The sequence below is a fragment of the Streptomyces sp. L-9-10 genome (assembly GCF_004151105.1).
GTDB lineage: Bacteria > Actinomycetota > Actinomycetes > Streptomycetales > Streptomycetaceae > Streptomyces.
In genome coordinates this window covers 112,541-154,411 of record NZ_PHRF01000020.1, presented here as the reverse complement: position 1 = coordinate 154,411, position 41,871 = coordinate 112,541, and the positions used below count along the sequence as shown (strand labels likewise).

General features: G+C 70.9%; 38 protein-coding genes and 1 tRNA gene. 26 read left to right on the top strand and 13 right to left on the bottom strand.

The features are described from left to right. Nucleotides 1-125 precede the first annotated feature (125 nt). Nucleotides 126-1,019: an NADP-dependent oxidoreductase gene (locus tag CU044_RS04700; RefSeq protein WP_129767155.1), complete on the bottom strand. Its 894-nt coding sequence runs from the start codon at nt 1,017-1,019 to the stop codon at nt 126-128. Between the two features lie 70 nt (nt 1,020-1,089). Between CU044_RS04700 and CU044_RS04695 the strand changes: the two genes are divergently transcribed. The 4 genes from CU044_RS04695 to CU044_RS04680 all read left to right on the top strand — a co-directional run bounded on the left by CU044_RS04695 (nt 1,090) and on the right by CU044_RS04680 (nt 3,454). After that, on the top strand, nt 1,090-1,680 hold the full coding sequence (locus CU044_RS04695) for a TetR/AcrR family transcriptional regulator (RefSeq protein ID WP_129767154.1): 591 nt from the start codon (nt 1,090-1,092) through the stop codon (nt 1,678-1,680). 82 nt (nt 1,681-1,762) lie between these two features. Continuing rightward, nucleotides 1,763-2,296, top strand: a complete 534-nt coding sequence (locus CU044_RS04690) for a helix-turn-helix transcriptional regulator (RefSeq protein WP_129767153.1) — start codon at nt 1,763-1,765, stop codon at nt 2,294-2,296. 28 nt (nt 2,297-2,324) lie between these two features. After that, the gene (locus tag CU044_RS04685; RefSeq protein ID WP_129767152.1) at nt 2,325-2,993 is read left to right on the top strand and encodes a hypothetical protein; all 669 of its coding nucleotides are present in this window, start codon (nt 2,325-2,327) and stop codon (nt 2,991-2,993) included. 125 nt (nt 2,994-3,118) lie between these two features. Beyond that, complete coding sequence (locus CU044_RS04680) at nt 3,119-3,454, top strand: DUF2516 family protein (RefSeq protein ID WP_129767151.1); 336 nt, start codon at nt 3,119-3,121, stop codon at nt 3,452-3,454. A gap of 64 nt (nt 3,455-3,518) precedes the next feature. Here the strand turns inward: CU044_RS04680 and CU044_RS04675 are convergent, their stop codons facing one another. The 3 genes from CU044_RS04675 to CU044_RS04665 form a co-directional block, all read right to left on the bottom strand. After that, nucleotides 3,519-4,793 (bottom strand): PP2C family protein-serine/threonine phosphatase, encoded by a 1,275-nt coding sequence (locus CU044_RS04675; RefSeq protein WP_129767150.1) that lies wholly within the window; start codon nt 4,791-4,793, stop codon nt 3,519-3,521. 297 nt (nt 4,794-5,090) lie between these two features. Next, nucleotides 5,091-6,236: a C40 family peptidase gene (locus tag CU044_RS04670; protein ID WP_193563875.1), complete on the bottom strand. Its 1,146-nt coding sequence runs from the start codon at nt 6,234-6,236 to the stop codon at nt 5,091-5,093. A 180-nt stretch (nt 6,237-6,416) separates the two neighbouring features. Then, nucleotides 6,417-7,235 carry a class I SAM-dependent methyltransferase gene (locus tag CU044_RS04665; RefSeq protein ID WP_129767148.1) on the bottom strand — a complete coding sequence of 273 codons (819 nt, stop codon included), beginning with the start codon at nt 7,233-7,235 and terminating at the stop codon, nt 6,417-6,419. A 233-nt stretch (nt 7,236-7,468) separates the two neighbouring features. On the opposite strand from CU044_RS04665, the gene mshA reads away from it, so the two are divergent. The 3 genes from mshA (at nt 7,469) to CU044_RS04650 (ending at nt 11,406) form a co-directional block, all read left to right on the top strand. Further along, nucleotides 7,469-8,812 (top strand): D-inositol-3-phosphate glycosyltransferase, encoded by a 1,344-nt coding sequence (gene mshA, locus CU044_RS04660; protein ID WP_165371774.1) that lies wholly within the window; start codon nt 7,469-7,471, stop codon nt 8,810-8,812. Between the two features lie 152 nt (nt 8,813-8,964). Further along, entirely contained in the window at nt 8,965-9,504 is a 540-nt protein-coding gene (locus tag CU044_RS04655; RefSeq protein ID WP_129767146.1) for a YbjN domain-containing protein, read from the top strand. Nucleotides 9,505-9,711: 207 nt separating this feature from the next. Then, nucleotides 9,712-11,406: a glycosyl hydrolase family 28-related protein gene (locus CU044_RS04650; protein ID WP_129767145.1), complete on the top strand. Its 1,695-nt coding sequence runs from the start codon at nt 9,712-9,714 to the stop codon at nt 11,404-11,406. A 12-nt stretch (nt 11,407-11,418) separates the two neighbouring features. Here the strand turns inward: CU044_RS04650 and CU044_RS04645 are convergent, their stop codons facing one another. Further along, nucleotides 11,419-12,858, bottom strand: coding sequence for an MFS transporter (locus CU044_RS04645; protein WP_129767144.1), 1,440 nt, complete (start codon nt 12,856-12,858; stop codon nt 11,419-11,421). 155 nt (nt 12,859-13,013) lie between these two features. On the opposite strand from CU044_RS04645, the gene CU044_RS04640 reads away from it, so the two are divergent. Next, on the top strand, nt 13,014-13,775 hold the full coding sequence (locus tag CU044_RS04640; RefSeq protein WP_030353391.1) for a phosphoglyceromutase: 762 nt from the start codon (nt 13,014-13,016) through the stop codon (nt 13,773-13,775). A gap of 436 nt (nt 13,776-14,211) precedes the next feature. On the opposite strand, the gene phoU is transcribed toward CU044_RS04640, so the two are convergent. Continuing rightward, complete coding sequence (phoU, locus tag CU044_RS04635) at nt 14,212-14,892, bottom strand: phosphate signaling complex protein PhoU (protein WP_030353390.1); 681 nt, start codon at nt 14,890-14,892, stop codon at nt 14,212-14,214. Between the two features lie 206 nt (nt 14,893-15,098). Here phoU and CU044_RS04630 point away from each other — a divergent pair, with 206 nt between their 5' ends. Both CU044_RS04630 and CU044_RS04625 read left to right on the top strand, forming a co-directional pair. After that, entirely contained in the window at nt 15,099-16,361 is a 1,263-nt protein-coding gene (locus CU044_RS04630) for an ATP-binding protein (RefSeq protein ID WP_129767143.1), read from the top strand. Further along, nucleotides 16,358-17,038, top strand: coding sequence for a response regulator transcription factor (locus CU044_RS04625; protein WP_030353388.1), 681 nt, complete (start codon nt 16,358-16,360; stop codon nt 17,036-17,038). Before CU044_RS04630 ends, CU044_RS04625 begins: the two co-directional genes overlap by 4 nt. Nucleotides 17,039-17,202: 164 nt before the next feature. Here CU044_RS04625 and CU044_RS04620 read toward each other — a convergent pair whose 3' ends face one another. After that, nucleotides 17,203-17,901: a DUF461 domain-containing protein gene (locus CU044_RS04620; protein WP_129767142.1), complete on the bottom strand. Its 699-nt coding sequence runs from the start codon at nt 17,899-17,901 to the stop codon at nt 17,203-17,205. Nucleotides 17,902-18,613: 712 nt separating this feature from the next. Between CU044_RS04620 and CU044_RS04610 the strand changes: the two genes are divergently transcribed. The 7 genes from CU044_RS04610 (at nt 18,614) to CU044_RS04580 (ending at nt 25,898) form a co-directional block, all read left to right on the top strand. Continuing rightward, nucleotides 18,614-19,096, top strand: coding sequence for a CarD family transcriptional regulator (locus tag CU044_RS04610; protein WP_003953493.1), 483 nt, complete (start codon nt 18,614-18,616; stop codon nt 19,094-19,096). A gap of 309 nt (nt 19,097-19,405) precedes the next feature. Then, on the top strand, nt 19,406-20,152 hold the full coding sequence (gene ispD, locus CU044_RS04605) for a 2-C-methyl-D-erythritol 4-phosphate cytidylyltransferase (RefSeq protein WP_129767141.1): 747 nt from the start codon (nt 19,406-19,408) through the stop codon (nt 20,150-20,152). After that, complete coding sequence (gene ispF / locus CU044_RS04600; RefSeq protein WP_129767140.1) at nt 20,142-20,651, top strand: 2-C-methyl-D-erythritol 2,4-cyclodiphosphate synthase; 510 nt, start codon at nt 20,142-20,144, stop codon at nt 20,649-20,651. The genes ispD and ispF overlap by 11 nt, the downstream gene beginning before the upstream one ends. A 270-nt stretch (nt 20,652-20,921) precedes the next feature. Then, nucleotides 20,922-21,326: a PPOX class F420-dependent oxidoreductase gene (locus tag CU044_RS04595; RefSeq protein WP_129767139.1), complete on the top strand. Its 405-nt coding sequence runs from the start codon at nt 20,922-20,924 to the stop codon at nt 21,324-21,326. A 140-nt stretch (nt 21,327-21,466) separates the two neighbouring features. Then, entirely contained in the window at nt 21,467-22,867 is a 1,401-nt protein-coding gene (cysS, locus tag CU044_RS04590) for a cysteine--tRNA ligase (RefSeq protein ID WP_129767138.1), read from the top strand. 133 nt (nt 22,868-23,000) lie between these two features. Further along, entirely contained in the window at nt 23,001-23,951 is a 951-nt protein-coding gene (rlmB, locus tag CU044_RS04585; RefSeq protein ID WP_129767137.1) for a 23S rRNA (guanosine(2251)-2'-O)-methyltransferase RlmB, read from the top strand. 138 nt (nt 23,952-24,089) lie between these two features. Beyond that, entirely contained in the window at nt 24,090-25,898 is a 1,809-nt protein-coding gene (locus CU044_RS04580) for a DoxX family protein (RefSeq protein WP_193563874.1), read from the top strand. Between the two features lie 119 nt (nt 25,899-26,017). Here CU044_RS04580 and CU044_RS04575 read toward each other — a convergent pair whose 3' ends face one another. The 3 genes from CU044_RS04575 to ugpC form a co-directional block, all read right to left on the bottom strand. After that, entirely contained in the window at nt 26,018-26,770 is a 753-nt protein-coding gene (locus CU044_RS04575) for a nucleotidyltransferase family protein (protein ID WP_129767136.1), read from the bottom strand. 38 nt (nt 26,771-26,808) lie between these two features. Beyond that, nucleotides 26,809-27,231, bottom strand: a complete 423-nt coding sequence (locus tag CU044_RS04570; RefSeq protein ID WP_129767135.1) for a hypothetical protein — start codon at nt 27,229-27,231, stop codon at nt 26,809-26,811. Nucleotides 27,232-27,480: 249 nt separating this feature from the next. Continuing rightward, on the bottom strand, nt 27,481-28,605 hold the full coding sequence (ugpC, locus tag CU044_RS04565; protein ID WP_129767134.1) for a sn-glycerol-3-phosphate ABC transporter ATP-binding protein UgpC: 1,125 nt from the start codon (nt 28,603-28,605) through the stop codon (nt 27,481-27,483). A gap of 204 nt (nt 28,606-28,809) precedes the next feature. On the opposite strand from ugpC, the gene CU044_RS04560 reads away from it, so the two are divergent. The 7 genes from CU044_RS04560 (at nt 28,810) to CU044_RS04535 (ending at nt 36,281) form a co-directional block, all read left to right on the top strand. Further along, nucleotides 28,810-28,883, top strand: a tRNA-Thr gene (locus tag CU044_RS04560). A 132-nt stretch (nt 28,884-29,015) separates the two neighbouring features. Next, entirely contained in the window at nt 29,016-31,925 is a 2,910-nt protein-coding gene (locus tag CU044_RS04555; RefSeq protein ID WP_240045334.1) for a BTAD domain-containing putative transcriptional regulator, read from the top strand. Nucleotides 31,926-32,187: 262 nt separating this feature from the next. Continuing rightward, a complete protein-coding gene (locus CU044_RS38345; RefSeq protein ID WP_165371773.1) occupies nt 32,188-32,385 on the top strand; it encodes a hypothetical protein in 198 nt (65 codons plus the stop codon). A gap of 83 nt (nt 32,386-32,468) precedes the next feature. After that, the gene (locus CU044_RS38340; RefSeq protein WP_165371772.1) at nt 32,469-33,005 is read left to right on the top strand and encodes a MauE/DoxX family redox-associated membrane protein; all 537 of its coding nucleotides are present in this window, start codon (nt 32,469-32,471) and stop codon (nt 33,003-33,005) included. 23 nt (nt 33,006-33,028) lie between these two features. Then, the gene (locus tag CU044_RS04545) at nt 33,029-33,583 is read left to right on the top strand and encodes a hypothetical protein (protein ID WP_129767132.1); all 555 of its coding nucleotides are present in this window, start codon (nt 33,029-33,031) and stop codon (nt 33,581-33,583) included. 77 nt (nt 33,584-33,660) lie between these two features. Beyond that, nucleotides 33,661-35,481, top strand: a complete 1,821-nt coding sequence (locus CU044_RS04540; protein WP_240045343.1) for an ABC transporter ATP-binding protein — start codon at nt 33,661-33,663, stop codon at nt 35,479-35,481. Beyond that, entirely contained in the window at nt 35,478-36,281 is an 804-nt protein-coding gene (locus CU044_RS04535; protein WP_129767130.1) for a S26 family signal peptidase, read from the top strand. The genes CU044_RS04540 and CU044_RS04535 overlap by 4 nt, the downstream gene beginning before the upstream one ends. Nucleotides 36,282-36,305: 24 nt before the next feature. Here CU044_RS04535 and CU044_RS04530 read toward each other — a convergent pair whose 3' ends face one another. Both CU044_RS04530 and CU044_RS04525 read right to left on the bottom strand, forming a co-directional pair. Next, nucleotides 36,306-37,736, bottom strand: coding sequence for an FAD-dependent oxidoreductase (locus tag CU044_RS04530; RefSeq protein WP_129767129.1), 1,431 nt, complete (start codon nt 37,734-37,736; stop codon nt 36,306-36,308). Further along, nucleotides 37,733-38,473, bottom strand: a complete 741-nt coding sequence (locus CU044_RS04525; RefSeq protein WP_240045333.1) for a rhomboid-like protein — start codon at nt 38,471-38,473, stop codon at nt 37,733-37,735. Before CU044_RS04525 ends, CU044_RS04530 begins: the two co-directional genes overlap by 4 nt. Between CU044_RS04525 and CU044_RS04520 the strand changes: the two genes are divergently transcribed. Both CU044_RS04520 and CU044_RS04515 read left to right on the top strand, forming a co-directional pair. Then, nucleotides 38,472-39,398: an aminoglycoside phosphotransferase family protein gene (locus CU044_RS04520; RefSeq protein WP_129767128.1), complete on the top strand. Its 927-nt coding sequence runs from the start codon at nt 38,472-38,474 to the stop codon at nt 39,396-39,398. The two genes, CU044_RS04525 and CU044_RS04520, sit on opposite strands and share 2 nt — an antisense overlap. A gap of 137 nt (nt 39,399-39,535) precedes the next feature. Further along, on the top strand, nt 39,536-40,015 hold the full coding sequence (locus CU044_RS04515) for a GNAT family N-acetyltransferase (protein WP_129767127.1): 480 nt from the start codon (nt 39,536-39,538) through the stop codon (nt 40,013-40,015). A 23-nt stretch (nt 40,016-40,038) separates the two neighbouring features. On the opposite strand, the gene CU044_RS04510 is transcribed toward CU044_RS04515, so the two are convergent. Next, nucleotides 40,039-41,625: an MFS transporter gene (locus CU044_RS04510; RefSeq protein ID WP_129767126.1), complete on the bottom strand. Its 1,587-nt coding sequence runs from the start codon at nt 41,623-41,625 to the stop codon at nt 40,039-40,041. Nucleotides 41,626-41,871 lie beyond the last annotated feature (246 nt).

Genomic DNA, 41,871 nt, shown 5'->3' with positions numbered 1-41,871 from the left:
CGTGTGCGGTGCAGCTTAGACACCTCCACCACACCGGAGGTCTTCGCCATGATCAAGACCCGGCACTGTCAACAACGCTCGTGATCAATACAGCTAGGGCGTGTCTTCAAAGGGAGCGCCGTCCGTCAGATGATCAGGACCCGGCGCCCTCGCGTGTGGCCGGCCCGGCTGTCGATGTGCGCCGCCGCGGCCTCGGCCAGCGGGTACGACTTCTCGACCGGGATCCGGAGCTTTCCCCGGGAGATGAGGTCGACGGCCTCGGCGAGCGCTTCCGGTACGCTCCCGGCCACGCCGGAGAACCGGACACCGAGTGCCGGCGCACCGAGATCGGCGATGGAGATCACCTTCCGCGGATCCCCGGTCAGCTCGACGAGCTCGCGGATCACACCCGAGCCGGCCAGGTCGAGAGCAGCGTCGACATGGCCGAGCCGCCGCACTCGCTCGACCCAGCCCTCGCCGTATGTCGTGGCGAGGGCGCCCAGGCCGCGCAGATAGCCCTGGTTCGCGGCCCCAGCTGTGCCGATCACCGTGATGCCGCGGTCGTGGGCGATCTGCAGAACCGCCGATCCGACTCCCCCGGACGCCCCGCTGACCAGCAGCGTCTGCCCGGACCGCACGCCGACCTCGCGGATGACGCGCAGCGCCGTCTCCACCACGGAGGGGTACCCGGCCGCCTCTTCGAACGTCAGCCCCTCGGGCATACGGGCCCAGGCCGACAGCACGGCGGACTCGGCGTAGGTGCTTGAGCCTTCGCCGAACACATGGTCGCCGACCTCGACCCCCTCGACGCCCTCGCCGACCTCGTCCACCACCCCGGAGGCGTCCAGCCCGACTCCGGACGGCAACTCGATCGGATGCGCCCCCAGGATCTGGCCTTCGCGGATCCTCCAGTCGACGGGATTCACGCCCACCGCCCGCACGGCGATGCGTATCCGGCCGGGGCCCGCGTGGGGCTCCTCGGCGTCCACGAGGCGCAGTACGTCCGGGCCGCCGAACTCGGCGAAGCTCACTTTCTTCATGCGGCAGACAGTAACACTAACGGTTAGGATTTAATATCCGTTTTGTTTTTGCATCTGGTAGTGTTAGATCATGACCGAGCTGTCCGGGCGCCGTGAGCGCAAGAAGGCCGCGACCCGTCAGAAGATCGCCGACACCGCCCTGCGGCTCTTCCTGGAACGCGGCTTCGATGCCGTGGGCATCCGTGACGTGGCCGCTGAGGCCGACGTGGCCGTCACCACGGTCTTCTCCCACTTCGCCTCGAAAGAGGCCCTGGTGTTCGAGCGGGACGAGGACTTCGAGCTACGCCTCGCGCGCGCGGTCACCGGCCGGGCGGCGGACGAGCCGCTCATCCCCGCGCTGCGCCGCGAGGTCGAGGCCCTGGTGCGACACTGCACGGCGGACAGTGCCGCCCCGATCTGGCGCATGATCGAGGCGTCACCCGCCCTGCGGGAGTACGAGGAGTCGATGAGGCTGCGCCATGCTGAGGCGCTGGCAACGGCCATCGCCGCCGACCCCGTCCTGTCGCAGACCACGACGGCGTGCCGGACCATCGCCAGGTTCGTGATCGACGCCTATTCACTGGCCCGTGAGGCGGCTGATCCGCAGGCCGCGCTCGACGAGATCTTCCGGATGGTCGAGGCGGCTTGGGCCGTCACCCTCGACCGCTCATCCGTCAGCTGAAGCGTGAAGCCGCGGCATGCTCTGTGTCACTTTTGCAAGCATGCGCTTGCAATAGTTAGCAGGGCGACGCAGTATGGGGCGTATGGCATCACTCAACGTCGGCAATCTCGGTGAGTATCTGCGCGAGCAGCGGCGCAACGCGCAGCTGTCGCTGCGGCAGCTCGCCGATGCCGCCGGGGTGTCCAATCCGTATCTGAGCCAGATCGAGCGCGGGCTGCGCAAGCCGAGCGCGGACATTCTTCAGCAGTTGGCCAAGGCGCTGCGGATCTCCGCCGAGACGCTGTACGTGCAGGCCGGGATGCTTGACGAGCGGGAGCGGGAGGAGCTGGAGACGCGTGCCGTCATCCTCGCCGACCCCTCGATAAACGAGCGGCAGAAGCAGGTGCTTCTGCAGATCTACGAGTCGTTCCGCAAGGAGAACGCACTCGACACGGAGAGCCCGGAGGAGACGGAAACCGCGGTGACCGCGGGGACCGGAGAGACCGAGAAGACCGCCGAACGGGACGCGGACACCGGTGGCACCGGTGGCGACGGCGGTTCCGGGAGCGGTCCCCGGGGCTCCTCCGGCGGCTCCGGTACGACGGACGGCAGTGCTGCCACCCCACCCTCACACTGATCCACACTGATCCGGGAGGACCACAGTCATGGCCATCACCGATGACCTGCGCAAGACCCTCACCGACCCGACGCCCCTCTACTTCGCGGCCGGTACCGCCGACATCGCCGTCGAGCAGGCCAAGAAGGTGCCCAGTCTGATCGAGCAGCTGCGGGCCGAGGCCCCCGGGCGGTTCGAGGCCGTGCGGAACTCCGACCCCAAGGCAGTCCAGGAGAAGGTCACGGTCCAGGCCAAGGAGGCCCAGGCGACCGTTCAGGCCAAGGTCACCGAAGTGATCGGCTCGTTCGACACCGATCTGAAGAAGCTGGGCGAGACCGCTCAGGACCTGGCGCTGCGGAGCGTGGGTGTGGCCGCGGAGTACGCGGTCAAGGCGCGTGAGACGTACGAGAAGGTCGCCGAGCGCGGCGAGCAGACCGTACGCGCCTGGCGTGGTGAGGCCGCCGACGAGATCACCGAGATCGCCGTCGCGGTCGAGCCCGAGCCGGCGCCGAAGGCCACCCCCCGGCCGGCTCCGAGGACGGAGACGAGGACGGAGACGAAGGCGCAGACCAAGGGCGCTGTGAAGACCGCGGTCAAGCCCGCGGTCAAGCCCGCCGTGAAGCCCGCGCCGAAGGCGGAGCCCAAGACCGCCGCCGCGAAGAAGGCCACCCCGCGCAAGACGACGGCGAAGAAGACCACGCCGCCGGCCGGGAAGTAGCCGCGACCGCGAACAGCACACCCGCGACGGAGCGGGCCGGGCACCTCGGGGGTGCCCGGCCCGTTCTCCAGGTACCTTGGCGTACGGGCCGCGACGTCTCCTCCACCCCTTAGGCGGTGCTCCGCATGTTGCTCGAAGGATTCGGCACTCTTCTCTGGCTGCTCAATCTGGCCATGCTCGTCCTGGCCGTCATCGCGCTGTTCCTCTCGGCCACGGCTCGTGAGGACGCCTATCGCGCGGCGGACAAGCAGACGAAGAAGTTCTGGCTGATCATTCTCGGTGTCACGGTCGCCGTGAACCTCTTCGTACCGATGCTGTTCCTCCAGATCGCCGGGCTCGTCGCCACGATCGTCTTCATGGTCGACGTACGGCCGGCCGTCCACGCGATCTCCGGTGGCGGAAACCGCGGCGGCGGCTCCAGCAGTGACGGTCCCTACGGGCCCTACAACGGCGGCCGCTAGGCACGCAGGTACGCGCGCGGGTCAGATCCGCGCGGGTCAGGGTACGCGCCGGCCCACTCTCGGGTCAGGTGCGCGCGGCGCGCGCGGGTTGCTGAGCGCCGTCCCGCCCCAGCAGCAGCACCGCCACATCGTCGGTCAGCTCCCCGCCGTTCAGCTCGCGCGCACGGGCGACCGCCGCCTCCAGCAGGTCGTCCCCGCTCAGCCCCTCGGCCAGCTGGCGGTTGATCACCTCGACCATGCCCTCCTGGCCGAGCCGCTGCTTCGCGCCGGGCCCGATCCGGCCCTCGATCAGGCCGTCGGTGTACATCATCAGGCTCCACGATCCGCCCAGCTCGACCTGCCGGCGCGGCCAGCGTGCGCGCGGCAGCAGCCCCAGCGCCGGGCCGCCCTCCTCGTACGGGAGCAACTGCGCCGCCCGCCCCCGGCGGGTGACCAGCGGTGACGGATGGCCCGCCAGGCAGAGGCCCGCCCGCCGTCCGTCGGGCGTGATGTCGACCGTGCAGAGCGTTGCGAAGATCTCCTCGCTCTCCCGTTCGTGCTCCAGGACCTGCTGGAGCGTGGAGAGCAACCGGTCACCGCAGAGCCCCGCCAGCGTCAGCGCCCGCCAGGCGATCCGCAGCTCCACGCCGAGCGCCGCCTCGTCGGGGCCGTGGCCGCAGACGTCGCCGATCATCGCGTGCACCGTGCCGTCCGGCGTACGGACCGTGTCGTAGAAGTCCCCGCCCAGCAGGGCCCTGGAGCGGCCGGGCCGGTAGTGGGCCGCGAAGCTCAGCTCCGAGCCCTGGAGCAGTGGAGTGGGCAGCAGTCCGCGCTCCAGCCGGGCGTTCTCCTGCGCGCGCAGCCGGGACTCGGTCAGCTGGCGGTGCGCGATGTCCGCCCGCTTGCGCTCGACGGCGTACCGGATGGCGCGGCTCAGCAGCCGGCCGTCCAGCTCGTCGCGGAAGAGATAGTCCTGGGCGCCGACCCGTACCGCCGCGGCGGCGCGCTCGGCGTCGCCCTCCGCCGCCAGCGCGAGTACGGCGTGGCGCGGTGCGAGCCGCAGGACGTCCTTCAGCGGGGCCAGCTCGTCGCTGTCGCCCGTCCCCGGCAGGGCCAGGTCCACCAGGATGCAGTGGATGTCGTCGGTGAGCAGCCGCTCGGCCTCGGTGAGGTTGCGGGCGGTACGGATGCGCAGGCGCGTGCCGGTCCCCTCCGGCGGCTCCGGGGCGGTGAAGATGCCCGTCGGATCGTCCTCGATGACGAGGAGGACGAGGTCGCCGCCCTTGGCGGTCTCCGCGGCGGGCTGCCTCTCCACCGGTGAACCTGTGCGCTGCCGCGGAACGGGTACGGGTACGGGCATCGGTCTGGGATTCCTTTCCCTCCCCCCGAGGGCGCGGGTGGGGCGACGATCGACGCCTCACCAGACGGGGACCATAGCGTTAGCCGCCGCCCCAGCGGAATGGCGTATCGGTGAAGAGCCAGCGTCATATGCCGCTTCCCGTCACGCATCTGGCGGGATCGGGCGCCCAGAGGCCATGACAAACATCACGTACGGCCGCTCCGGGCTCATCGCCCACGTGTATGCGTCGGAAGAAGTCGGTGTGAGTCCGTACAGGTCCCGGTCTGTCCGTATCAGACAAGGCTGCGTGGGTCATGCCTATTTATCGGGGCGTACGACCCCGAGGATCTGCATCGAGCCCGCTCCCGCCAGCGTCACATTCCGGCCAGGACGGGGGGAGTGCACGATCGCGCCGTCCCCGATGTACATCCCCACATGACTCGCGTCCTGGTGGTAGATGATCAGGTCGCCGGGGCGCATGTCCTTGATGTCGATCCTGGGCAGCAGCCGCCACTGCTCCTGCGAGGTGCGCGGGATGGGCCGCCCCGCCGCCGCCCATGCCTGGGAGGTGAGTCCGGAGCAGTCGTACGAGTCCGGTCCCTCCGCGCCCCAGACGTACGGCTTGCCGATCTCCCCCGTCGCGAAGGCGATCGCCTTCTTGCCCCGCGCGCTCGACGAGCGGTTGATGTCCTTCAGCGCGCCGGAGCCGAGCCAGGCCGTCTGCGCCTTGAGCGCCGCGTCGCTCTCCAGCCGCGCCAGCCGCGCCCGCTCCTCCTTCTCCAGGCTCGCTTCGAGCTTCTCGGCGGCGGCGATCCGCTTCGTGATCTCCTTCTTCGCCTTCTCCTTCTTGACCCGGCCGGCCTCCAGCCGCTGCCACTGCGTGGACGCGTCGGCGGTGTACGTCTTGAGGTCTTCCTGCGCCCGGGACAGCTCGCCGATGAGATCGTGGGTGGCCTTCTGGCCCTGCTGTATTCGTCCCACCGCGTCCAGGAAGAGCCGTGGATCGTCGGTGAGTATCAGCTGTGCCTCGGGCGGCAGCCCGCCGCCCCTGTACTGCGCGCGGGCGGCGGCGCCCGCGCGCTTCTTCAGCGCGTCGATCCGCAGCTGGCCGGTGACGATGTCCTCCGCCAGCTCGATGACCTCGGCCGACTGCTTCTTGGTCTCTTCCTCGGCGAGGTTGTACGCGTCGGTGGCGGACGCGGCCTTCTGGTAGAGGGCCTCGATCTCCTTGCGGATGTCTTCGAGGGACTTCGCGCCCGAGCCGGTGGTGGAGCCTGGGCCGGCCGACGAGTCGGCGCCGGGCGGCAGTTCGACCGGCGGCGGGGCGACGGCAGACGTGGTCGACGTGGGGTTGGGGGGCGGGCCGGGGGCCGCGTACGCCCCGTTCATCAGGGCCGGCGACGCCAGTACGGCGAGCGCGCAGACCACGGTGATCGCGGCAGCGGCGCTGCGACGTCGGTTCACCAAGCTCCCCCTCCGGGCCAACACCACCACATGGCACGAACGAAACTGACCTATCGTCAGCAATCGCATCCGACGCCGCGATCGTGTCATGCCCTCGGTCAAAGGGACAGAGGGACCCGGCATCTCACAGGAAGCACCCGCCCCTGTGAGGACGAACGGGCGGCCACCCGCGTTCCCCGGTCAGCCTCCGCTGCCCGAACCGGGCGCGAGCGCCGACCAGTTCACCGTCACCTCGCCCTGCCGCCGCCTGCGCGGATCGTCCGCGAGCGGCCAGTCGGCCGCCAGGTCCCGTACGGCCCTGATCCACCGCTGGCGCGCGCCCAGCGAGGCGTACGGAGCCGCCGCGGCCCACGCCCGGTCGAAATCGCGCAGGAACGCGTGGACGGGCTCGCCCGGCACATTGCGGTGGATCAGCGCCTTCGGCAGCCGCTCGGCCAGATCGGAGGGCCGGTCCAGCGAACCGAGCCGGGTGGCGAACGTGACCGTCCGCGGTCCCTCCGGTCCTAGCGCGACCCACACATGCCGCCGGCCGATCTCGTCGCACGTCCCCTCGACCAGCAGGCCGCCGGGCGCGAGCCGGGCGCACAGCCGCGCCCAGACCGCGGCGACCTCGTCCTCCTCGTACTGCCGCAGCACATTGGCCGCGCGGATGAGCACCGGCCGTACGCCCCCGGGGAGCGGGACCTCGAAGCCGCCGTGCCGGAACCGGAGCCCGTCCCGCTCGTACGGGAGCGCGGCGGCGACCCGGGCCGGATCGATCTCGACACCGACGACCTCGGTACGCGGCTCCGCCGTACGCAGCCGCCGCAGCAGCTCGACCGCCGTCCAGGGGGCGGCGCCGTATCCCAGATCCACCACGACCGGGTCCGCCGAGCGGCGCAGCGCGGGGCCGTGCGTGGCGGTGATCCAGCGGTCCATGCGGCGCAGCCGGTTCTGGTGGGTGGTGCCACGGGTCACCGTGCCCACCGGGCGGGGGGAACGGGAGGTCGCGGGCGCCATGGGAACGAGCGTAACGACACCGGGCGGCGGTACGGACGGGCCCGGTGGGGGGAGCACGGGCCGGGCGAGCGGCTGGGTGGGCCCTGTGGGGGAGGGCGGACGGTTGAGCGTTCGCCGGTAATGATTTGGCAAAACGGAAATGCGGGAGGGGATTCCGCTGTTGTCCGCCTTCGGAGGGAGTACCGACCCTCCTCTCTGCCATGCTCCGATCTCCGCGGGAGAGGACCGTAGACGTGAGCCAGTACGTGTCCCGTATCGCAGGCACGTTCGTGGGACCACCCCGTCTCAGGCTCCCCGGCCAGCCCCGCAGACCGCGCCGGATCGCCATGCTCAGCGTCCACACCTCCCCGCTGCACCAGCCGGGGACGGGCGACGCGGGCGGCATGAACGTCTACATCGTCGAGCTGGCGAAGCGGCTGGCGGCCGTCGACATAGAGGTGGAGATCTTCACGCGCGCCACGACCGGCGGCCTGGACCCCACGGTCGAGCTGGCCCCCGGCGTGCTCGTCCGGCACGTGGACGCGGGCCCCTACGAGGGCCTGGCCAAGGAGGAGCTGCCCGCGCAGCTCTGCGCCTTCACCCACGGGGTGATGCAGGCGTGGGCCGGCCAGCGCCCCGGCTACTACGACCTGGTCCACTCCCACTACTGGCTCTCCGGCCATGTCGGCTGGCTCGCCTCCGAGCGGTGGGGCGTCCCGCTCGTCCACGCCATGCACACCATGGCGAAGGTCAAGAACGCCGCGCTCGCGGAGGGCGACCGGCCCGAACCCGCGGCCCGGGTCATCGGCGAGACCCAGATCGTGCGCGCCGCCGACCGGCTGATCGCCAATACGGACGAGGAGGCCGCGGAGCTGGTCCGCTTCTACGACGCGGACCCGGCCAAGGCCGCCGTCGTCCACCCCGGGGTGAACCTGGAGTGTTTCTGTCCGGCCGACGGCCGCGCCGCCGCGCGCGCCCGGCTGGGGCTTCCACAGGACGCCTTCATCCCGGTCTTCGCGGGCCGTATCCAGCCGCTGAAGGCCCCCGACGTGCTGCTGCGCGCCGTGGCCGTGCTCCTGGAACAGGACCCCTCGCTGCGCCGCAAGCTGGTCGTGCCGGTCGTCGGCGGTCCGAGCGGCAGCGGTCTGGCCAAGCCGGAAGGGCTCCAGAAGCTCGCCGCGCGGCTCGGGATCGCCGATGTCGTACGGTTCCGGCCGCCGGTGGGCCAGGCCCGGCTGGCGGACTGGTTCCGGGCCGCGTCCGTGCTGGTCATGCCCTCGTACAGCGAGTCCTTCGGCCTGGTCGCCATAGAGGCCCAGGCGGCGGGCACCCCGGTGGTGGCCGCGGCCGTGGGCGGGCTGCCGGTGGCGGTACGGGACGGGTCGACCGGCTTCCTGGTCAGGGGCCACGAGCCGGCGGCCTACGCGCGGGCGCTGCGCGAGTTCCTCGACCACCCGGAGCTGGTGGACCGGATGGGCGCGGCGGCCTCGCGCCACGCCCAGTCCTTCGGCTGGGACACGGCGGCGTCGGCGACGGCGGACGTCTACACGGCCGCGGTGCATGACCACCGGCGGCGCGCCCGCGCGCATCACGGCTGACGTACTGATGACGTACTGATGACGTACTGACGTACTGACGTACGCGCACGGGCTGAGGTACGTACGCACACGCGGGTACCGCACCGCCGCCGTCGCCCTCCGCCGTCGTCGCCCGGCCCACGCGCCGACACCCGCTGACGTACGCTCGCTCCATGGCCGACGGACAGCAGACCTCCCGGGACTCCTCGCAGGCGGCGAGCGCCGCGCGGGTCATCGAGCGGACGCTGAAGGACGCCGGGCTGGGGTGGGAGAGCCCGGAGCCCGGGTCGTACGTCATCACCCTCCCCGGCACCCGCAAGCTGTCCACGACCTGCTCCCTGCGCGTCGGCCGGCACGCGCTGTCCCTCAACGCCTTTGTCATCCGGCACCCCGACGAGAACGCCGAGGGTGTCCACCGCTGGCTGCTGGAGCGCAACCTCAGGCTGTACGGGGTGAGTTACGCGGTCGACGGGCTCGGGGACATCTATCTGACGGGCAAACTCCCGCTGGCGTCCGTCACCGAGGACGAGATCGACCGGTTGCTCGGCTCGGTGCTCGAAGCGGCGGACGGTTCCTTCAACACCCTGCTGGAGCTGGGGTTCGCGAGTGCGATCCGCAAGGAGTACGCGTGGCGGGTGTCCCGGGGGGAGTCCACCCGGAACCTGGACGCGTTCGCCCATCTGACCCGGGCCCCGTCCGGTCCTTCCGCCTGACCTGACCTGACCTGCCCCGACCTGTCCCGGCCCGCCCTGACTTGAGCTCACTTCAGCTCACTTGACGTGATCCGGCCCGCCTGTCCGTCCGGCCTGAAATTCCGCTGAACGACTCCGCGTTCGACATCTTCCCGGGCGCTCACGGCCATGGCATGCTCACCTCCAGACGCACACCTGAACATCGTTCATATACATGGAGGCGAGACCATGTCGACGGAGCCCCGACGTCAACGTGCCGTCGGCAGACGGACGGTGCTCGGCACCGCGATCGCCGTCGCCGCCACGGCCGGAGCGATGGCCACAGGACTCACCGGAACCGCCGCCGCCGGTGAGCGCAGGCCGCCGAGGACGTCCGCGCTCTGGCGCGAGTTCGCCACGTCGCCGTACACCCACCCGCAGATCCCGTACGTGGGGCGCGCGGGCCGGGGCGCCGGTGCGCGCGACCTGCCGCGGTACCGGGTCGTGGCCGATGTCCGCGCGTACGGCGCGAAGGGTGACGGCTCCGTCGACGACGCCCCCGCCATCAACCGTGCCCTCGCCGCTGCCGCCGAGCGTGGCGGGGGCACGGTCTCCATCCCGCCCGGCACCTACCGGATCGACGACGTGATCCGGATCGCGCACAGCGGTGTCGTCCTGCGCGGCGCGGGCAGCGACCGTACGAAGCTGTACGCGACCCGCAACCTCACCGAGGTGATCGGCCCCTATGGCAGCCGTTACGGCGGCGACAAATCCAGCTGGTCCTGGGCCGGCGGCCTCATCTGGCTCTGCCCGCAGGAGCGCTGGGACACGCTCACCACCGCCATCAAGGCGCGCGACTGGCCCTTCGAGGGCTGGACCGGCAACGCGCGCGACGAGTGGCGCACCCTCACCGCCGTCGCCCGCGGCAAGCGGGGCGACCGGTCCGTGACCGTCCGGGACGCCTCGCGGCTCAGGCGCGGACAGTTCGTCCTGCTCCAGCTCGCCGATGACGCGGACCACACCCTCCTGGAGCACATGGCGGGCGGCGGCCCCGGCGCCGAGGCGTACGACTGGGCCGCGATGACCAAGCTGACGTCGTACGTACCGTACGAGTGGCCCGTGCGCATCACCGCCGTACGCGGTCGCGAGGTCACCCTGGAACGTCCGCTTCCGCTGGACGTACGCCCCGAGTGGCACCCGAGGTTCACCACCTCGGTCACCCCGCTGACCGGATCCGGAGTCGAGGGGCTGACCCTGGAGGCCGTCGAGACCCCGCAGTCCCCGCACCTCCTCGACAAGGGCTACAACGGGGTCGCGTTCCAGTGCGCGTACGACTGCTGGGCCGAGGATGTCGTCGTACGCCATGTCGACAACGGCTTCGGCCTGATCGGCGCCTCCGCCTGCACCCTGCGCCGTACCCGGGTCGCGGGCCGCGGCTCGCACCACCCCTACTACTGCCGCGAGGGCTCGCACGACAATCTGATCGAGGACTTCGTGATCGAGCGGCGTACGGTCCCGGCGCAGGCGGGCACGCAGCTGCACGGCATCAACGTCGAGGGGCTGTCCAGCTACAACGTCTGGTCGCGCGGGCGCATGGAGATGGGCACGTTCGACACGCACCGGGGGATGCCCTTCGCCAACGTACGGACCGAGATCACGGTCAGCAACGACGGCCGGCACGGCGGCGACGCGATCGCGGGGCCGCTGTACGGGGCGCGGTTCGCGCACTGGAACGTCACCGTCACCAACGAGCGCGCCGGGCTGATCAAGATCGACGAGATCGCTCCGTACAGCGTGACGGCCGGGATCAGTGAGGTGCGGGAGTTCGACCAGATCGATGTGCCGGACTTCCAGGGAGAGTTGCACACGCGGCTGGAGGCGTACGGCAGCCCGGCGGACATCCGGCCGCGCAATCTGTACGAGGCACAGCGCGAGCTGCGCTGACGCCGCCTTCCCTCACGCGGTCCCCGCCTCCGGAGCGGCGGCCTTGACCGGGGCTTCGGCCGGCGCCGCCGGGGTCGCCGCCGACGGCCCGGCCGGTGTCTTCGCGAGGACCCCTTCCGCCGGCTTCTTCGCGGGGAACCCTTCCGTCCCCTCCTCCAGATCCAGGCCCCGCATCAGCAGCCAGTACCCCGCCCCGGCCACCGTCCCCAGCACCGCGCACGCACCCCAGAGCCATGCCGCTCCGAAGCGGTCGATCACCAGACCCGACATCAGCGGGGCGACCAGGGCCGCCACCGACCAGGACATGGTGTACACGCCCTGATAGCGCCCCCTGCCATGGACCGGCGAGAGCCGCACCACCAGCCCGGTCTGGGTGGGGGCGTTGACTATCTCGGCCAGGCTCCACACACAGACCGTCAGCGCGTAGACGGCGATCGACCCGGCGAACGCCGTCAGACCGAAGCCGTACCCCGCGAGCACCGACGAGACGATCAGCAGGCGGCGCGGGTCGCGGTGCTGGATGAAGCGCGTGACCGGGATCTGCATGACCACGATCAGGACGCCGTTGACCGCGATGGCGAAGCCGTAGTCGGCGCTGGTGAACCCGTCCGCCCCCATCGCCACCGGCAGCCCGACGAAACCCTGCTGGAAGATCAGCGACACGACGAAGGACAGCGAGACGACACTCATGAAGCGGCCGTCCCGCAGGACCGTCCCCATCCCGATCCTGGCCTCGGGCGCCGTTCCCGTTCCTGTTCCGGCTCCCGTTCCGGCTCCCGGTCCGGCGCTCTTTCCCGCGGTGGCGCGCGCCGGAGCCCCGGCCGGCCCCCGTTCCGGTCGGGACTCCGGCAGTTTCAGGAAGACGAGCACGGCGCAGGCGAGGGTCATCGTGGCCTCGCCCAGGAACCCCGCGAGATAGCTGTACTGCGCGACGAACCCGGCGCCCGCCGACGAGATCGCGAAGCCCAGGTTGATCGCCCAGTAGTTCAAGGAGAACGCCCGCACCCGGTCCTCGGGCTTCACGATGTCCGCCATCATCGCCTGCACGGCGGGGCGCGACGCGTTCGAGGCCATGCCGACCAGAAACGCCACGGCCGCGATCGCGACCGGCTCCCGCATGAAGCCGAGCAGCGCGACGGACGCGGCCGTGGACGACTGCGCGATCAGCAGCGTGGGCCGCCGGCCGAACCGGTCGGTCATCACCCCGGCGACCAGGGACGAGATGACCCCGCCGAGCCCGTGCAGCGAGGCCACCAGACCCGCGTACGAGGCGGAGTAGCCCCGGTCCAGGGTGAGATAGAGCGCCATGAACGTGGCGACGAAGGCGCCCAGCCGGTTGACCAGCGTGCTGGTCCACAGCCACCAGAACTCCCGGGGCAGCCCCGAGACGCTCTCCCTCACGGCGCGTCTCAGACCGGCGGCCGACGCGGCGGCCGACGTGGCGACGGACATGCGGAATCCCCCCGGAAACAGCGGTAGCGGCCGGACGGCCTGGTAAGTGGCCGACTGGCCAAGGGCAACTTACGTACCGTGGCTCCAGGACCGCTACTCAATTGACGGCAGACGTCAATCGAAGCCCGTCCGGTGGGTCCATTAGGCTTTGGCCCATGGCCGACGCACCGTACAAGCTGATCCTCCTCCGCCATGGCGAGAGCGAGTGGAACGCCAAGAACCTGTTCACCGGCTGGGTGGACGTCAACCTCACCGACAAGGGCGAGAAGGAAGCGGTCCGCGGCGGTGAGCTGCTCAAGGACGCCGGCCTGCTGCCGGACGTACTGCACACCTCCCTCCAGAAGCGCGCCATCCGCACCGCCCAGCTCGCGCTGGAGGCCGCGGACCGCCACTGGATCCCGGTCCAGCGCTCCTGGCGGCTGAACGAGCGCCACTACGGTGCGCTCCAGGGCAAGGACAAGGCCCAGACGCTCGCCGAGTTCGGCGAGGAGCAGTTCATGCTGTGGCGCCGTTCGTACGACACCCCGCCGCCGGCCCTGGAGGACGGCACGGAGTTCTCGCAGAGCGACGACCCGCGCTACGCCACGATCCCGAGCGAGCTGCGTCCGCGCACGGAGTGCCTCAAGGACGTCGTCGAGCGGATGCTGCCGTACTGGTACGACGCGATCGTCCCCGACCTGCTGACCGGCCGTACGGTCCTGATCGCCGCCCACGGCAACAGCCTGCGCGCGCTGGTCAAGCACCTGGACGGGGTCTCGGACGCCGACATCGCGGGCCTGAACATCCCGACCGGTATCCCGCTCGTCTACGAACTGGACGCCGACTTCCACCCGGTCACGCCGGGCGGCACGTACCTGGACGCGGACGCGGCGGCCGCCGCGATCGAGGCCGTCAAGAACCAGGGCAAGAAGAAGTAGGCCCGACGTACGCGCCGACGCGCTGACGCGCGAAAGGGCCCCGTCCGCAGTGTGACGCACTGCTGGACGGGGCTCTTCGCGTCAGCCGCAGCCGCCGCCGCACTGGCATGAGCCGCCCGACTGGCAGCCGCAGCCGCAGCCCGAGCCGCAGCCGCATGCGCCGAGAACGGGCAGACGGGTCACGGGGACAGGGGCCGCGGGGGCTTCCTGCCCGGGGACGTGAGTAGGGGAATCGGCCATGGGATCCTCCTCGAAGGCGTGCGTGGATGGCGCCTGAGCCCATTGCATGCCCAGGGGGGCGGGCGCATCAACGGCGCATGTGCGCAGGCGCTGCCGCGCGCTCCTTCGCGCCGTTCCGCTGTCCCGCGCGCCACTCAGCGCTTCCCGGCGCGGTTTCCACGTTCTCCCCGCGCCCGGGAGGATCCGCCGGCCGTCCCTACGCCCCTTCGACCGGCGTGTCCACCGGCTGGATCTCGTCCGCGTGCTCGCCCGTCACCAGGAAGACGACGCGCTTCGCGACCGCGACCGCGTGGTCCGCGAACCGCTCGTAGTAGCGGCCCAGCAGCGTCACGTCCACCGCCGTCTCGATGCCGTGCTTCCAGCGGTCGTCCATCAGGTGCTGGAAGAGCGTGCGGTGCAGCAGGTCCATCTCGTCGTCGTCCTGCTCCAGCTGGAGCGCCAGCTCGACATCCTTGGTGATGATCACCTCGGCGGCCTTCGCCATCAGGCGCTGCGCCAGCTGACCCATCTCCAGGATCGTCGCGTGCAGATCGTGCGGCACCGGCGAGACCGGGAAGCGGAGCCTGGCCAGCTTGGCGACATGCTGCGCCAGGTCGCCGGAGCGCTCCAGGTCGGCGCTCATCCGCAGCGAGGTCACCACGATCCGCAGATCGGTCGCGACCGGCTGCTGCCGTGCCAGCAGCGCGATGGCCCTGGCCTCCAGGTCGTGCTGGAGGTCGTCGACCCGCTGGTCGGCGGCGATCACGCTCTCGGCGAGCTTGAGATCCGCGTCCAGCATGGCCGTGGTGGCCCGCCCGATGGCGGAACCGACCAGCCGGGCCATTTCGACCAGATCCTCGCCTATCGAGTCCAGTTCCTCGTGGTACGCGTCCCGCATGGGGTTGTCCCTCTCTTCACGTTCCTGCCCGGGGCCGAAGGCCGGGGGCTGTGCCCCCACGCTCCCACGTTCCGGCCGCTACGCGTCCGGCTCCTCCCTCACAAATGAACCGGTACTTTCCCCTCGGTGAACTCTGGGCGACGAGTGTCGCAGGAGACACTCTGAGGGCTGGGAGAGCGTCCGTGACCGCGCATAACCTGGGATACATGGACGTGAACGCGGCGGTCGCCGCATTGGCCGCGATCGCCGGGGTGTGCACCGGCGTGATCGCCATGCTGGCGTTTCGCTGGAGCGAACGCGACCAGGCAAGACCCACCCGTACCTCCCTGCACACGGATGCCGTACTGCCTCCGGGCGTCGACACCGTACTGTCCGTGCTCCGTTCCTCCGCTGTCGTTCTCGACGAGAGCGACTCCGTGGTCAAGGCCAGCTCCGCGGCGTATGCGCTGGGACTGGTCAGGGGCGGCAAACTCGCTGTCGAGCCGATGCTGCACATGGCGCGCGACACCCGGCGCGACGGCGAGATAAGGCAGGTGGAGCTGGATCTCCCCCGGCGCGGTACGGGCCGGGGAGAGGCCCTGGCCGTCTCCGCCCGGGTCGCCCCGCTCGGCTCCCGCCTCGTCCTCCTTCTGGTCGAGGACCTCACGGAAGCCCGCCGTATCGAAGCGGTACGGCGTGACTTCGTGGCGAATGTCAGCCACGAGCTCAAGACTCCCACCGGTGCGCTCTCCCTGCTCTCCGAGGCCGTGATGGACGCCTCGGACGACCCTGAAGCGGTCACCCGCTTCGCCGGCCGTATGCAGATCGAGGCGACCCGGCTCACCAATCTCGTACAGGAACTCATCGACCTCTCTCGGGTGCAGAACGACGACCCGCTGGATGACTCGGAGTCCGTACGGGTGGACGAACTGGTCGCCGAGGCCATCGACCGGTCCCGGCAGCCCGCGTCCACCAAGCAGATCACCATGGCCTCGGGCGGTACGGCCGATCTGTATGTATGGGGTAACCGCGGCCAGCTCGCCGCCGCTCTCGGCAATCTCGTCGAGAACGCCGTCAACTACTCCCCGGCCCGCACGCGCGTCGGTATCGCCGCGCACCGCGTCTCCGCCACCGGCGGGGACCTCATCGAGATAGCCGTGACCGATCAGGGCATAGGTATCTCGGAGAAGGACCGCGAGCGGATCTTCGAACGCTTCTACCGTGTGGACCCGGCCCGCTCCCGGGCCACCGGCGGTACGGGGCTCGGCCTCGCCATCGTCAAACACGTGGCCGCCTCGCACGGCGGGGAAGTCACCGTATGGAGCTCCGAAGGCCAGGGCTCCACCTTCACCCTGAGGCTGCCCGAGGCGGGCGCCGGACGGGACCGCACACCCACCGGCCCGGACGAAGTCGACCGGCGCTACGACACTGACCCCAGCATCGAGCTGGATACCCCGACCGTGATTCCTGCCCCGGAGGTCCTTCCGTGACCCGAGTGCTCGTCGTCGAGGATGAGGAATCCTTCAGCGACGCCCTTTCCTACATGCTCCGCAAGGAAGGCTTCGAGGTCGCGATCGCGACCACAGGGCCCGCGGGGCTCGATGAGTTCGAACGCAACGGCGCCGATCTCGTCCTGCTCGACCTCATGCTGCCCGGCCTGCCGGGCACCGAGGTCTGTCGCCAGCTGCGTGGCAAGTCCAATGTCCCGGTGATCATGGTGACCGCCAAGGACAGCGAGATCGACAAGGTCGTCGGCCTGGAAATAGGGGCTGATGACTATGTCACCAAGCCCTTCTCCTCGCGGGAGCTGGTCGCCCGTATCCGCGCGGTCCTGCGCCGTCGCGGTGAGCCGGAAGAGGTGACCCCGGCCGCCCTGGAGGCGGGTCCGGTCAGGATGGACGTGGACCGTCATGTGGTGACGGTCTCCGGCGGCAAGGTCGACCTGCCACTGAAGGAGTTCGACCTGCTGGAGATGCTGCTCCGCAACGCGGGCCGGGTGCTGACCCGGATGCAGCTGATCGACCGGGTGTGGGGCGCGGACTACGTCGGCGACACCAAGACCCTGGACGTCCACGTCAAGCGGCTCCGCGCCAAGATCGAGCCGGACCCGGGTGCCCCGCGGTATCTGGTCACGGTCCGCGGTCTGGGCTACAAGTTCGAGCCGTAAACCGACTCTCCCCGGCGCCTGTGGTTCCGCGCGTGACGCGAGTGATGCGTGACGTGTGACGCGCGTCATGTGTGAGGTGACGCGCGTCGCGTGTGGCGTGTGGCTGTGGTGTGGCGCCCTGCCCGGATCCCGGGCGGGGCGCCACAGCCATGTCGTGGCGTAGCTCAGCCCGCGGCGTCGTGCGAGGCGGACGAGGAGTCCGACGGCGTGTCCGTCAGGCCGTCCTGCTGGCCGTTCTCGCCTCCGGTGGTGCCCTCGCCTCCGGTGTTCTCGCCCGCGGCGTTCTCGCCCTCGGCACCCGCGGCGGGCGTTCCCGACGGCGTGACCGAGCTTCCCGGCGGGGTCGGCAGCGAGCTCGGGCCCACGTCCTTGAAGAAGCTGTCCGCCGGCCAGACGAAGGCACGCAGCCCCACGTCGCCGGTCTTGCTGAACGTGAAGACGACCTGCTGCGCGTCGCCGTTCTTCGCGGCCTCGCGGCCGTTCTCGATCACGGCGGAGGCGTTGCCCGCGCCACCGAGCTGGACGGAGCCGTGGGCCGGCACGGTGACCGGGCCCGAACCCTTGGCCGGCGAGAGCTTCACCGTCGCGCTGGTCCCGGGCAGCTTGACCGAGTCGAGGGTCTGCGCGCTCTTGCCGTTGTTGAAGACCGTGCCGGTGACGACCGCCAGGCCCTCCGCGTCGGCCTCGGGCTGAGTGACCACCGTCGCGTTCTGGATGGTGATGACGTCGACGGAGGTGGCGGCGTTGTCCGGCCTGACACCGAGGGTCTGCGCGTTGTTGCCGGCCCCGCACGCGGAAAGCGTGGCGAGCGAGAACACGAGGGCGGTAGCGGCGAGGGCGCCGCGTCGAAGGCTGCGGCTCACGGCGGCGGCATCTCCTAGGACGTACGGACGGAGGGGCTGAGGACGAGCTGACCAACCTGGGATCGGGCTAAAGAAGCGTCAGCGGCCCTCAGGTTACCGAGCCGTTGTGGCGGCCCCGCACCCGACCCGCCCCCGACGGGTTCCGTCCGGTCCCGGCCGCGCGGGCCGCACCGGTCACCCTGCCGTTCCCGCCTCCGGCTCCCGCTTCCGATCGCACCGCTGATCGCACCTTCGATCACATCTGTCGCGCCTCTGATCACACCTGGGATCAGCTACGCGATCTCAGTGTTTCGCACGCCGTTCACATAATGCCGGTGATCAATTCCTCCGGGCGTCCACATTCCTTACGAATACCGCGTGGGAGGCCAGGGTGATCAAATTCAGAATCCCTCCCACTTCCGTTGTACTTCCGTCACACTTCCCGTCGTACGAGTGACCTACATCCGAACGGAGTACGGGAAGATCAGCCCCCTGAATCCGGCAAATCGGGACGTTCGGCCTCTTCGGGAGGGGTTTCACGGTGGGTGACGAGCATGTTTCCGGGCGGCCGTGCAGCCGCTCCGACCTGCGAATACCCCCTTCCGGAAGCCGCTCGCAGCACGTTCCTGGCGCTGTTGTCAAGCCCCGAGATGCGCCCTGACCTGCGAAAACGCCATTCAGAAGATGCCATTCTCGTGTTACCCTGGATAGCCACGGAAGGGGTACCTGTCACATGACGTTCAAGGTTGGCGACACCGTGGTCTATCCCCATCACGGGGCCGCGCTGATCGAGGCCATCGAAACGCGCCAGATCAAAGGCGTGGACAAGACCTACTTGGTGCTCAAGGTCGCCCAGGGCGACTTGACGGTGCGTGTACCGGCGGACAATGCGGAGTTCGTCGGCGTGCGCGATGTGGTCGGTCAGGACGGGCTGGACCGGGTCTTCGAGGTGCTCAGGGCACCGTACGCAGAGGAGCCGACGAACTGGTCCCGTCGCTACAAGGCAAATCTCGAGAAGCTCGCCTCCGGCGACGTCATCAAGGTCGCCGAAGTCGTGCGTGACCTGTGGCGCCGGGAGCGTGAGCGTGGACTCTCCGCAGGTGAGAAGCGCATGCTCGCCAAAGCGCGGCAGATTCTTGTCAGCGAGCTGGCTCTCGCGGAGAACACGAATGAAGACAAGGCCGAGGCTCTGCTCGACGAGGTCCTCGCGTCCTGAATTTCTTGACGCAGTGAAGCACTGAATGCCGTGGTGCCCGCTGACCAGCTATGAGGAAAAGGCTGCGTCGCCGGGCGCTGCGGCATGTCCGTATACCCGCATCCCGTCCGACATTCCGTATGCATCCCCCGTACACATTGACTTGTCGTGATGCTCGCGACACCACACAAGTGTCGCGACATGTCGCTCGCGGCCGGCGCGGTACGTCTCGACCCGGTGTCACGGAAGGGTCCGGTCAAGGCGTCGCGCCCGGCACGCTGTGGCCATACCCATGTCGGCCGAGGAAACAAACCTGCCGGAGTGCAACCGATGTCAGAGGAAGCCAAGCCCCACCGCACCGCCGCGGTGATCCCCGCCGCAGGCCGGGGCGTACGGCTCGGTCCCGGCGCCCCCAAGGCGCTCCGCACCCTGGGCGGCACACCGATGCTGATCCACGCCGTCCGCGCGATGGCCGCGTCCCGTGCCGTCTCGCTCGTCGTCGTGGTCGCGCCGCCCGAGGGCGCCCCCGAAGTGAAGAACCTCCTCGACGACCACGCGCTGCCCGCGCGCACGGACTATCTCGTCGTACCCGGCGGCGAGACCCGTCAGGAGTCGGTACGCCTCGGTATCGAGGCCCTGCCCGACGGCATCACCACGGTCCTGGTCCATGACGCGGCCCGCCCGCTCGTGCCCGTGGACACCGTGGACGCCGTGGTCGAGGCCGTACGCGACGGAGCGCCGGCCGTCGTGCCCGCGCTGCCGCTCGCGGACACCGTCAAGCAGGTCGAGCCCCGGGAGAAGGGCGAGCCCGAGCCGGTCGTCGCCACCCCCGACCGCGCGCTGCTGCGCGCCGTACAGACCCCGCAGGGTTTCGACCGCGAGACGCTCCAGCGCGCCCACCGGAGCGAGACGGCGGTCGGTGAGGGCGCGACGGACTGCGCCGGTATGGTCGAGCGGCTCGGCGCGCCCGTGGTGGTCGTGCCGGGACACGAGGAGGCGTTCAAGGTGACCCGGCCGCTGGATCTGGTGCTGGCCGAGGCGGTACTCGCCCGCAGGAGGGCCAACGATGGCTTCTGACAGCCGGCCGCCGGTGGCCGTAGTACTGCCGCAGGTCGGGATCGGCACCGACATCCACGCCTTCGAGGAGGGCCGCGAACTGTGGTGCGCGGGTCTGCTCTGGGAGGGCGAGGGCCCCGGGCTCGCGGGCCACTCCGACGCGGACGTCGTCGCGCACGCGGCCTGCAACGCGCTGTTCTCCGCCGCCGGCCTCGGCGACCTGGGGGCCCACTTCGGCACCGGCCGCCCCGAGTGGTCCGGCGCGTCCGGGATCACCCTCCTCACCGAGGCCGCGAGGATCGTCCGGCACGGGGGCTTCACGATCGGCAATGTCGCCGTGCAGGTCGTGGGCGTGCGGCCGAAGATCGGCAAGCGGAGGGAAGAGGCGCAGAAGGTCCTCTCCGCGGCGGTCGGCGCGCCGGTCGCGGTCTCCGCCGCCACCTCCGACGGACTCGGCTTCACGGGCCGGGGCGAGGGGCTGGCCGCGATCGCCACGGCGCTGGTGGTACGGAGCGACTGACCGGTCCGCGACGGACCCCGGTCCCGCGACCGGCCGGTCCGCGACCGGCAGGTCGGTGACGGGCCGTCGGTCCGGGACAGGCGTCGGTCCGTTACGGTCCGGTCGGTGACGGGCCGTCGGCTCGCGGCGGATGCCCGCCGACCGACCGGCCTGAAATGCCGGTCCGCGGGCGTGGGTTGAGGGAGCATCGACGGGTACGCGAACCGGCGTCCGCCCCTCCGGTTCACCCCGTGTACCGGGCATCAGGATTCAGGCATCAGGAAGGCAGTCATGTCAGCCGAACTCTCCGAAGACCTCAAGCACCTCCTCGACGAACCGATCTTCGTCAACATCGCCACCATCCAGCCCGACGGCAGCCCGCAGGTGTCGCCGGTGTGGGTGAAGCGCGACGGGAACGACGTGCTCATCTCGACGACGGTCGGCCGCCGCAAGGAGAAGAACCTCCGCCGCGACCCCCGGGTGACGGTCGTCGCGCAGCCCACCGACGCCCCGTACACGTACGCGGAGATCCGCGGCACCGCGGAACTCACCACCGAGGGCGGCCAGGAGCTGATCGACGAACTGTCGCTCAAGTACACCGGCAAGCCGTACGCCGAGTTCAACCCGGCCTCGGGCGAGGACGCCGAGCGCGTGGTCGTCCGTATCACCCCGCGCAAGGTCGTCGGCCGCGTCTGAGCCGTCGGCCGCGTCCGGGCCGGCCGCGACCGTCCGGGCCCGTCGCGTCTGAGCCGGTCGAGGTCACAATTGTCACGCTTGGGTGTCCCCGTGGCCCAAAGGGTCGCGGGGCACTACCCCAGGCGCACTACCCTTGTCGCGTGACTATTCGGCTGTACGACACCGGCGCCCGGCAGATCCGTGATTTCACCCCGCTCACGCCGGGCTGTGTCTCGATCTACCTGTGTGGCGCCACCGTGCAGGCCGCCCCGCACATCGGGCACATCAGGTCGGGACTGAACTTCGACATCATGCGCCGCTGGTTCGAGTACCGCGGCTACGACGTGACGTTCGTCCGCAACGTCACGGACATCGACGACAAGATCATCACCAAGTCGGCCGACCAGGGCCGGCCGTGGTGGGCGATCGGCTACGAGAACGAGCGCGCCTTCAACGCGGGCTACGACATCCTCGGCTGCCTGCCCCCCACCTACGAGCCGCGCGCCACCGGCCACATCACCGAGATGATCGAGATGATGCGCGGCCTGATCGAGCGCGGTCACGCGTACGAGGCCGACGGCAACGTCTACTTCGACGTCCGCTCCTTCCCGGGCTACCTGGAGCTGTCCAACCAGGACCTGGACGATCTGCGCCAGCCCTCGGGCGAGGGCGAGACCGGCAAGCGCGACCAGCGGGATTTCGCCATGTGGAAGGCCGCCAAGCCCGGCGAGCCCTCCTGGGAGACCCCCTGGGGACGTGGCCGGCCCGGCTGGCACCTGGAGTGCTCGGCGATGGCCCACAAGTACCTGGGCACCGTCTTCGACATCCACGGCGGCGGCATCGACCTGATCTTCCCGCACCACGAGAACGAGATCGCGCAGGCCAAGGGGTACGGCGACGAGTTCGCCAAGTACTGGGTGCACAACGCCTGGGTGACCATGAGCGGCGAGAAGATGTCCAAGTCGCTCGGCAACTCGGTGCTGGTCTCCGAGATGGTCAAGCACTGGCGTCCGATCGTGCTGCGCTACTACCTCGGCACCCCGCACTACCGCTCGATGATCGAGTACAGCGAGGAGGCCCTGCGCGAGGCGGAGTCCGCCTTCGCGCGCATCGAGGGCTTCGTCCAGCGCGTGGTGGAGAAGGCCGGGGGGATCGTGGACGCGGCGGACGAGGTGCCGCCCGCCTTCGCCGAGGCCATGGACGACGACCTGGGCGTCCCGCAGGCGCTGGCGGTCGTCCACACCACCGTCCGGCAGGGCAACTCCGCGCTGGCCGCCGACGACAAGGAAGCGGCCGTCGCCCGGCTCGCCGAGGTACGGGCCATGCTCGGCGTCCTCGGTCTGGACCCGCTCGACCCGCACTGGGCCGGCGAGACGGACCGGGGTGACGATCTGCACGGCGTCGTGGACACGCTCGTACGGCTCGTACTGGAACAGCGCGAGGCGGCGCGCGGCCGCAAGGACTGGGCCACCGCCGACGCCATCCGGGACCAGCTCCAGCAGACCGGACTCGTCATCGAGGACGGCCCTTCGGGCCCGCGCTGGACGCTCGGACCGCGCTGACCTGGGCATCTGTGCCGCCCGGGGGCTTCGAGGGCGTCCGGGCGGCACACTTGCGTACGCTGACACATAAAACTTGACGCATCCCCACGTCCGCAGAACATCTGACGCACTTAGGCAACGAAACAGGTAGGTCATGGCCGGGAACAGCCAGCGCAGGAACCGCCGCACGTCCAACAAGAAGGGCGCGCAGGTCGGCAGCGGTGGCAAGCGACGCCGCGGGCTCGAGGGCAAGGGCCCGACACCGCCCGCGTCCGCACGCAAGGGCCATGTCCAGAACCGCGTCGCCAACGCCAAGGCCAAGCAGTCCGCCCGCCGCCAGGTGGCGCGTCGCGGCGGCAAGGGCGCCAGCGAGATGGTCGTCGGCCGCAACCCCGTCTTCGAGGCGCTGCGCGACGGCGTGCCCGCCTCGATGCTCTACGTCCAGCAGTTCATCGACAACGACGAGCGTGTCCGCGAGGCGCTCCAGCTCGCGGCCGACCGCGGCGGCATCCATCTGATGGAGGCGCCCAAGCCCGAGCTGGACCGGATGACGAACGGCCTGAACCACCAGGGCCTCGTCCTCCAGGTCCCGCCGTACGAGTACGCCCACCCCGACGACCTCGCCGCGGCGGCCTTCGACGACGGCGAGGACCCGCTGATCGTCGCGCTCGACGGGGTCACCGACCCGCGCAACCTCGGCGCGGTCGTCCGCTCCGTCTCCGCCTTCGGCGGACACGGGGTCGTCGTACCGGAGCGGCGCGCCGCCGGGATGACGGCCGGCGCCTGGAAGTCGTCGGCCGGTACGGCGGCCCGTACGCCGGTCGCCCGCTGCACCAACCTCACGCGCACGCTGGAGGCGTACCAGAAGGCGGGCCTGACCGTCGTCGGCCTCGCGGCGGACGGCGAGGCCGAGGTCGGCGACCTCGAAGCCCTCGGCGGGCCCGTCGTGATCGTCGTCGGCAGCGAGGGCAAGGGGCTCTCCCGGCTGGTCGGCGAGACCTGCGACTTCCGGGTCAGGATCCCGATGCCGGGCGGCGCCGAGTCGCTGAACGCCGGTGTCGCCGCCGGAGTGGTGCTGTACGAGGCGTCGCGCCGCAGGTCCTGAGGGGTGCCGGGGGCGCGTGACCGGGCGCCCCTCGGGAGTGCCCGGGGGCGCGTGACCGGGCCTCCGTGATGATCTTGACGGGTCTCGGACATTTCCCGCGCGTCAAGGCAGTGTCCTAAACACAAGTCACTCGGTTAGATGAGTGTGGACACCAGAACGCCCCGGCCCGGGTTCGACGATCAGCCCCCGCTGAGCATGCTCAAAGTGGACTGCGACCCCGCGCAGGTCATCGTGAACCACGCCAGCTTCCGGGTGAAGCTCGCAACGCCCCAGCGCCCCGGCGCCGCGCGCGCCGCGGCCGCGGACACCGCGCGTATCCCCGCCATGAGCGGCGGGGGCGGCGGGGGCGGTGGAGGAGGAGCGCGCCGCAGGGCGCCCGTCGTCTGGAGCGGAAAGTCCGAGCCGGGGGACCCCGGAGCCAGCGGACTCCTCCAGGCGGTGCGGAACTCCTCCGCCAGGCCGGCCCGCGGTGGGTACCGCGACACGCCCGGTCTGCCGGACGTACCCGGAAGGGGGTACGACAGCGGCGCCACACAGGTCATCCCACGGATCGGCGTCGACGGCGAGTCGACGGTACCGACACCCGTCGTCGGCCCCCCGCGCGTCGGCGTACCGGCGCCGCCCGGTCCCCGTACCGCCGCCACACCGCTGCTGCCGCCCATGCGGCAGGCGGTCGGCGCGTACGACACGGCCTTCGACCCCGATTCCCGCCGCGACTCGCGCTACGACTCCCGGTACGACTCCGGCTACGGCGCCGGATACGACGCGCCCGACGAGGAGCCGTACGAACTCGGCCCCGACGCCGACGACCGGGACCGCTTCCCGCGGCACGGCGCGGAGGGCGCGCGCGCCGCCGACGCGGGCGTACGGCACGCGTACTACCCCGGCCGCCGGATGAACCTCGGCGTGGTGCTGCTCCCGCTCCGCGTCTTCCTCGGTTTCATCTCGATCTACGCCGGTATGGGCAAGCTCTGCGACCCCGTCTACTTCGACGGCGGCGAGCGCGGCTCGATGGTGAAGTGGCTCAACTCCCTGCACCCCTGGGCCCTCGCGGAGCCGCTGCGGGACTTCGCGCTCTCGCATCCCGTCGGCGCGGGCCTCAGCGTCGCCTTCCTCCAGATCGTCGTCGGCGTACTGACGGTCCTCGGCCTCTGGCAGCGGGTCGCCGCCTGCGTCGGGGCGCTGCTCTCGGCGGCGCTGCTGCTCACCGTCAGCTGGCGGACCGTCCCGGCGTACGACGCGCCCGACATCATCTACCTCGCCGCCTGGTCCCCGCTGGTCATCGCGGGCGCCCCGGTCTACTCCGTGGACGGCCGGCTCGCGGGCGAGGCGTGGCGCAGGCTCGGACCGCGCTCCGAGATCTGGGATCTGCGACGCCGGGTGCTGCGCCGGGGCGCGGTCGTGGCGACCGTCGTCATCGGCCTCACGCTGCTGGTCGGTTCGGTCCTGGGCGGAGCCGTACGGTCCTCCGAGATGGTGACCGTGCCGGGACCCAACGTGGACCCGGTCAACCAGCTGCCGGGCGTCCCGCTGCCGCAGAAGCGCGGCGGAGGCACGAGCAGCGCGTCCGGCGCGCCCGACAGCGGGGGCGCCAAGGGCGGCACCTCGTCCGAACCGTCGGCGACCCGCTCGGGCAGCCCCACCGCCCCGCAGACCGCGCCGGGCAGCGACGGGCAGGTCCGCGAGAGCGGCGGCGCCACGACGGGTACGGGACGGACGCAGCAGCCCAGCCAGACGCAGGGGACGGTCCAGCAGCCCCCGCGGACGGCGGAGCAGGCCCCGCCGCCGTCCAGCAGCCAGGGACCGTCCTCGTCGGGCGGTGCGGGCGACGGGAGCGGCGGAGGAAGCGGCAGCGGCGGCGGCAGTGGCGGCGACGGGGGATCCGGCACCGGAGGCTCGTCCTCGGGCGGCGGCAACCGCAACCCGATCGGCGGCCTGCTCGGCTGACGCCGTACGGAGACGACTGAGACCAGAACCGAGACCAGAAGTGAGGGGCGGCCACCCCGGTCGGGTGGCCGCCCCTCTGACGTGCTCGGGACGTGCTCGTGACGCGCTCTCAGGGGGCGTCAGCGTGCTACCGGGCTCCCGGGGCTCCCAAGGCTTCCCGGGCCGCCGGAAGCGAGCTCCTTGGCCGCCTCCGTGAGGTCCTTCGCGGTGTCGATGGCCCGCCAGTACGCCCCGTTCGGCAGCGGATAGCCCGCCAGCCGGCGCTGCCGCGCCAGCCGGGGGAAGGTGGTCCGCTCGTGGTCGCCGCGGTCGGGCAGCAACTCGACGAAGCCCGCGGAGAACACGTACACCCCCGCGTTGATCAGATACGGCGACGGGGGCGACTCGATGAAGTCGAGGACATGGCCGAACTCGTCCGTCTCGACGGCCCCCCACGGGATCCGCGGCCGGGCGAGGGCGAGCGTCGCGGTCGCGTCACGCTCGGAGTGGAACGCGGCCATCTCGCGCAGCGAGAAACGCGTCCAGATATCGCCATTGGTGGCGTACCAGGGCTGATCGGGGGCGGGCAGGCGCGCGGCGGCGTACTTGAGGCCGCCGCCGCGGCCCAGGGGCTCGGACTCCACCACGGTGGTGACACGCAGCGGAAGATCCGCCGAGTCCAGCCATTCCTGGAGGACTTCGGCGAGATGGCCGCACGAGATGACGACGTCGGTCACGCCCTCGGCGGCGAGCCAGGAAAGCTGATGGCCGATGATCGGGGTCCCTGTTCCGGGGATCTCGACCATCGGCTTGGGCCGGTCATCGGTGTACGGGCGCAGCCGCGACCCCTGGCCGCCCGCGAGGACCACGGCCTGCGTCGGATACGTATGCATGCCGTGAACGATAGGCGGGCCGGGCAGGGAGCAGGCGGTCAGCTCCCCGCGGTCTGCTGGGAGACGCCGTACGCGAACGAGGTGTCGCACACGGGACGCGAGAAGGACTGCGCGCGCGTGGGGCCGTAGGAGGCGACGGCGGCGCGGCCGAGGGCCCGCGCGATCGACATGCAGTGCCTGGCGAGCGAGGGGCGCTCCTCGACCTGCCGCTGAAGGTGCGTCAGGGCGATGCCGGGATCCTTCTCCTGAAGCTCCACGAGGAGCTGGTCGCGGAGAATGTCCTGGGGCGTACGGGACTTGGCCCGGACCGAGGCGGTGTCCGAAGAGGCGGTCAGGACCTGCGACTCGGAGGTGCTGGCCGCCCACGGGACACGGGCGACCGCGAGGGTCCCGGAGAGCACCAGGACGACGGGCAGTACGAGAGCGAGAGTTCGGCCGATACGGCGGGCTGTGTGGGTCACGCAGGCGAGCGTAGCGGGCAGTAATGATTTGGCGACATTTAGTCACTCGTGTGAGGGATGGTTCGACCGGGCCTTTCGAATCGGGCGTTGACGCCCCCTGTCTGAAATGGCCTGTCTGCCGGGGTATTTGTCGCTCCACGCGGACGGCCCCGCACCGGAGTGCGGGGCCGTGCGGACGGATTCGGACCGGGAGGCCCGGCGGGCGCGTCAGCCGCCCGCCCTGTGTGTCCCGGTCGGCTCGGCCGGTCGTCAGTCGGTCAGGCGCTCGCCGGTCGAGGTCGAGAAGACGTGCGTCTCACCGGCGCGCGGGACGACGTGCAGCTTGGCGCCCTTCTCGGGGACGGCGCGGCCGTTGACGCGGACCACGAGGTCCTTCTTCTCGCTGCCGAGGTCGGCGGTGCCGTAGACGTAACCGTCGGCGCCCAGCTCCTCGACGACGTTGACGGTCACGGCCAGACCGGCCGGAGCGTCCTTGGAGAGCGCGCTGCCGGCGCCGCTCTCCTCGGCGAGGTCGAAGTGCTCGGGACGGACACCGACCGTGACGGTCTTGTCACCCTTGTCCGCGGCCGCGGCGAGCGCGTCACGCGAGACCGGCACGACGCTGTTGCCGAACTTGACACCACCGTCGGTGATCGGCACCTCGACCAGGTTCATGGCCGGGGAGCCGATGAAGCCGGCGACGAAGAGGTTGTTGGGGCGGTCGTACATGTTGCGCGGCGAGTCGACCTGCTGGAGCAGACCGTCCTTGAGGACCGCCACCCGGTCGCCCATGGTCATGGCCTCGACCTGGTCGTGGGTCACGTACACGGTCGTGATGCCGAGGCGGCGCTGGAGCGACGCGATCTGCGTACGGGTGGAGACACGGAGCTTGGCGTCGAGGTTCGACAGCGGCTCGTCCATGAGGAACACCTGCGGCTCACGCACAATGGCGCGCCCCATCGCGACACGCTGCCGCTGACCACCGGAGAGCGCCTTCGGCTTGCGGTCGAGGTACTCGCTGAGGTCGAGGATCTTCGCGGCCTCCTCGACCTTCTTGCGGATCTCCGCCTTGTTCACGCCGGCGATCTTGAGCGCGAAGCCCATGTTGTCGGCGACGGACATGTGCGGGTACAGCGCGTAGTTCTGGAACACCATGGCGATGTCCCGGTCCTTCGGCGGCAGGTGCGTGACATCGCGGTCACCGATCCGGATGGCGCCGCCGTTGACGTCCTCGAGACCCGCGAGCATGCGCAGGGAGGTCGACTTGCCACAGCCGGACGGACCGACGAGGACGAGGAACTCGCCATCCTCGATCTCGATCTCCAGCTGGTCGACAGCGGGCTTGGTGGAACCCGGGTAGACGCGGGTTGCCTTGTCGAACGAGACAGTTGCCATGGCGATGTGTCCCCTCACCGGCAGGAACGTGCCGGACGATCCGAGTAAAGGAGTGAGTCCTCCGCCGGGAGGCGGGGGATGGGTCTAGTCCACCTGGGTGAACTTGAGGTGACGGTACCTGCCCGTCAGGGATCTGTCAGTAGTCCTGCGCGAACGAAATTTCTGGCGGGGTGGTGATCGAAGCCGGTTACACTGCTCGGGCACGCCTCCTTAGCTCAGTTGGCCAGAGCAACGCACTTGTAATGCGTAGGTCGTCGGTTCGAATCCGACAGGGGGCTCCGAGGTAAGAGCCCCGGGTCAGGAATCTGGCCTGGGGTTTCTTGTTTTGGATGACCTTGAGACCGACCCAAGCGGGGCACGTGCATTTAAGAACCCTTGTTCGGTTCTTGAATTGGCGGGCGGGTGGGTATGTGGCAAGCCTTGGGGCGGCGGGCGCGGGGGGCGCGGTGATGATCGGATTCGGTGTGCTGGGGGAGATCCAGGCGTACAGCGACGGCGTCGCCGTGGACCTGGGGCCGGCGCGGCAGCGCAGTGTGCTCGCGGCACTACTGGTGGACATCAACCGCACTGTGCCGGTGGAAGGGCTGGTCGATCGGGTGTGGGGCGTCCGTCCGCCGCAGCGTGGCAGGCCGACCCTGTACAGCTATCTTTCCCGGCTGCGGCGGGCGCTTGACTCGATGGCGGATGAGGCTTCCACGGACAGGGCGTCCATCGTGCGTCGGCCCGCGGGCTACGCGCTGCTCGCCGACCCCGGCGTTGTGGACGTGCGCGTCTTCAGCGACCTGGTCGGACAGGCGAGAGCGGCGGACGACGGCCGAGCGGCCGTCCTGTTCGAGCGGGCGCTCGGGCTGTGGCGCGGCGAGCCGTTCGCCGGAGTGGATACGCCGTGGTTCAACTCGCTGAGGGAGTCACTGCTCGGGGAGAGGCACGCCTGCCGACTCGACCGTAACGACGTTCAGTTACGCCGCGGGCACCATGCCGCGCTGCTGACCGAACTGGCCGCGTGCCACGAGGCGCTTCCGCTGGACGAGCGTCTGGCCGCCCAGTTCATGCTGGCGCTCTACCGGAGCGGCCGCACGGCCGACGCGCTGCGATGTTTCGAGCGGGTCCGGCACGCGCTCGCCGAGGAACTGGGGAGCGACCCGGGCCTTGAGCTGGGGCGACTGCATCAGCGGGTCCTCGCCAACGACCCGGCGATCGGCGCACCCGGCGCACCCGGCACGACGGCCGTCGCGGCGCCGGCGGCCGGAGCCGTGCCCACCTCCGGTATCCCATCGCCGCAGGACCGTGCTCTTCCGCGCCAACTGCCTGCCGCCCCACCGTGGTTCACCGGGCGGCAGCGTGAGCTAGCCGAACTCGACAAGGCCCTGGGGCAGGCCGGGCAGCCCGGCGGCGCGGTGGCGGTGTGCGCCGTCAGCGGCAGCGGCGGCGTCGGGAAGACCTCGCTCGCCGTGCACTGGGCGCACCGGAACACCGACCGGTTCCCGGACGGGCAGCTCTATGTGGACCTTCGCGGTTTCGACCCCTCGGGAGAGCCGCTGGCGCCCGCCGCCGTGGTCCGGGTATTCCTTGACGCACTCGGCGTGGGCTCGGGCTCGATACCGGTGGACCAGCAGGCACTGTCCGGGCTCTATCGCAGCCTGGTCGCGGAGCGACGCATGCTGATCGTCCTGGACAACGCCGCGGACGCCACGCAGGTGGCCGCGGTGTTGCCGGGCAGCGCAGGATGCGCGGTCCTGGTCACCAGCCGCCGCCGGCTGACCGGGCTCGCTGTCACCCACGGGGCGTACCTTCTGCCGCTGGACGTGCTCACCGCCTCCGAGTCCCGGGACTTGCTGGGGCGTCATCTGGGCGAGGACCGGCTGGCCGCCGATCCCGAGGCGGTCACCGCCGTGCTGGAGCATTGCGCGGGATTGCCCCTGGCCATCAGTGTCGTGGGAGCCCGCGCGGCTGCCAGGGCCGGGTTCCCGCTGGCTGTGTTCGCCGAGGAACTTCAGGACCAGTCGGCGCGGCTGGACGCTCTGGACGCGGGTGATCTGTCGGCCAACGTCCGGGCGGTCTGCCTCGTGTCGTACCGTGCCCTCACCGACGGGGCCGCCGAGGTCTTCCGGCTCCTTGGGGCGGCGCCGGGCCCGGAGATCGGTCTGGCCGCCGCCGGAAGCCTGCTCGGCCGTTCACCGGCCGAGACCCGGGCGGCCCTGCGGGAGCTGGAGACGGTCCACCTGGTGCAGCAGTCCGCGCCCTACCGCTACCGCATGCATGACCTGATCCGCCTGTACGCCGCCGAGCGGGCCGCCGTGGACCAGAGTGAGGAGTCCCGCGAGCGGGCGCTGCGGCGCGTCCTGGACTTCTACCTTCACACCGCCTGCGCCGGTGCCAAGGTTCTTACCCCGCTCCAGCATCACCACCTGGAACTCGAACCGCCCCTGGACGGTGTGACCCCCCAGGCGCCGGCGGACCAGACGGCCGTCATGTCGTGGTTCCGCGCCGAGCACGCCTGCCTGCTCGCCGCCCAAGGCTTCGCCGGCCGGCAGAGGTGGGACTTCCTGGTGTGGCAGCTGGCCCGGGTGCTGGACGGCTTCCTCTGGCGGCAAGGGCGGCTCCACGACCATGTGGCCCTGTGGCGCACGGGTCTTGCCGCGGCCGAACGCCTCGGAGAAGGGACCGCCCGCGCCTGGGCGCACCGCCGTCTGGCCCATGCCTGCGCCCGGTCCGGCAACCACGACGACGCCCTCCACCACGCCGGCTCGGCCCTCGCCGCGGCCGAGGAGGCCGGTGACCTCTCCGAGCAGGCGCGCATCCACGACGTCACCGCCTGGTCGTGGGCCCAGCAGGGAGACGACCGGCAGGCCCTGACCCATGTCCGGCACAGCCTGCGGCTCCATCGCGTGGGCCACGACCCGCTGGCGCAGGCGAACGCGCTCAACGCCGTCGGCTGGTACGAGGCCCGCATCGGGGACTACCGGGGGGCCATGGCTCACTGCGAGGAGGCCCTGGAGATCCACCGGCGGCACGGTTTCCGCGACGGGGAGGCCTGCACCCTCGACAGCCTCGGCTTCATCGCCCACGCGGCGGCCCGGCACGACGAGGCACTCGCCTACTACCACCGCGCCCGTGCCCTCTTCCACGACCTTGGCAACCTCTACGAGGAGGCCAACACCCTCGCCAACCTCGGCGACGTCCATCTCGCCCTCGCCCAGCCTGACGAGGCCCGCCACAACTGGCGCCAAGCCGTCAGCCTCTACGACGCCCAGCACCGAACGGAGGACGTCCGCCGCCTCCAGGTGAAGCTGGCCCGCACGCGGGGTGTGTCGACTTAACCGACGTAACGGTTAACTGACGTAACGGCTGGTCTCGGTTGTGCGCGCAGGATCCGCCGGAGCCGTTCCCGGCCGACCTTCACCGTCCGGACCCGGATGATCTGCCGGCCCTTGACCTCGAAACGCCGGGCCGACCTGCTCTTTCCAGGTCTTCACAAGGTTGGCCGAAGGCCGGCTGAGCAGAGTGCCTCTCGTACCACCGCCCACCGGCGAAGCAGTCGGCGGAACGGGCGGGACCATGGCCGAGAGAAGGAGTCAGATCGTGCTCAAGACGATGGAAGCGATGGGGAGCAGCCTCCTCGAACGGTTCGTGCCCAAGGTCGACGCGGACGCGGCACCGGCCCCTTGTTACAAGTGCTTCACCGGCTCGGGCTGCAACGCCACCGCGAACCACTGGTGGTCGTACAGCAGCAACTGCTCCACCGGCTGGGTCTTCATGTACTGCGACAACTGCCGCTAGATCAGAGCGGTTTCAACCCCGCTCTGAGGCCGGGCCACGCACGGGGGTGGTCCGGCCGGGGCGGCCGGAGGAAGGATCGCGCCTTGGAGACCGTCGCAGCCGCCTGCGCCGTCTGCCTTGTGGTGGTGTTCGCCGCCGCGGCCGTCGGAAAGCTGCGCGGCGCGGGCTCGTTCCCGGCGTTCGTGCGAACTCTGAAGGACCTCGGTGTCATACCGGAGCGCTGGGCGCGCGGCTGCGCGCTGCTCCTGGTGGCCGGGGAGATATCGGTGGCAGTGCTGCTGCTCATCGCTCCGCTCGCCCCCGGTCTCGGGACGGCCGGATTCATCCTCGCCGCCGGTCTGCTGGCGGCGTTCACCGCCGGTATCGCGATCACCGCCGCACGGCGGACCGGGGTGCGATGCCGCTGCTTCGGTGCGTCGGCATCGCCACTCGGCGCGCGGCACGCCGCACGGAACGCCGCACTCGCCCTGATCGCGGTCACCGGAGCCGCCCTGGCCCCGGCCATCGCCCGCGTTCAGCCCGCCGAGGCACTGCTGGCGGTGTGCGCGGGCACGCTGGCCGGCGCCTTGGCGATCGTGTGGGACGACATCGTCGGACTGTTCCGTCCCGTAAGCCACTGACACGTCATAGTTGAGGAGAGAAGATGCCGATCCTGATCGGACTGGTTGTACTGGTCGGGCTGCTCTGTACGTTGGACCTGATCCTGACCGTGGGCGTGATCAAACGACTGCGGGAGCAGTCCGACGAACTCGCCCGTATGGGCCGGGGCCCCACGGCCTCCCTGACCAAGGGCGACGAAGTCCTCGCCTTCGAGACGGCCACGACTGAGGGCGAGCGGCTGAGCCGCGAACAGCTGGCTGACGGCACGGCGGTGGCCTTCTTCTCTCCCGACTGCCCGGCCTGCCGGGAGAAGACACCGGCGTTCCTGGAGTACGCGCGGACCGCGCCGGGCGGGCGCGGCCGGGTCGTGGCGGTCGTCGTCGGAGAGCCCGACGAGGCTGCCGCGTACGCCGCCGAACTCGCTCCCGTGGCCCAAGTGGTCGTGGAGGAGCAGGGCGGCCCGATGTCCCTGGCCTTCGCCGTCATCGGCTTTCCCGCCGTGCTCCAGGTGGCCCGTGACGGGAAGGGCACGCTCGTCGTCACCACCGACAACCTGGATCTGGATCGCGTCGGCACGGCCACCGTCGTTCCGGCATGAGTGCCCGTACCGAGAGCGCGCACACCGGCACGACAGGCGCGGAGGGCAACGGCGGGCGCTCGCTCTCCACGGTACGAATGGCCGTCGCGGCCTGCGCGTTGACGGCCACCGCGGCCCCCGGCCCCCTGGCGCTCTACTGCGTGCTCATGCTCGTCACCGGCTCACTCCCGGTGGTGACCGCCTGGCTGACCAAGCTGGTGCTGGACGATCTCGTCGCGGGCGCCACGGCGGGAAGGCTGATCGCTCTCGGCGCGGGTCTCGCCCTGGTCACCGCGGTCGTCGGCACCGTCCCCCATGGGGCGCGGTACCTCCGTACGGAGATGGACCGCCGGGTCGGACTGCTGGCTCAGGACAGGCTGTTCACCGCGGTCGGGGGCTATGTCGGGCTGGCGCGGTTCGAGGATCCGCGCTTCCTCGACCGGCTGCGGCTGGCCGACCAGGCGGGCAGAAGCACCCCCAGCCAGACGGTCGACAGCATGCTGGGCAGCGTGCGAGCGGGTATCACCGTGGCCGGGTTCCTCGGCTCCCTGCTGCTGGTCAGCCCGGTGATGACCGCGCTGGTGCTGCTGGCCGGGGTGCCGATGCTGATCGCCGAGCTGGCGCTGTCGCGGCGAAGGGCGCGGATGTTCCTGGCGGTGGGGCCGGCGGAACGGCGGGAGATCTTCTACAGCCAGTTGCTGACCGGTGTCGACGCGGCCAAGGAGGTAAGGCTGTTCGGCATTGGGGCCTTCCTGCGCGGACGGATGCTGGATGAGCGCCGGGTCACGGACGCGGCGAAGCGGTCGGTGGACCGCCGGGAGGCCCTCGTCCAGACCGGGCTCGGTCTGCTGGCCGCGCTGGTGAGCGGCGGCGGACTGCTCTGGGCTGTGGGCTCAGCACATGCCGGAACACTCTCGGTGGGTGACATCACCATGTTCGTCGCCGCGGTGGCCGGGGTGCAGACCGCTCTGGCCGCACTCGCAGGACAGATCGCCCTCATTCATCAGGCTCTTCTTATGTTTGATCACTATATGACCGTGACCTCGGCCGGCCCTGAACTCCCTGTCCCCGCCACCCCGCGGGCGCTGCCGGGCCTCCGGTGCGGGATCGAGCTGCGGGATGTCTGGTTCCGTTACTCGGACGACCATCCATGGGTGTTGCGCGGAGTCGATCTGTATCTCCCGTACGGCGGCTCCCTGGCCCTCGTCGGACTCAACGGCGCGGGCAAGTCGACGCTGGTCAAGCTGATCTGCCGATTTTATGATCCCACCCGGGGAGCGATCCTCTGGGACGGCGTGGATGTGCGTGACGTCGACCCGGCCGAACTGCGGCGGCGGATCGGCGCGGTGTTCCAGGACTACATGCACTACGACATGACGGCCGCGGAGAACATCGCGCTCGGCGATCTGGAGTCGCTCGACGACCACGCCCGGCTCCGGACGGCGGCCACTCGCGCGGGGATCCACGGGAAACTCGCCGCTCTCCCCAGCGGATACGGCACCTTGCTGTCACGCCTGTTCTTCACGGAATCCGAGAAGGACGACCCGGAGACGGGGGTGGTGCTCTCCGGCGGGCAGTGGCAACGGCTGGCCCTGGCACGGGCGTTCCTGCGGGACCGGCACGATCTGATGATCCTCGACGAGCCTTCGGCGGGACTGGACGCGGAGGCGGAGGCCGAGATCCATGCCTCGCTCAGGAAGTACCGCGGCGGACGGACCAGCCTGCTGATCTCGCACCGCCTGGGCGCCGTACGGGACGCCGACTCCATCGTCGTCCTCTCGGACGGCCGCGTAACCGAACGGGGCGACCACGCGGCGCTGATGGCCTCCGAGGGCGAGTACGCGCGGCTGTTCCTGCTCCAGGCGTCCGGCTACCGGGCCGAGGCGGATCAACGGAGCGCCATGGGAGGACAGGCATGACGACCGAGCAAGCGCCCGCCGACGATCAGCCGGAACAGGCGATGGGGAAGCCCGTCGGCGAGGCGCGCGCCTCCCTGCCCGATCATGTACTGGCCGTGCTGCCCGCCGAAAGACTGCTGGACGCCGTGCTGCCCGCCGAAAGACTGCTGGACGCCGTGCTGCCCGCCGAAAGACTGCTGGACGCCGCGCTGCCCGCCGAAAGACTGCTGGGCGAGGAGGCCCCGGCACCGCGGCGGCCTCTGGATGTCCTGACGGGCCTGACAGGGGTGCGGCTGGTGACCGCGTCGGTCTGGGCCGCGGCGCCGCTGCTCCTGCTCATCGACGCACGTCTGCCGGCCCTGCTGTGCGCTCTGGCCGCGGTGGCGTCGACTCTGGGGTCCGCGTGGCTTGGGCGCAAGCTGGTGGCCGTGACCGTACGCGGTGAGAGCATGCGGCCCGCCTACCGCGACGGCGACCTGGTGCTCGTACGCCGGGACAGCTCGCCCGCGCCGGGCCAGGTGGTCGTGGTCGAACGTCCCGCGCCCGCCGCGCGCTGGACCAGGCCACCGGTGGGACGCGCGGCCGGGGGCCGCGGCCTCACCGACCGTGAATGGCTGATCAAGCGCGTCGCGGCGGTACCCGGCAACCCCGTACCGACCGACCGGGTTCCCCTCCTGTCCGGCACCACGGGCGAGCTGGTGCCGCCCGGCAGCCTGGTACTGCTCGGCGACAACGACGTGAGCAGCCTCGACTCACGCATAGTGGGCTACTTCCCCGCCGACCGAGTCCTGGGCAGCGTGGTACGCCCGCTCAGAATGTAGGGCTTGTCCAAGGGGATATCACCATCAGCGGCCCGCGATGCGGTTGGCCGTGCGGGCCAGGGGGTGGGTGTCGGCGGTGGAGGCCGTGGATTCTCTGCGGTCCGCCGTGCGGTAGGCCGCGTACATGCCGTGGACGCCCAGCCAGCGGAAGGGTTCCGGTTCCCATCGGCGGACCTTGTGGTTGACCCAGGGGAGCGTGGTCAGGTCCGTGGGGCCCGACTGGCCGGAGTCCTGTTGGATCAGGTCGCGGAGGGTGCGGGCCGCGAGGTTGGTGGTGGCCACGCCGGAGCCCACGTAGCCGCCCGCCCAGCCCAGGCCGGTGGTGCGGTCGAGCGTGACCGTGGCGCACCAGTCGCGGGGGACGCCGAGGACGCCGGACCAGGCGTGGTCGATACGGACGCCCGCGGTGGTGGGGAAGAAGTCGGCCAGGATGCCGCGCAGGGCCTCGATGGTGGCGGGCTCGGTGCCGGACGGGTGGCCGAGGCGGGCCGCCCTCGAGCCGTAGCGGTACGGGTGGCCGCGGCCACCGAGGGCGATGCGGTCGTCGGCGGTGCGCTGCGCGTACATGTAGGTGTGGGCCATGTCGCCGAGGGTTTCGCGGCCGTCCCAGCCGATGGTGTCCCAGATCTCGGCGGGGAGCGGTTCGGTGGCGATCATCGAGGAGTTCATCGGGAGCCAGGCGCGGCGGGCGCCCTTGAGGGTCGCCGTGAAGCCTTCGGTGCAGCGCAGGATGTAGGGCGCGCGGACCGTGCCGTACGGGGTGACGGCGTGTTTCGGCTTGATCTCGGTGACCGGCGTCGACTCGTGGATCGTGACGCCGAGCGCCTCGACGGCCGCGGCGAGGCCCGTGACCAGCTTGGCGGGGTGCAGCCGGGCGCCGTGCGGGGTCCAGCTGGACCCGACGGCTCCGGCGACCCGGACGCGTTCGGCGGTCTCGCGGGCGCCGTGGAGGGTGCGGTCGCTCTCGCCGAAGGCGATCTCGGCGGCGTGGAACGCCTTGAGGCGGGCGAGCTGGGCGGGCGTACGGGCGACTTCGAGGACGCCGCCCCGGTGGATGTCGGCGTCGATCCGCTCCTCGTCGGCCACGCGTATGACCTCGGCGACGGTGTCGTTCATGGCCCGCTGGAGGCGGACGGCGGACTCGTGGCCGTGCAGTTGGGCGTAGCGGTCGCGGCCCGCGACGCCGTTGTAGAGCCAGCCGCCGTTGCGGCCGGAGGCGCCGTAGCCGCAGAACTTGCCTTCCAGGACGGTGATGGTCAGGAACGGGACGGCCTTCTTGAGGTAGTACGCCGTCCACAGGCCGGTATAGCCGCCGCCGACGATGCAGACATCGGCGGTCGCGTCGCCCGGCAGTGGCTCGCGGGGGGCGGGGATGCCGTCCCGCGCGTACCAGAAGGAGATACCGCCGTTGCTCGTGCCGCTGTGGCTCGTGCCGCCGTTGTTCGCGCTGGTCATGAGGGTGTTCGTACACCGTTGTCCGTACGTCTGTCCAGGTTTCGGCGGCGTCCGCGGACCCGCGTGAGCGGGTAGCAGGCGAGGCCGATCAGGACGGCGGCGAAGTGGCCGAGGTCGGTGAAGCTGCGCTCGGCGATCAGGGGGGTGCCGAAGAAGATGAGGATGGCGCCGAGGTAGGGCAGATGCCAGGGCTTCGGCACGCGGTACGTCAGGACGGCGATGACGCCGGCGAGCGCGTAGCTGACCCCGATATCGAGCGTGTTGACGGCGGACTGCGGGGCGTGACCGTGCCGGATGGCCCAGCTCAGGACGCCTTCGCTGATCAGCGTGGCGCCGACATGCGCGAGGGCGACGACGGCCAGCCAGCGCGCGGTGCCGAGCCAGTGTTCCGCCGGTGCGTGGAAGACCGTGTAGAGCACGGCGTACGGGGCCCACGTACCGCCGTCGATATAGAAGGCGCTGGCGATGAGCACCCGGACCGGGTCGGTGGACAGCTCGTGGATGTTGGTGGAGCGCCGGCGCAGGAAGTCCTCCTCGAACCCCGGTGACATGCGGTGGAGGGCGACGGTGGTGACGAAGAGGGCCGCCAGCCAGAGATAGGTGCCGGGGGCGCTCGTGATCCAGACGATCCCGGCGCGGACCGCGCGGCGGACCCGGCGGACCTGGCGGGCCCGGGAGGCCTGGGGTGCCTGGCGGGCCCGGGAGGCCCGGCGTGCCTGGCGGAGGAAACGGCGCATGGGCCGATTCACCCACGCCCGTAGGATCGGTGACGTGATTGACATTCCGGTGGAGTTGGCGGAAACACAGTCGAAGATCCTGGGCGAGGCCGGCCGCGCCTTCATCGCGGCGCTGCCTGGCCGGGCGGCCGATTTCCTGGAGCGGTGGAAGCTGCGCCGTACCGGCCCTTCGATGTACGGCATGTGCGCGCTGGTGCTGCCGGTGGAGCGGGTGGACGGTACGCCCGCCGTGCTGAAGCTCCAGCATCTGGACGAGGAGTCGGCCGGGGAGCCGGTGGCGCTGCGCGTGTGGGACGGCGACGGTGCCGTACGGCTGCTGGAGTACGACGACGAGACGGGCACGCTGCTGCTGGAGCGGCTCGCCACCCGGGACCTGGGCGCGGTGGACTCGCGCGAGGCGGTCCGCATCATCGCGGAGTTGCTGGCGCGGCTGACGTCGGTGCCGGCCCCGGCCGGGATGCGCACCCTGGGGGACATCGCCGCGCGCATGCTCGACGACGTACCGGTCGCGTCGCGGTCGCTGCCGGACGAGGGCGAGCGGAGGCTGCTGCGCGACTGCGCGGCGGCGGTGCGCGAGGTGGCGGGCGAGCCCGGGGACCGGCTGCTGCACTGGGATCTGCACTACGAGAACGTGCTCGCGTCCCACCCCGACGACCCCCGGGAACCGTGGCTGGCGATCGACCCGAAGCCGTTGGCGGGCGACCCGGGGTTCGAGCTGATGCCGGCCCTCGACAACCGGTTCGACGCGGCGGGGACGCTGTGGCGCTTCGACCTGATGACGGACGTGCTGGGCCTTGACCGGGCGCGGGCGCGGGCCTGGACGCTGGGGCGGGTGCTCCAGAACAGTCTGTGGCACGTGGCGGACGGGGAGCGCGCGCTGCAACCGGACCAGGTGTCGATCGCCCGGTCGCTGCTGGCGCGATAGCCGGCGGGGCAGTCGGCGGGGACAACCGGTGCGAGGGCGGGCGGGGACAACCGGTGCGAGGGCCGGCGGGGACAACTGGCGGGACGGGCGGCAGGGACAACTGGCGCGAGTGCCGGGCGGCAGGGGAGTCTGGGCCCATGATTCGTACCGCCACACCCGCTGACGTTCCGGTGATCCACGCGATGATCCGTGAGCTGGCGGAGTATGAGAAGGCCCTGGACGAGGCACGCGCGACCGAGGAGCAGCTGCGCGAGGCGCTGTTCGGGGAGCGGCCCGCCGCGTACGCGCATATCGCGGAGACGGAGGACGGGGAGCCCGCCGGGTTCGCGCTCTGGTTCCTCAACTTCTCCACGTGGCGTGGCGTCCGGGGAATCTACCTGGAGGATCTGTACGTACGCCCCGACCGGCGTGGCGGCGGGCACGGCAAGGCGCTGCTGACCGAGCTGGCGCGGATCTGTGTGGAGCGCGGGTACGAGCGGCTGGAGTGGTCCGTCCTGGACTGGAACGAGCCGTCGATCGCGTTCTACCGGTCGCTGGGCGCGGCGCCGCAGGACGAGTGGACGGTGTTCCGGCTGACGGACGAGGCGCTCGGCGCGCTGGGGGCGTCGTCCCGGTAGCCGGGATCAGTACGGGGGCGGCGTCAGGCGGCCGGTGCCGCCTCGCCCGCCGCCTCCCTGCTGCGCGGCGAACCGCCGTTGACGAGCAGCACGGCGATCGCCGCCGCCACCAGCAGAATGACGGCCGCCCAGGCCATGGCGACGGTGAAGCCGTGGACGGTGCCGGTGTTCACGATGTCGGCCTTCTGCGCGGGCGTGAGCCCTCCCTTCGGTGCCGCCTGCCGCTCCGCCGCCGCGAGATGACTCGTCAGGTACGTCGCCGTGGCGGTCGTCGCGAGGGTGTTGAGCAGCGCCGTACCGATGGAACCCCCGATCTGCTGAGCCGTGTTGACGGTGGCGGAGCTGACCCCGGCGTCCTTCGGCGCGACGCCCGTGGTGGCGGTGGAGATGGCGGGCATGAACGTCAGCCCCAGGCCCAGCCCGAGCAGCAGCGTGCCGGGCAGGATGTGGGTGGGGTAGCTGGAGTGGGTGTCGATGAAGGTCAGCGTGTACAGCCCGCCGGAGGCGAGCAGCAGCCCCGGTCCCAGCAGCAGCCGCGGCGGTACGTAGGGCAGCAGCCGGGCGGAGATCTGGGTGGATCCGACGACGATCGCGACGGTCAGCGGCAGGAAGGCGAGACCGGTTCTGAGCGGTGAGTAGCCGAGGATGTTCTGGAAGAAGTACGTCATGAACAGGAACGCCCCGAACAGCCCGATGGTCGTCAGGCACATGGTGAGCACCGAGCCGCCGCGGTTGCGGTCGCGGATGACGTGCGGGGGCAGCAGCGGGCCGGGGGAGCGGGTCTGCCACCACGTGAAGACGCCGAGCAGCGCGACGCCCCCGAGGAGCAGGCCCAGGACGAGCGGGGCGGTCCAGCCGTCGGTCTCGGCCTCGCTGAGCCCGTAGACGAGGGCGACGAGCCCGCCGCAGCCGAGGACGACACCGGGGATGTCGAGGTGCGCTCCCCGGGTGCCCGCCCGGTCGCTGAGGAGGGTGAGCGCGCCGACGACGGCGATCACGGCGATCGGGACATTGACGTAGAGGCACCAGCGCCAGCTGAGGAACTCGGTGAGCACGCCGCCGACGAGCAGTCCGATGGCGGAGCCCGCGCCCGCGATGGCGCTGAAGATCCCGAACGCCTTGGCCCGCTCGGTGCCACCGGTGAAGGTGGTGGTGAGCAGGGAGAGCGCGGACGGCGCGAGGAGCGCGGCGAAGACGCCCTGGAGCGCGCGGGCGGCGAAGAGCATCTCGGGGCCGGTGGACGCGCCGCCGATCGCGGAAGCCGCGGCGAAGCCGATCAGTCCGACGATGAAGGTGCGTTTGCGGCCGACGAGGTCGGCGATCCGGCCGCCGAGCAGCAGGAGTCCGCCGAAGGCGAGGGTGTAGGCGGTGATCACCCACTGCCGGTTGCCGTTGGTGAGGCCGAGATCGCGCTGGGCGGAGGGCAGGGCGATGTTCACGATGGTGGCGTCGAGCACGACCATGAGCTGAGCCGTCGCGATGACGGCCAGGGCCCACCAGCGGTGGGGGTCGACCACGGCGCCGGGCAGCGGGCCGGGTGGCCGTGGAGGCGGCGGTGGGGGTGGCGGCGGTGGGGGTGGCTGTGCGCCGGACGCCGGCGGGTCACTCATCGGGATCGTCCCTCACCGCCCTCACAGCGCTCACCGCCCTCACCCCTCACCCCTCACCGTGAATCTCTGCCGGATCGCCCCTCGCATCGCGTCAGTCAAATCTCTGCACAGAACACCACGAATCGGTGGTCTTCGCTTCTCGCGCCCCTCCCCCTTCAGGTGACGCGAAAGGAGTGCGAGGGGGCGCGAGGGGGTGCGAGGGGGGGTGCCGTACCGGCGCTGGACCCCCGTCCCGGCGCCGGTACG

Bases quoted from the DNA above. Each gene is read 5' to 3' on its own strand.
- ispF (WP_129767140.1), top strand. From the start codon at position 20,142: ATGGCTTCTGACAGCCGGCCGCCGGTGGCCGTAGTACTGCCGCAGGTC.
- ispD (WP_129767141.1), top strand. From the start codon at position 19,406: ATGTCAGAGGAAGCCAAGCCCCACCGCACCGCCGCGGTGATCCCCGCC.
- phoU (WP_030353390.1), bottom strand. From the start codon at position 14,892: ATGCGGGACGCGTACCACGAGGAACTGGACTCGATAGGCGAGGATCTG.
- CU044_RS04530 (WP_129767129.1), bottom strand. From the start codon at position 37,736: ATGACCAGCGCGAACAACGGCGGCACGAGCCACAGCGGCACGAGCAAC.
- CU044_RS04645 (WP_129767144.1), bottom strand. From the start codon at position 12,858: ATGTCCGTCGCCACGTCGGCCGCCGCGTCGGCCGCCGGTCTGAGACGC.
- CU044_RS04610 (WP_003953493.1), top strand. From the start codon at position 18,614: ATGACGTTCAAGGTTGGCGACACCGTGGTCTATCCCCATCACGGGGCC.
- CU044_RS04655 (WP_129767146.1), top strand. From the start codon at position 8,965: ATGGCCGACGGACAGCAGACCTCCCGGGACTCCTCGCAGGCGGCGAGC.
- CU044_RS04700 (WP_129767155.1), bottom strand. From the start codon at position 1,019: ATGAAGAAAGTGAGCTTCGCCGAGTTCGGCGGCCCGGACGTACTGCGC.
- CU044_RS04630 (WP_129767143.1), top strand. From the start codon at position 15,099: ATGGACGTGAACGCGGCGGTCGCCGCATTGGCCGCGATCGCCGGGGTG.
- CU044_RS04685 (WP_129767152.1), top strand. From the start codon at position 2,325: ATGGCCATCACCGATGACCTGCGCAAGACCCTCACCGACCCGACGCCC.
- CU044_RS04595 (WP_129767139.1), top strand. From the start codon at position 20,922: ATGTCAGCCGAACTCTCCGAAGACCTCAAGCACCTCCTCGACGAACCG.
- CU044_RS04520 (WP_129767128.1), top strand. From the start codon at position 38,472: ATGGGCCGATTCACCCACGCCCGTAGGATCGGTGACGTGATTGACATT.
- CU044_RS04580 (WP_193563874.1), top strand. From the start codon at position 24,090: ATGAGTGTGGACACCAGAACGCCCCGGCCCGGGTTCGACGATCAGCCC.
- CU044_RS04650 (WP_129767145.1), top strand. From the start codon at position 9,712: ATGTCGACGGAGCCCCGACGTCAACGTGCCGTCGGCAGACGGACGGTG.
- CU044_RS04640 (WP_030353391.1), top strand. From the start codon at position 13,014: ATGGCCGACGCACCGTACAAGCTGATCCTCCTCCGCCATGGCGAGAGC.
- CU044_RS04535 (WP_129767130.1), top strand. From the start codon at position 35,478: ATGACGACCGAGCAAGCGCCCGCCGACGATCAGCCGGAACAGGCGATG.
- CU044_RS04690 (WP_129767153.1), top strand. From the start codon at position 1,763: ATGGCATCACTCAACGTCGGCAATCTCGGTGAGTATCTGCGCGAGCAG.
- CU044_RS04695 (WP_129767154.1), top strand. From the start codon at position 1,090: ATGACCGAGCTGTCCGGGCGCCGTGAGCGCAAGAAGGCCGCGACCCGT.
- CU044_RS04545 (WP_129767132.1), top strand. From the start codon at position 33,029: ATGCCGATCCTGATCGGACTGGTTGTACTGGTCGGGCTGCTCTGTACG.
- rlmB (WP_129767137.1), top strand. From the start codon at position 23,001: ATGGCCGGGAACAGCCAGCGCAGGAACCGCCGCACGTCCAACAAGAAG.
- CU044_RS04525 (WP_240045333.1), bottom strand. From the start codon at position 38,473: ATGCGCCGTTTCCTCCGCCAGGCACGCCGGGCCTCCCGGGCCCGCCAG.
- CU044_RS04540 (WP_240045343.1), top strand. From the start codon at position 33,661: ATGGCCGTCGCGGCCTGCGCGTTGACGGCCACCGCGGCCCCCGGCCCC.
- CU044_RS04515 (WP_129767127.1), top strand. From the start codon at position 39,536: ATGATTCGTACCGCCACACCCGCTGACGTTCCGGTGATCCACGCGATG.
- CU044_RS04665 (WP_129767148.1), bottom strand. From the start codon at position 7,235: ATGGCGCCCGCGACCTCCCGTTCCCCCCGCCCGGTGGGCACGGTGACC.
- CU044_RS04575 (WP_129767136.1), bottom strand. From the start codon at position 26,770: ATGCATACGTATCCGACGCAGGCCGTGGTCCTCGCGGGCGGCCAGGGG.
- CU044_RS04510 (WP_129767126.1), bottom strand. From the start codon at position 41,625: ATGAGTGACCCGCCGGCGTCCGGCGCACAGCCACCCCCACCGCCGCCA.
- CU044_RS04675 (WP_129767150.1), bottom strand. From the start codon at position 4,793: ATGCCCGTACCCGTACCCGTTCCGCGGCAGCGCACAGGTTCACCGGTG.
- ugpC (WP_129767134.1), bottom strand. From the start codon at position 28,605: ATGGCAACTGTCTCGTTCGACAAGGCAACCCGCGTCTACCCGGGTTCC.
- CU044_RS04680 (WP_129767151.1), top strand. From the start codon at position 3,119: ATGTTGCTCGAAGGATTCGGCACTCTTCTCTGGCTGCTCAATCTGGCC.